Source organism: Bradyrhizobium sp. A5, assembly GCF_042076515.1.
Taxonomy (GTDB): domain Bacteria; phylum Pseudomonadota; class Alphaproteobacteria; order Rhizobiales; family Xanthobacteraceae; genus Bradyrhizobium; species Bradyrhizobium cosmicum.
Genome location: NZ_CP148990.1, coordinates 3,947,398 through 4,001,890, shown reverse-complemented (window position 1 = coordinate 4,001,890; position 54,493 = coordinate 3,947,398). Strand labels below are relative to the sequence as shown.

Genomic DNA, 54,493 nt, shown 5'->3' with positions numbered 1-54,493 from the left:
GCTTTCGAGGTGGCCGCGCGACCGAGAATGCGCTCTTATGGCGTCAGAAAAAATGGAGGAAATTATGCGGCTCATCGCCCTCGTGTCGGCTCTGCTCTTGCCGCTTGGCCCGGCTGTCGCCCAGGACTATCCGACGAGGCCCATCACGATGCTGGTGCCGTTCGCCGCCGGCGGACCGACGGACACCATCGCGCGCCTGACCGCGGCAGGCATGGGGAAATCTCTGGGGCAGCAGATCGTCGTCGAGAACGCGACGGGGGCTGGCGGCACCATCGGATCGACCCGCGCCTCGCGCGCCCAACCGGACGGCTACACGCTGCTCATCCATCATGTCGGCATCTCGACCGCCGCCACGCTGTACCGCAACCTCAGCTATGACACCAAGACGGCGTTTGCGCCGATCGGGCTTGTGACCAACGCGCCGATGACCATCATCGCGCGTCCCGATTTCCCGGCCGACACGCTGAAGGAACTGGTCGCCTACGCCCAGCAGCAGGGCGATAAGCTGACCTACGCCAATGCCGGGTTAGGCGCGGCATCGCATCTCTGCGGCATGCTGTTCATGACGGCGATCCAGAAGCAGCTCACGACGGTGCCCTATAAGGGCAACGGTCCGATCATGAACGATCTTCTCGGCAAGCAGATCGATCTCACCTGCGACCAGGCGACGAACACGACCGGGCCGATCACGGCCAAGCAGGTCAAGGCTTACGCGATCACCACCAAGGAGCGGCTGAAGAGCCTGCCCGATCTGCCGACGGCCGACGAGGCCGGCCTCAAGGGGTTCGAGCTCGGCGTCTGGCACGGCATCTATGCGCCCAAGGGCACGCCGCCCGCGATCGTTCAGAAGCTGACGGCGGCGCTTCAGGCGGCCCTCAGGGATCCCGTGCTGATCGCTCGGTTCAACGACATCAATACGGAGCCGGTCCCTCAGGACAAGGCGACGCCCGAAGCGCTCGGTGCGATGCTCGTCAGCGAGGTCGACCGCTGGGCTCCAATCATCAAGGCAGCCGGACAATATGCCGACTGAATTTAGCCCGCCGCCTCGTCGAATTGCGTGCTCGCCTGCAGCCACTGCTCCTCCGCGCGCGCCAGCGCGTCGGCGGCATTGGCGCGGGCCTTTGACAGTTGCGCGGCCTGCTTGGGATCGCGGGTGAAGATGTCGGGCAGCGACAGCGCGGTGTCGATCTTGGCGATGATGTCGCTGACGCGGGCGATCTCGCTCTCGGCTTCCGCGATGCGCTTCTTCAGCGAGCCGCGATTGTCAGACTTCGGACGTTGCGGCTTCTCAGCTGCGGTGCTGCGCTCGCGCGGGGCCGGTTCGCCGTTGCGCGACGACAGCACCAGGCGGCGGTACTCATCGAGGTCGCCGTCGTAATTGGTAACGGTGCGGTCGGCGACGATCCAGAGCTGGTCGGCGCAGGCCTCGATCAGATAGCGGTCATGCGAGACCATGATCACGGCGCCGGGGAATTCGTTGATGGCTTCGGCAAGCGCGGCGCGGCTGTCGATGTCGAGATGGTTGGTCGGCTCGTCCAGGATGATCATGTTGGGGCCGAAGAAGGTCGCGAGCCCCAGCAGCAGCCGCGCCTTCTCGCCGCCCGACAGTTTGGCCACCTTGGTGTCGGCCGCCTTGCCCGAGAAGCCGATCGCGCCGGCGCGCGCCCGCACTTTTGCCTCGGGCGCATCGCCCATCAGTTTGCGGACGTGGTCGTAGGTGGAGGCGTCCTCGTTCAGTTCGTCGAGCTGATGCTGCGCGAAATAGGCGATCGACAGCTTGTCCGCGCGCGTCACCTTGCCGGAGAACGGCGCGAGGCGTCCGGCGAGCAGCTTGACCAGCGTCGACTTGCCGTTGCCGTTGGCACCTAACAGCGCGATGCGATCGTCATTGTCGATGCGGAGCGTAACGCGGCTCAGCACAGGTGCTGCCGGATCGTAGCCGACCGAGGCGTTGTCGACGGCGATGATCGGCGGCGACAGGATCTTCTCCGGCGCGGGAAAGCTGATCTCGCGCACGTCCGCAGTGACCAGGGCCGTGATCGGCTTCAGCCGCTCCAGCATCTTGACGCGGGACTGTGCCTGCCGGGCCTTGGAGGCTTTGGCCTTGAAGCGATCGACGAAGGCCTGCAGCCGCGCGCGTTCGGCTTCCTGGCGCTTGACCGCCTTGGCATCGAGCAGTTCCCGCATGGCGCGTTGCTCCTCGAAGGAGGAATAAGTGCCCTTGTAGAGCGTGAGCTTGCCGCGCTCCAGATGCAGGATCTGGTCGACCGAGCTTTCAAGCAGGTCGCGGTCATGGCTGATCACGATCACCGTGCGCGGATAATGTGCGAGGTGATCCTCCAGCCACAGCGTGCCTTCGAGATCGAGATAGTTGGTGGGCTCGTCGAGCAGCAACAGGTCGGGGGCCGCGAACAGGGTGGCGGCGAGCGCGACGCGCATGCGCCAGCCGCCGGAGAATTCGGCGCAGGGGCGCAGTTGGTCGGCGGCAGAGAAGCCGAGACCGGACAGGATCGCGGCGGCGCGGCTCGGCGCCGAATGCGCGTCGATGTCGACCAGCCGAGTCTGGATCTCCGCGATCCGGTGCGGATCGGTGGCGCTTTCGGCTTCCTGAAGCAGCGCGTCGCGTTCGAGATCGGCCTTGAGCACGACGGAGATCAGGCTTTCCGGGCCGTTCGGTGCCTCCTGTGCGAGGCTGCCGACGCGCCAGCGCGGCGGCAGGGTCACCGTGCCGTGCTCGGCCGAAAGCTCACCCCGGATCACCTTGAACAGCGTCGACTTGCCGGTGCCGTTGCGTCCGACCATGCCGACGCGCGATCCGGGCGTGATCTGTACGGAGCTCTGGTCAATCAGAAGGCGTCCGGCGAGGCGGATTGAGAGGTCGGTGATAGCAAGCATGCGGCGTTGTCACCGCAGCCGGGAACAAACGCAACCCGTTTTTCCGTGTGTGCGCCGGTCAGCGTCTCAAGTCAGTGCGAATCGCGGTCGCGCTTCTTCAACTCGTCGAGGAGCTGCTCGAGATGGGTCGGGAGCCGGGGGTCGGGGCGCAGGCGCTGCTGCAGCCGTTCGCCCACGGCATCACAAATCGAGCGGCTGGTGCGCCGGTCGATCCGTTCGCTGTCATTGGCATAAAGGCTGGGCATCGCCGGGTTCCGTGTTTGCAAAGTAATGACACGGTATCAAGTCATTGGCCCCCAAAATGGTTTCGCCATTGGTGGGGGAACGCCCGGCATCCTCGTGAAAATTGCATGAGCTCGTCGTATTGGCCCAAATACAAAGCCCCGGCGCAGGGGAACGCCGGGGCCTCGCTTGGAAGGCACCTTGGGGCAAAGGTACCTCTGGAAGGTATTTTAGAAAGGTGCTGTCGGGCTCAGTAGCAGCGGTTGATCATCCGCCAGCGGGGTCCCCAGGGGGTCGGGACCAGCCGGCGCACATAGCAGCCGCCATAACCGTAGGAGACGACCGGACCGCGGCCGTAGAAGCGCGGGCCGCCAAAGCCGTAGCCGTGGCCCCAGCCGCCGCCATGCCAGCCGCCGCCGTGCCAGTGAGCGGAGGCGGAGGTCGGCGCCAGCGCGGCGCCCAGCGCGAGCGCGGCAACTGCGGCAAGCGAAAGTTTCCTCAACATGGTGATCTCCTCAGAACTGCCGGCGCGAAGCTATCGCGTCGATGGAAAGGCCTCCGAAACGGTCTGCCTCATGCTTGAATTCATGTTCGGGCTTCGGTTTCGATGGTCCGACCTTACGCCGGCGAAGCTGAACCAAAGCCTGAATGGAGGCTTCAGATTGGGTTCATCTGGGTGAAACCTCGGTAATCCAAGCCCGGGTTGGCGGGGCGGCCTGCGGCGAAGCGCCTGTGAGAGCCGTTTCTGGCCTCGCTTGCCGTATCGCGACAGCGCCGATATAAGCCCGGCAACTCCGAACCACCGCTTTCTTCTCAAGGACAAGATTATGGCCATCGAACGCACTTTCTCGATCATCAAGCCCGATGCGACCGCGCGTAACCTGACCGGTGCGGTCAACGCCGTGATCGAGAAGGCGGGCTTGCGCATCGTCGCGCAGAAGCGCATCCGCATGACCAAGGAACAGGCCGAGACCTTCTATGCCGTCCACAAGGCTCGCCCGTTCTTCGGCGAGCTCGTCGAGTTCATGACCTCGGGCCCGGTGGTTGTGCAGGTCCTCGAAGGCGAGGGTGCCGTCGTCAAGTACCGCGACGCGATGGGTGCGACCGATCCGTCCAAGGCGGCCGAGGGCACCATCCGCAAGCTCTACGCAAAGTCGATCGGCGAGAATTCCGCTCACGGCTCGGATGCGCCGGAGACCGCCGCGATCGAGATCGCGCAGTTCTTCTCGGGCAACGAGATCGTCGGCTGATTGATCAGCCGACAGGTTAGGGCGACGCGGCGAAAGGACTCATTGTGAATTGGCTCTGGCAGATCTTCGATCCCGCTACGATCGGGGCATTCTTCACCCAGTTCCGCAATGAGATGGCCGAACCGACCTTCTGGATTGCGGTCGGCAAGATCATCTGGATCAACATCCTGCTCTCCGGCGACAACGCGCTGGTGATTGCGCTCGCCTGCCGCGGCCTCAAGCCGCGGCATCGGCTGTGGGGCATGATCTTCGGTGCCGGCGCAGCCGTGCTGCTGCGGATCATCTTCACCGGCATCGTCGCGAGCCTGATGGAGCTGCCATATCTCAAGCTTGTCGGCGGTCTCGCGCTGATCGTGATCGCGGCGAAGCTGCTGGTGCCGGAGAACGAGGACGAGGACGACGTCGAGTCCGCCTCGCATCTCTGGCAGGCGGTGCAGATCGTCGTCGTCGCCGACATCGTCATGAGTCTCGACAACGTCATCGCGGTCGCGGCCGCCGCCAATGGTAGTGTGCCGCTCTTGATCCTCGGTCTTGCCATCAGCGTTCCCCTGATCGTCGCCGGTGCGGCGCTGATCATGGCGCTGCTCGCAAAGCTGCCGGTCCTGGTGTGGGCCGGTGCGGCGCTGCTCGGCTGGGTCGCCGGCGAGGTGATCGCGACCGACCCCGGCATCGAGCCGAGACTGCACACGGTATTCGCGGGTCCCGTCGGGGCGTCGCTGGACTCGGTGCTGGCCGTACTGCGGATCCCGCCGCAATTTGCCCACGCCGGACCCGCCGCAGAATATCTCTGCGCGGCCCTCGGCGTTCTCGTCGTGCTGGTCGTCGGCACCATCTGGCGCCGGCGCAGCATGAGCCAGGCCGCGCTCGAATCCTCCGAGCGCCACGCCAAGGCGTCGGCGGAGTAAAGTTTTTCGAGGACGCGCACTTCACCTCTCCCAGCCGGGGAGAGGCAAGCTAGCGCCGGACGATCGAGCCCGCGCGCCCGATCAGGCGGGCGAGCTGCTTGAAGCGGCTGCCGACGCGGTCGGCGACGAGGTCGCCGAGCCGGTGCTCGAACACCAGCATCAGATTGCGGCCCCGATTGCGGAAATGCGTGGCGGGCAGCACGCCCGGGCGTGCCGCCGAAATCAGGTGTGCGACGCGGAACGCCGCACCCAACAGACGGGCGCGTTCGAGCTGGGCCGGCGTCAGCAACTCCTGCGTCGTCAGCGGCGGCTGGTTCTCCTCGCTCAGGCCCGCATAACGGTAGAACACGGACAGGCCGACGAAGGCGCGCTCGGTGTGGGTGATCGCGCCGAAATTGCCGTTGACGACGAGGCTCAGCGTCTGCTCGCCGCGATGGTCGGGATGCACGCGCCAGCCGATGTCGGAGAGCAGGCACGCCGCGTGGCGCAGCCGGCGGTCCTCGTCGGTCTCGCGCAGCTTCACCACGCGCGCGAGGCGATCGGTCCAGGCGATCAGCTCGCGGGCGTGCTTGGCCGAGCGCGACAGCAACTGGTTCAGCTCTTCCGCCGCGCAGATCAAACCGTCCTTGTTGCGCTCGGACTCGGTCAGCTTCTCGTGCAGCAGGCCCTCGCGTACGCCGAAGGTCGAGAACACGATGGTCTTCGGTTTCGCGACCCGGATGATGTGCTCGAGCACCAGCGCGGCATAGGTGAGGAGCGGGCGGCGTGCGTCGGCGACGACCTCGATGTCGGCGAGCATGCCGGTGGCCGCAAGGCGGCGTAGACGGCGCGAGAAGTCGAGCGCCTCGGCAGCCGAAATCGAGTAGCCGTGCATCACCTGGAGCGGATAGCCGCTCTGGAGGATGTGGATGCGCGCGAGCGCGCGCCAGGTGCCGCCGACGGCGTAGAAGGTGCGGCCGTGGCCCGCGGCGAGCTGCGGCACCTCGTCGAGCTCCTCGCGCACGATGCGGTCGGCGCGCTTGAGCGATTTGTGCGCGAGGTCCTGCAGCGCGAGGCCGCCGAGCGGCAGCGTCACGCCGCTGCGCACGCTGTTCCTGCGCACGTCGATCAGCTCGAGCGAGCCGCCGCCGAGATCGCCGACGATGCCGTCGGGATGATGGATGCCGGAGATGACGCCGAGCGCCGACAGCCGCGCCTCGCGCGGGCCCGACAGGATCTCGATCTTCACGGCGCAGATGCGCTCGGCTTTCGCGATGAAGTCCGGGCCGTTGGAGGCGTCGCGGCAGGCCGCGGTGGCAATCGCGAACACGCGCCCGACCTGCATCACCCGGCACAGCGCGCGGAAGCGCTTCAGCGAGGTCAGCGCCTTGTCGACGGCGTCGGGCGCAAGCAGGCCCGTGCTCTGCACCTCGCGCCCGAGGCCGCACAGCGTCTTCTCGTTGAAGATCGGTATGAGGCTCCGCGCCAATCCCTCGTAGACGACGAGACGGACCGAGTTGGAACCGATATCGATGACAGCGACGCTCGAGCCGCGCTTGCGCGGCCGCTTCACGTCAGCGATCCCGGATCAGGATTGATGACGTTCATTACGGCGCGTGAGACGGCGCGGCGAGGATTCCTTGAGCGACTTTCCACGGCCAGACAGACTCGGATTTGTCATGAAGTAGTTGTGGACGTTGAAAGGCTCCTCGCCCTTCGCGGCCTTCATACGCGTTGAGGACCCGTCCGGCAACAATTGCCAGCTCTGCTCATTGTCCTTGAGATTCGCGACCATGATCTGTTCGAGAACCTGCTGATGCACCGTGGGATTTTGCAGCGGACACAGCACCTCGACGCGGCGGTCGAGGTTGCGCGGCATCATGTCGGCCGAGGAGATATACACAGCCGCTTTGGCGCCCGGCAGGCCCTGGCCCATGCCGAAGCAGTAGATTCGGCCGTGTTCCAGGAAGCGTCCGATGATCGACTTGACGCGGATGTTCTCCGAGAGGCCGGGAATGCCGGGCCTGAGGCAACAGATGCCGCGCACCACGAGCTCGACCTGAACGCCGGCCTGCGAGGCCTCGTAGAGCGCGTCGATGATGTCGGGGTCGACCAGCGCATTCATCTTCATCCAGACCGCGCCCGGACGGCCGTGCTTGGCGTGTGCGGTCTCGCCCTGGATGTGCTCGATGATACGCTTGCGCAAGGTCAGCGGCGACACCGCCATCTTTTCGAGGTCGCTGGGCGCGGCATAGCCGGTGATGAAGTTGAACACGCGCGCGGCGTCGCGACCGATGGTCGGGTCCGAGGTAAAATAGGAGAGGTCGGTGTAGATGCGCGCGGTCACGGGGTGGTAATTGCCGGTGCCGGTGTGGACGTAGGTCGTGAGGCTGCCGCCCTCGCGGCGCACCACCATCGAGAGCTTGGCGTGCGTCTTCAATTCGAGGAAGCCGTAGACGACCTGCACGCCGGCGCGTTCGAGGTCGCGCGCCCAGCGGATGTTGGCCTCCTCGTCGAAGCGCGCTTTCAGCTCGATCAGCGCGGTGACGGACTTGCCGGCTTCGGCGGCCTCCGCGAGTGTGCGCACGATCGGCGAGTTGTTGGAGGTGCGGTAGAGCGTCTGCTTGATCGCGACGACGTCGGGGTCGCGTGCGGCCTGCTGCAGGAACTGCACCACCACGTCGAAGGATTCGTAGGGGTGATGGACGACGAGGTCCTTCTGCCGGATCGCGGCAAAGATGTCGCCGCCATGCTCGCGCACACGCTCGGGATGGCGTGGCACGTAAGGGGTGAATTCGAGGTCGGGGCGGTCGAGGCGGGTGAGCTGCGAGAGCTCGTTCATCGCGAGCACGCCGTCGACCAGGAACACCTCGTCGTCGGCCGTCGAGAGCGCATGCTGGACGAAGTTGCGCAACTGCTCCGGCATCTTGGCGTCGATCTCGAGCCGGATCACCGAGCCGCGTCGGCGGCGCTTGAGCGCGGTCTCGAACAGGCGGACGAGGTCCTCGGCCTCTTCCTCGATTTCGAGCTCGGAGTCGCGGATGATGCGGAAGGCGCCCAGGCCGTGGAGGTTGTAGCCGGGGAAGAGCCGGTTGATGAAGAGGCCCGTCGCCTGCTCCAGCGAGATCAGGCGCACCTTGCCCTCGGTCGGCAGACGGATGAAGCGGTCGATCTTGCCGGGCATGCGGATCAGCGCGTTCATCTGTCTGCCGTCGGCGGCGCGCTTCAGCTGCAGCGCGATGGTGAAGCCGAGGCTCGGAATGAACGGGAAGGGGTGGGCCGGGTCGATCGCGAGCGGCGTCAGCAGCGGGAACACGTTGTTGAGGAAGTAGTCCTCGATCCAGCTCCGTTCCGCCTTGGTGACGTCCTTGCCGTCGACCAGGATGATGCCGACATCGGCCAGCGTGCCGCGCAGGTCGGCCCAGATCGCCTGCTGGTCGGAGGCAAGCTGCGAGACGGTTCGGTTGATCAGCGCGAGCTGCTCGGACGGGGTCAGGCCGTCGGGGGCGCGTTCGGCAATGCCCTCGCGGATCTGAGCCTTGATGCCGGCGACGCGGACCATGAAGAACTCGTCGAGGTTATTCGCTGAAATCGACAGGAACCGCACCCGCTCCAGCACGGGGTGACTGGGATTGACCGATTCCTCGAGGACGCGGCGGTTGAAATGCAGCCAGGACAGCTCGCGATTGATGAATCGCTCGGGACTCGACGCGATCGCCGGCAGGCTCTCGGTCTCCGTGGCTTTTTCTTTGTTTTCAACAGTTTGCGCGGAGTCCATGAGAAGTCGGTCCATCCAGTTCGCCCCAATTTGCGATCACATGCGCAAAACCGGCGGGAGCATGTGTTAGTCCGATGACGTTTCGATGACATTGATGTTCCGCCGCCGCGCCGCGTCAAGCGGCCATAGGGCGGACGACCAGGTCAGGCGTCCCGGAGCAGCTCGGCGGCCAGCGCCCTTGTGACGGGGCGGCCGAGCCGCAGGGCCTCGCTGTCGAGCAGTTCCACGGCCCGCCGGGCGGCCGCCGAGGATCGCTCCAGGCGGGTAGCGAGGTAGCTGACCACGCTCTCGTCCACGGCGAGCTGGCGATCCGCGCAGAATTTGACGATCAGGCCGCGGAAAAGCTGGTCATCGGGCGGCAGCAGCGAGATGACAGGCACCGCGCGCAGCCGCGAGCGCAGGTCGCGCAGCTCGATCTGAAGCGATGACGGCACCTCGCGTCCCGTGAGCAGGACATAGGCGCCGTCCTCGCGGGCGAGGTTCATCAGGTGGAACAAGGCGCGCTCGTCGAACGCCCCGGCCTTGAGATCCTCGACCACCAGTGCGCCGGTGGCGAGCGCGCCCGGAACGGCTTCGGCGGTCAGCCCGTCGGCTGCGGTCGAGCGGGCACCGGCGTCCTCTGCCCAGATCGCGGCGAGATGGCTCTTGCCGCTTCCTTCCGGGCCGGCCAGCCACATGATCCGGTTCGGCCATTCGGGCCAGGCATCGACGAGGGCAAGACCGGCGGAGTTGGCCGGGCCTTCGAGGAAATTGTCCCGGCTGAGGCTCTCCGCATGCGGAAGCGAGAACGCCAATTGTCGGGGGTGAACGCGGCCTGCCACGCTTGCTGTGCTCCGTGCCGGCGCGCCGGCTTGGTTTGAAAGGGTCGACGTATCGAGCGGGAGTTGGCCTTTTGCGGGGCCGCCTCCCGGCTCATTTAGCTTCGATCGCTTTACCTGGCGTCGATCGTGCTCATGTGCCGCAGCCACTCGACGAGGTACAGCGACACCGAGGACAGCGTGAAGACCGTCACGAGGCCCATCAGGATCATATCATAGGGCGCCGCCTTGAAGCCAAAGGCGAGGGCGGCCAGCACCAGGGCCGCGTAGCCGACCTGGGCCGCGGTGTTGAGCTTCGACACTTTCGAGGGCTTCATCTCGACCGGCTTGTCGAACAGCCAGGAGACGATCACCGCGGTGACGATCATGATGTCGCGCGACACCACCAGGATGACGATCCAGCGCGGGATGTCGCCCCAGATGCCGAGCGCCAGGTAGATCGAGACCAGCAGCGCCTTGTCGGCGAGCGGGTCGAGTAGGGCGCCGAGCTCGCTCGTCATGTTGAAGCGCTTGGCCAGGAACCCGTCGACGGCATCGCTGATGCCGGCGATCAGGAACACGGCGAACGCCACTTCCATTTGGCTCGACACGATGGCCCAGACGATGATCGGGACCAGCAAGATGCGGCCCAGGGTAATGATATTCGGAATACTCACACGGCGCTTCCCGGCACCCGGCCTGACCTCGAATCCCGCCTCTTGGGGAGGCTGAACCGGTTGATATCTACATAGTATAGGGCGGGGCGCCATGCGAGCCATTGCGCGTCCCCGGAATTCGACGTAACCAGCCGCAAACCCACTGGAAATCGGGCATGACCGACCGCAAAAACGGCCTCACTTACGCCGATTCAGGCGTCGATATCGATGCGGGCAACCGCCTGGTCGACCTGATCAAGCCGATGGTGCGCGCCACCGCACGGCCCGGCGCCGACGCCGAGATCGGCGGTTTCGGCGGCCTGTTCGATCTCAAGGCGGCCGGATTCAAGGACCCCATCCTCGTCGCCGCCACCGACGGCGTCGGCACCAAGGTAAAGATCGCGATCGAGACCGGCCTGCATGGCGGGATCGGCATCGACCTCGTCGCCATGAGCGTCAACGACCTCGTGGTGCAGGGCGCCGAGCCGCTGTTCTTCCTGGACTATTTTGCCTGCGGCAAGCTCGATCCGGAGGCGACCGCTTCGATCGTCGCCGGCGTTGCCGAAGGCTGCCGCGAATCCGGCTGCGCGCTGATCGGCGGCGAGACCGCCGAGATGCCCGGCCTCTACAAGGACGGCGACTACGATCTCGGCGGCTTTGCCGTCGGCGCCGCCGAGCGCGGCACGCTGCTGCCGCGCAAGGACATCACCGCGGGCGATGCCGTGATCGGCCTCGCCTCGTCGGGCGTGCACTCCAACGGCTTCTCGCTGGTGCGCAAGATCGTCGAGCAGTCGGGCCTCGGCTTCGAGGCGCAGGCGCCGTTCGCGCCGGTCATGACACTCGGCGGCGCGCTGCTGACGCCGACCAGGCTCTATGTCAAATCCTGCCTGCGCGCGATCCGCGAGACCGGCGCGGTGAAGGGGCTCGCCCACATCACCGGCGGTGGCTTCACCGACAACATTCCGCGCGTGCTGCCGAACCATCTCGGCGTCGGCATTGACCTCGCGCGCCTGCCGGTGCTGCCGGTGTTCAAATGGCTGGCGGCGCAGGCCGGCATCGCCGAGCTGGAAATGCTGCGCACCTTCAACTGCGGCATCGGCATGATCGCGATCGTCGAGCCGGACAAGGTCGACGAGGTCGTGCGGGTCTTCACCGATGCCGGCGAGACGGTGGCGCAACTCGGCACCGTGATCCCGGCCGAGGGCGAGCACCGCGTCGTCTATAACGGCCACCTCGATCTGGCGCTGTGATGAAGCGCCGCGTCGCCATCCTGATTTCGGGCCGCGGCTCTAACATGTCCGCCCTGATCAGGGCCGCCACTGCTGCGGATTTTCCGGCGGAGATCTCGCTCGTCATCTCGAACAAGGCCGATGCGCCCGGGCTCGAACGGGCCAAAGCGAGCGGCGTCAACACGCTGGTGATCGAGAGCAAGCCGTTCGGCAAGGACCGCGCCGGCTTCGAGAAGGTGCTGCAGGCAGCCCTCGACCAGTACGGCATCGAGCTGATTTGCCTGGGCGGCTTCATGCGCCTGTTCACGGCCGAGTTCACGAGAGCCTGGTACGGGCGGATGCTCAACATCCACCCGTCGCTGCTGCCGTCGTTCCCAGGTTTGGACCCGCACGGCCAGGCCCTGCGCGCCGGCGTAAAACTGTCTGGCGCGACGGTGCACTTCGTCATCCCCGAGACCGACGCCGGCCCGATCGTGATGCAGGGCGCGGTCCCCGTCAGCGACCATGATACGGGCGACACGCTGTCGGAGCGCATCCTCGAGGTCGAGCACCGCATCTATCCCGAAGCGCTGCGGCTGCTCGCAACTGGAAAGGTCCAGATCGCGGGCGACGTCTGCAAGACGGCGGGTAGCGGGCCGTCCGAGAATTTTCTAGTTTCGCCGGTGGTGAGCTAAGGCAGTCAGAGCAGTTATTCAATAGAGTTGGCCGGCTCGCCGTTGCGAACATATCCGAAAATGCGGAAACCTTCGTCTGTTTCCTCTCCTGCAAACCGGATACGTTTCCAGACTGCTCGGACAAGATCTCGCTGACGCGCCGTCTTCACGGACAGTTCGGCCCACTCCATCGATTCCCAACCACCGTCCTGCCAGTGGTAATACCATTCCCCATCCCAGCGACCGAGGACCCGCCTTCAAGGTCTTTGCAGCGAAAATCGGGTTGATCGGCACCATCGAGGCCAAGCATTGCGGCCCGCAGTTCTCGCCATTTGGTGTCATTGGCGACCGAGAAATACTCCGATCGTTGGATCATCGATTTATCGCTCACGACGTTGCAAACGGATCGAGCATCGCTATGCCGGTCGATTCAATGTCGGCAATGTTGCGCGTCACCAGTGTCAGGCCGTGGACCTTGGCTGTGGCCGCGAGCAGACTGTCAATGAGCGGTAGCGGATTGGGAATTCCAAGAAGGGCCCAGGTTTCGGCGATGGTCTCATCGATGGGAAGAACCCGATCGGCAAGTCGGGTTCTCATCTGCGAAAACCATCGGTCGAGAGATCTCGCCTGGAGCGGATCACTTCTCCGTTTCAGTTCGATGCCTCGGCGAATTTCGGCCAGAACCAAGACACTGGTTCCGATATCCTCCGCTGGCGTCTGATTAACCCAACGAATTACGTTTGGGTCGGCGCGTTCGCGCTTGCGTATTTCGGAAATGATGTTGGTATCGACCAGAAACCTCACAAATCGACCTCACGCCAGCCGTCACGCCGCGGCTGATCGAAGACACCGTCGAAGACCTCATCGGGAAGCTCGGAACCAAAGACGTCGAAGGCTGTCCTGACATCAGGATTGAGGAGGGCGCTGGCGAGCTTTGATCGAAGCACAGCGGCTCTTTCGGGCTTGTCGCGCAGGGTTTTCGCCAGGGCACGGATGAGGCTCGCGTCCTTCCTAGCGGCTTGGACTTCAACCCGCACCAGACCACGCGCGGCGGCGCGGCGCCTATGGGTCCTAGTTGCCTTTCGCTGGGATTTCGTTGCCACGGCTCGGCTCTAGAGTAAATAACCGGTAATATAACCGGAAATCTACATAAGGTCCAGTCGCATGAAAAAGGCGGCCAAAACAAAATCCCCCGGCAGAGCCGGGGGCAACGTCATGATCTCTCGCTTGTCAGGCTCGAGAGAACTCAGGAGACCTTGAGGTTTTCCGCGGATGCTTTGCCGCGGTTCTCCACGAGGTCGTATTCAACCACCTGGTTTTCGTTGAGGGTCGAGAGCCCGGCCCGTTCGACGGCGGAGATGTGGACGAACACGTCCTTGTCGCTGCCGTTCGGCTTGATGAACCCATAGCCCTTGGTCGGGTTGAACCATTTGACGGTGCCCTTTTGCGGCATCCTCAGTCTCCTCCGCTGGATACAAAAACGACGCGGCCGCTTTTCGCGTGCCACGCCACAAACGGGCTTCCGGAAGTCTGTTCGAGTCTCAATGTCGCGAAACGCACAGCCGAGCGGCCAATTCCGATTGTGTCCAATATTGCAACATGAAAAGCGCGCGTTAGCAAGCCGCGTGCGGATTTCAAGCCCGGCTCGGATGTCCCCGCGCGCAATTTGCGACCTGTGGCAACGGAACCACAATCAGGGCAATAGCCTCGGCGATGATATGCCCACAGGTTGACCCTCAGTGGCAGTTCGGCACAAATCGCAGCAGGGCGCCGCAGCATCGTGTTGCATTTTTGCGCGCCGCCATTTTGCTTCGGGATACATCGTCATGCGCTGCACCTCGCAGCCCACCGGGACACGGCAGACGATCGGGCTGGACCGCGTCCGCCGGATCATGGCGGCTGTCGCGTTCGTTGTGATGATGTTTTCGGCGACATCAGGCTTCGCGCAAAGCCCGACGCCCACGCCGACCCCGACGCCGACGGCATCACCGACGCCGGTGCCGACGCCGACTTCGACCAATTACGACCAATCGGCCGGCAACAGTGCGCTCAATCTCGGCTCGAATTTCCTGGAGCGGCTTGGTAACCAGGCCTCCAGCGGCGTCAACCGCGCCTTCCGCACCAATCCCGGCGGCGGCGGTGCGTCGGTGGTCACGGAAGATCCGCGCTACCGTACCTGGTTCGAAGGCTATGGCATCTCGGTCCGGACCGATGCGCAGGGCGATTTCGTCGGCGACAAGCGCAAGACGTTCGGCGGCGTCGCTGGCTTTGGCGCGCGGGTCGCCCCTGGCGTCAATCTCGGCTTCTCCGTCGACCAGAGCCATACCGACATCGACGTGCCGCTGGCGCTCCAGTCGGCAACGCTCGACCTGACACAGATCGGCTTCAACGGCTCGGTCGACAAGGGCCCCTGGACCTGGGCGTTCGCGGTGGTGCACGGTTTCGGCAAGGTCCGCTCCAGCCGGGACACCGGCCTCGGCCTTGCGACCGCCGGCTATCGGGCCGCCGTCGACGGCGCGCTGACCGAGATCAGCTATTACTGGACCCAAGACCAGATGCGCATCGTGCCCAAGGGCGCGCTCGAATATGTGCGCGCCACCAGCGCCGCGTTCCAGGAGGCGGGCGGGCTCGATCCGCTCAACGTCGGCTCCACCGCGCTATCGCGCGCGCGCGTCATGATCGGCGCGGAGATAGGACGCTATTTCATCTTCGACCAGAAGATCCTGGACCTGTCGGCCTACGGCAAGTTCGTCGACAATTTTTATCAGAATCTGGGATCGGTGCAGGTCAGCCTCGGAGCCCAGAGCATCGTCGTGCCCGGCATCGGCGAGAGCCGTTACGGCATGGACGCCGGTGCCTCGGCCTCGCTCAGCCTCACCAGCACCGCGCGGCTCTACGTCAATTACGACGGCAAGTTCCGCAACGAGCTGACCTCGCACCAGGGCACGGCCGGCTTCGAATATCGGTGGTGAGGCGCAGGCATGATCCGGAAGAGTGTGCAGCGGTCTTCCGATAAGATCATGCTCAGATAAAGTCTGTGTTCAGGTCGGCGTCGCCGCGGCATATCCCGTCAATCCAAAACCCTCGCGCGCAGCCGTCATCATCGGCACCAGCGCGTTTGGATGAATGAACTCGTCGCGGAAGCAGGGATAGGTCTTGGAATCGAAGATCTTCTTCAGCCAGTCGACCACGATCTTGTGGCGCTCGGAGGAGCGAAATTCCTTGTGATAGGTGAGCCAGAGATCGGCGTGATGGCTGACGCCGAGATCGACGGCGATCAGCGGCACGCCGAGCGCGATCGACACGGTCGGCAGGAAGCCGATGCCGGCGCCGCGCTCCACCGCATACAGCACACCGACCGACGAGTTGGTCTTGATCCCGACGATGCCCTCGAGTGACTTCAGTCCGAGCACGCGGGCATAGGCAGTGTCGTCGACCTGCGGCGCGCTCTGCTTGATGATGCGGTGGTTCTTCAATTCCGCGAGCGTCGCCGGCACCCCGTAGAGGCTCTCATACTCCTTGGAGACGAAGGGGTAGATGTGGAGGCGGCCGAGCTTGGCGACGATCAGGTCGGGATTGGTCGGCGGCTCGAGCTGGATCGCGATGTCGGATTCCAGTCGCGCGACGTCGGCCTGCTCCATCGCGCAGCGCAGATCGACGGTGATCTTGCGGTAGGTCTTCTGGAAGTCGATCAGCCGCGGCAGGATCCAGAAATTGCCGGGGCCTTCCGTCACCGCGACGCGCACGGTGCCCGACGTGTCGTTCGACCCGCGCGAGGCGCGCCGGAAGACGTTGAAGGCGTGGCGTTCCATATGCGCGACGTCGGCGATCATCGCGGTGCCTTCGTCGCTGAGCGTGAGTCCGCTCTGGTCGCGCAGGAACAGCTTGCAGGCGATGCTCTCCTCGAGCCGGTCGATCCTGCGCATCAGGGTGGTGGAAGTCAGTCCGAGCTCTTCGGCGGCGTTACGAAAACTTTTAAATTTTGCGCAAGCTAAAAACAGTTTCAAATCGTCCCAGGACGCATTTAGCGCTTCTTCATGGTGCTGCATCATTGCAGCACCCCGGTGCAATACTTGCTGCATACTCCTGATCTCCAGCCGCTAAGCTTCTCGCCATGGCGGCACATAAAACCCCCAAACGATAGAGGGACGACATGAGTATGGAAAGGGGCTCGTTTGCCGCAAGGCATGATTTCGACGCCCTTCCGCTGAGCCCGGACGTCGATGTCCGAGTTGCGCAATTTTCCGAAATCGCTGAACTGGCCGGGATGGCGCACCGGCTGGTGCCGGGCGTGCAGATCGGGGCTGCGGAGCTCGAACGTTATTTCGCCTTCGATCCCCAGAGCCTCCTGACCTTCAGCCGAAAGGGCCGTCTGCTCGGCGGGATGGCCTTCCTGTTTCTCAACGATCGCGGTCACGACGCGCTGTTGCTCGACGAGATCTGCCTGACCGCGCCGCAGACGCGTTATCTCGCGTCGGCCGACCAGGACGTCTCCGCAATCTACATCTGGGCGATCGCGGCGACGGGCCGCGGGATCGCCGGTCTCGGCAAGGCCTCGGCGCATCTGCGTCAGATAAGATTTCGCGACGCGGATTGCTATGCGCAGCCGGCAACGGTGGCCGGACGCGAGATCATGAGGGCGACGGGCTTCGAGCCCATCGCGAGCTTTCAGCCGGACCTGTGGTGTTACGAGCGCCCGTGGCATCGGCGGCCAATGCGCATGCCGGGCGCGATCATCCAAGCAAGGAGCTATGCAGATGCACGGCACTAGGATTCCTCTCGCGAAGCCCGACTCCCGCGCCATCACCGTTCGCCTGGCGCGCGATCCCAGCGATCTCATGCTGGTCACCGCCATTCGTTCCGCGGTCTATCTTGCCGAGCAGGATTGCCCGTTCGACGAGGAGTTCGACGGCAACGACATGGTCGCGGCGCATTTCATCGGTTACGTCGGCAACGAGCCCGCGGGCTGCCTGCGGGTGCGCTTCTTCGGCGATTTCGCCAAGGTGGAGCGGCTTGCGGTGCGGCACCAGTACCGGCGCTCGCGCATCTCGTTCAAGCTGGTACAGGCGAGCGTGGACTATGTGAAGCGCAAGGGCTTCCGCAAGATCTACGGCCAGGCGCAGGACCGGCTGGTCGATTTCTGGGCTCATTTCGGCGCCAAGCCGCTCGGCCACAACCGCAAGATCACCTTCTCCGATTTCTCCTACACGGAGATGCTGCTGGAGATCGAGCCGGGGCCGGACGCCATCACGCTGGACAGCGATCCCTATGTGATCATTCGTCCCGAGGGCGATTGGGACCGGCCGGGCGTGCTCGACGCATCGGCGGGGCGGTCGGTGACCTCGCCGCTACGGGACCTCGCACTCGCCGATCGTTGAAACTGGTGCAGCTCCGCGCAAGACAATGCTGGTCTCCATCCATGACGATCCGCCGATCCTGATCTGTGCGGATCTCCAGGTCGAATATCTGACCCCCGGGCGTCGCCACGTCATCCTGGATGGCGAGGCGGCCACGATGCGCTGCCTGGAACTCCTAGCGCTGTGGCGCGCCAATCTCTGGCCGGTGATGCATCTCAAGCGCATTGCCCAGGCGGCCTGGTTCAATCCGGCATCCAGGCTGACCGATTGGATCCCGGAAGCGAAGCCGCAGCCGGGAGAGATGACGTTCGAGCACCCGCTGCCTTCGGCCTACAGCGCGTCGCGGTTCGTGGACTACATGTCCAATATCCGCAGCGTGCGCTGCATTCTGATCGGCTTTTCCTTTGACGAGACCATTCTCGCCACCGCCGTCGACGGATTTCACCGCAGCCATCGCTACCAGGTGATCGGCGACGCCGTGGCCTGCCGGCAGCCTGCTACGGGCGATGCGGCCGCGTACAGGGATGCGGTAGTGAATGTCATCGCGAACTTTGCTACAATTCATCCCAGCGCCGAACTGATCAGAACCAGCGGCGCCATCACGGTGTAAGCCGCCGCGACTGGCAGATGGATGGGTGGGACATTGTCACGGGGAGAGCAGCTCAGGGAGCTGGCGAGCGATTTGTCGCGTGCCGCCGAGACGGCCCGCCGCGTCGGCTTGCCGACGACGGTCTATCTGCTGTCGATGGCGCTGGTGGAGGTGAGGGAAGCCGCAGTCGCCGACGACGACCGGGATGACGACGGCGCGGCTTGAGAGCCGCCGATGTCCCGCCCATCTGCATGCGGCTTTGTGCATCGCTGCTGAGCGCTTGCTGCCGACGAATTGACGTTGCAAGTTTTGCCCCGTCGCAATAGCCAAGTGTCCTGATAATCACGTGAATGCGCCGGCTGTGCCTGCGACGTGACGACCTGAAGGGTGCCCGCAAATGTCCATGCTGCCCAATTCGCAAGAAGCCCGCGATGTGGCCTATCAGCTCCACGCCTACACCAATGCGCGCGCGCACCAGCAGGCTGGTCCCCTGGTGATCGAGCGCGGCGAGGGGCCTTACGTGTTCGACGCGTCGGGCAAGCGCTATTTCGAGGCGATGGCGGGGCTGTGGAGCGTCGGGCTCGGCTTCAACGAGAAGCGGCTGGTCGAGGCTGCGCACAAGCAGATGCAGGCGCTGCCGTTCTATCACACCTTCTCCGCCAAATCGCACGGCCCCTCGATCGATCTCGCCGAGAAGCTGGTGGCGCTGGCGCCTGTTACGATGAGCAAGGTGTTCTTCACCAATTCCGGCTCGGAGGCCAACGATACGGTCCTCAAGCTGATCGCCTATCGGTCCAACTCGCTCGGCCAGCCGCAGCGCAAGAAAATCATCAGCCGTATGCGTGCCTATCACGGCGTCACCATTGCGTCCGCCAGCCTCACGGGCCTGCCGAACAACCATCGCTCGTTCGACCTGCCGCTGCCGAACATCCTGCACACGGGCTCGCCGCATTTCTACAAGGACGGTGCGCCCGGCGAGAGCGAGGAGGCCTTCGCGACGCGGCGGGCCGAGGAGCTCGACGCGCTGATCCAGAAGGAGGGTCCTGAGACGATCGCGGCCTTCTTCGGCGAGCCGGTGATGGGGGCGGGCGGCGTCGTCGTGCCGCCGGCGACCTATTGGGAGAAGATCCAGGCGGTCCTGAAGAAGTACGACATCCTGCTCGTCGCCGACGAGGTGATCTGCGGCTTCGGCCGCACCGGCAAGATGTTCGGCTGCGAGACTTACGGCATCAAGCCGGACGCGATGGTCGTCTCCAAGCAGATCACGTCGAGCTATTTCCCGCTGTCGGCGATCATCATGAACGACCGCATGTTCGAGCCGATCGCGGACGAGAGCAACAAGATCGGCGTGCTCGGCCACGGCTTCACCGCGGGCGGCCATCCGGTCGGCTCGGCGATTGCGCTCGAGAACCTCAAGATCATCGAGGAACGCGGCCTGGTCGCGCATGCCGCCGAGCTCGGCGGCTATATGCAGGGCAAGCTGCGCGAGCTCGCCAGCCATCCGCTGGTCGGCGAGGTCCGCGGCGTCGGCATGATCGCGGCGATCGAGCTCGTGCTCGACAAGGGCCGCAAGACGGCAGCTAGCACGCCCGGCGCCGTCGGCGGCATGGCCAGCCGCATGCTCCAGGAGCGCGGCGTGATCTCCCGCAACATGCTGGATGCCATCGCCATCTGTCCGCCGCTGATCGTCACCAAGGCCCAGATCGACGAGCTGATCGCGGCGATCACGGGCGTGCTGAACGACATGAAGCCGGAAGTGGCCAAGCTGACGCCGGCTTAGAGCGGTTCATCGATTTATTGAATCGGGAGGGATTCCGTCGGGCGGCGGTTTGTGATTCAAGATGCTGGCTGGATCGGAGGCCAGCATCAGATGGTCCGACCTCTTTCGAATGATCTTCGTGAACGAGCCGTGAAGGCGGTGGAATCCGGCGAGATTTGCCATGCTGTGGCGGCCCGGTTCGATGTTGCAGTGTCGTCCGTCGTGAAGTGGAGGCAGCGCTATCGCGCGACGGGTTCGGTGGCGCCGGGCAAGATGGGCGGTCACCGTAAGCCGGTTCTGGGGCCGCATCGAGCGTTCATCGTGGAGCGGATCAGGCAGACGCCACATCTAACGCTGCACGGGCTGAAGGACGAACTTGCCGCGCGAGGCGTGAAAGTCTCACACCATGCGGTATGGACCTTCCTGCGACGCGAAGGTCTCAGCTTCAAAAAAAACACTGTTCGCCCTTGAGCAGGGTCGCGCCGACGTCGCGCGGCGGCGGCAGCGCTGGCGCAGCTTGCAGGATCGCCTCGATCCAAGCCGCCTGGTGTTCATCGACGAGACCTGGATCAAGACCAACATGGCCCCGTTGCGCGGCTGGGGATCCAAGGGCGAGCGGTTGCGCGGCTTTGCGCCGCACGGTCACTGGCGAACCCTGACCTTCCTCGGTGCCCTACGCTCTGACCAGCTCACTGCGCCTTGCGTGTTCGACGGACCGATCAACGGCGAAAGCTTCCGCGCCTATGTCGAACAGCAACTCGTCAAAGTGCTCAAACCGGGCGACATCGTCGTCATGGATAATCTCGGTAGCCACAAGTCCCCGACCGTTCGGCAGATGATCCGGAAAGCCGGCGCAAGACTGTGGTACCTGCCGCCGTACTCACCCGACCTCAACCCGAACGAGCAAGTCTTCGCCAAGATCAAGCACTGGATGCGCATCGCACAGAAGCGCACGATCGACGACGCCTGCGACCACATCGGCAACCTCGTCAGAAGCGTTCTGCCCAGCGAATGCAGCAACTACTTCGTTAATGCCGGATACGCTTCTATCAAAAAATGAAACGCTCTAGGGAAGCGCTTCGTCGGGGTGCTCAGTTTAACCCGTCACCCTGAGGTGCTCGCCCCTTCGGCGAGCCTCGAAGGGCGACGGCCCGACTGCAGCAGCGGGGCCGTGCATCCTTCGAGGCTCGCCGTGGGACGCGTTGCGTCCCACGCCTCGCACCTCAGGATGACGGGGCAACACTGTTTTCGCGTTGGCAGTTAGCGACTTGCCTATTCCGCCCGCTGAACCCCGATCACGCGGCCTTTCTCGACCGCCAGGGCCAGCTCGCCGCGCTTCAGCTTCAAGGCGGCATCGCCGAACAGCTCGCGGCGCCAGCCGCGGAGCGCCGGCACGTCAGCTTCGTCGTCGGCTGCGATCTCCTCGAGATCGTCGACGGTGGCGATCACCTTGCTGGCGACCGCGTGGCGCTCGGCGGTCATGCGCAGCAGGACCTTCAAGAGCTCAACGATGGCGGCGCCGTTGTTGTTGTTGCGCGGCTTCTCCAGCTTCGGCAGCGTGGCGGGATCGCGCGCCAGCCCGCGCTGGACCGCGGCGACGATGTCCGCGCCCCATTTCGACTTCTCGAAACCTTTCGGCACCGAGCGTAGATTTGCGAGTTTCTCGATCGTGTTCGGGGCGTGGGTCGCGATGTCGCTGACGGCTTCGTCGCGCAGCACGCGGCCGCGCGGCACGTCACGGCTCTGGGCTTCCTGCTCGCGCCAGGCTGCGACCTCCATCAGGACGGCGAGGTCCTTCGGCTTGCGCACCCGCGTCTTCAGTCGCTCCCAGGCCCGCTCGGGGTGGAAGTCGTAAGTCTTCGGCGAGGTCAGGACCTCCATCTCGATCGAGACCCATTCGCTGCGGCGGCGCTTCTTCAAATCGGCATCGAGGGCGGCGAACACGTCGCGCAAGTGAGTGACGTCGGACACCGCGTAATGCATCTGCTCCTTGGTCAGCGGCCGGCGCGACCAGTCGGTGAAGCGATGCGTCTTGTCCGGGCGATGGCCGGTGACCTTCTCGACCAGCGCGTCATAGGCGATGCTGTCGCCATAGCCGAGCACCATGGCGGCGACCTGGGTGTCGAACACCGGGTGCGGGATGATGTTGGCCTGGTGCCAGATGATCTCGATGTCCTGCCGGGCAGCGTGGAACACCTTGAGCACGGCCTCGTTCGCCATCAACTCGAAGAACGGCTTGAGGTCGATGCCTGCGGCCAGGGTGTCGATGACAATGGCTTCCTCGGCGCTGGCCATCTGCACCACGCATAGCAGCGGGTAATAGGTGGTTTCGCGCAGGAACTCGGTATCGACAGTAATGACGGGATGCTTGGCCAGGCGGCTGCAGGCAGCCGCGAGGTCAGCGGTGGTGGTAATCAAATCCATGAACAGCCCATGACACGTATATCAGCCGTTCTGCCGAAAGCGCTGTGATGTCAAGGGGCTCGTAGCGAATTCGAGCCTTGCATTTGGGCTGGAATCGCTTCCTTGCGACGAAATTCCTATTCGTAGCGGATCCGCTGGGTGGGTTTGCGCGCGCAAGGCAGCGCCACCACGACCACGCACATGGCGACCAGCGCCAGTCCCAGGAACTCGATAACCAACAGATCCACGGTAAAAATCCTCCCCAGAAACATTGCTAGACTTGTCTGGCGTGAATTGAGGGTCTGTTAATTGTCGTGGTTACCGGCGGCGGGTCGGGCCGGATGGTGGACGAGGGGTTAACGGCGGCAATGGTCCGAAACGAATTCGGCGCCCCGCAGGACGGAGCGCCGATGGTCGTTTGCCGTTGCGCGCCGCCTTACGGCAGCTTCAGCGACGTCTCCGCGTTGTACGGCTTCAGCGTCTCGTCGGCCGCCTTCTGGGCGGCGACGAGGGCCTCCTTCGGCTGCTTTTTGCCGTTGAGGACCAGCATCACCTCGTCCTCCAGCGTCTTGCGCACCGGGACGGTCTTGTAGGTCGCAAACCAGGATTTTGCGACGTCGAGCTGCTCGACCGCGGTCTTGGCGTCCGGGTTCTTGTTGAGGAACTCGATCATGTCGGGCGTCTTGTAGGCGGCCATGTTGGGCGCGAAATAGCCGGTGGCGCGGCTCCACCAGGCGCTCTTCTCGGGCGAGGTCATCCACTTGATCAGCGTCCAGGCGGCCTTCTGCTTGTCGGCCTCGAGCCCTGCCGGAACGATCAGCGAGGCGCCGCCGATCGGCACGGCGTTGCGGACGTTGCGCGGGATGAAGGCGACCTTGTAGTTGAACTTGGCGTTGTCGCGCACGTAAGTGAGCGAGCCCGTCGAGAGCATCATCATCGCGGCATTGCCGGAGATGAAGGAGGTGCTGACGGCCGGTCCCGGCGTTGCGCCGGGCGCGTGGACCTTGTGCTTGTAGACGAGGTCGTTCCACCAGGTCAGCGCGCCGAGCATCGACGGCGTGTCGTAATAGACCTCGCCGCCGAACTCCTCGTTGTAGTAGCGCCCGCCATTGGTCATGGTGAGCGTTTCCATCATCCAGCCGCAATAGTCGTAGGCGCAGGGGATCGCGATGCCCCAGCGGGTGACCTTGTCGCCTTCGCGCTTGGTGAGCTTCTTGGCCCAGTCGGTCAGTTCAGCCCAGGTCTGCGGAGGCTTGTTCGGATCGAGGCCGGCTTCCTTGGCCTGATCGGCGTTGATGTAGAGCAGCGGCGTCGAATTGTGGAAGGGCACGCCATAGACCGAGCGGTTGATCACCGCGTTGCCCTGCAGCGCCGGGAAGAACTGGCCGAGAAACTGATCCTTGGTGGTGCCGTCGGCGGCGATCAGGCTGTCGAGATTGGTGAGTTCGTTCTCGATCTGCATGTCGAGCAGGAAGTTCGCCGACATGATCACGGCCGAGGGCGGCTTGCCGGCCTTGATCGCGGCGCGCGTCTTGATCAGCGTGTCGTCATAGGAGCCGGTGTAGACGGCGGTCGCCTTGATCGCCGGATGGGTCTCGTTGAACTCCTTGATGAGGGTACTCATGTCGCGTGCGAGCTTGCCGTCGACGGGGACGGGAAAGAACAGGTCGATCTCGGTCGGACCATCGGCCATTGCCGGGACGGCGAGGGCGCCAGCCATTGAGCCTGCCATGGCAAGGCCGAGCATGAGCCTGCGGGTAAACAGCATCGAGAAATCTCCTATTTGATGCCTGAGGTGACGAACGAACTGATGAAGCGCTTCTGGAAGATCAGGAAGGTGATGAGCAGCGGCGCGATCACCATCAATGTGCCGGCCGCGATGGTGCCCCAGGCCTGCGTGCCTTCCGCCGTGGCGGTGAACACCGACAGCCCGACCGTGAGCGGCCGCTTGTCCGGCGAATTGATCACCATCAGCGGCCACAGGAAGTCGTTCCAGTGGCTGGTGACGGAGATGATGGCGAAGGCGGAGAAGCTCGGCAGCGACAGCGGCACGTAGATGTGGCGGATACGCTGGAGCAGGCTGGCGCCGTCGATCAGCGCGGCGTCCTCAAGCTCTGTCGGAATGGCCTCGAAAGCCTGCCGCATCAGGAAGGTGCCGAAGGCCGAGGCGAAGAACGGCATCATCACGCCGGCCAGCGTGTCGTAGAGGCCGAATTGCGCGACGATACGCAGGTTCGGCACGATCAACAGCACCGGCACCAGCATCAGCTGCATCAGGAACAGGTAGAACAGCAGCGTCTTGCCGGCGAATTCGAGCCGCGCGAAGGCAAAGCCCGCCAGCGTGATCGTGACGAACTGCACCAGCAGGATGCCGGTGCAGATGATCGTGGTGTTGAGGAAGTAGCGCGGGAAATCGCCGATTTCCCAGGCATCCCTGATATTGTCGAGCGTCGGCTTCAGGCTCGGCATCAGCTCGGCCATGAGGTTGATACCGTCGGACGCCGGGCGCAGCGTCGCCACGCCCATCCACAGGAACGGGATCAGCCAGACCAGCGCGAGCAGGACGGTCAGCACGAAGCCGAGCTTGGGCGTGATCTCGCGGCGGGTGGCGAGCGGGGCGTCCTTGAACAGCCAATCGATCAGATTCATGCCCCGCCCTCACGGTTCGCCATGGTGCGGAACGAGAGCGCGGTGAGGCCCATCAGCGCGGCGAGCGTCAGCAGCGTCGCCGCCGAGGCCTTGCCGATGTCGTAATGCTCGACCGCCTGCTGATAGATGTAGAACAGCACGAGATTGGTGGCGTTCGACGGCCCGCCCTTGGTCATGACGAAGACGTGGTCGACCTGCGTCACCGCATTGAGGATGGCGATCACGGTGACGAACAGGAAGGTCGGCTTGAGCTCCGGCAGGGTGATGTGGCGAAAGCGCTGCCAGGGTCCTGCGCCGTCGAGATGCGCGGCTTCCATGACATCCTCCGGCACGGACTGGAGCCCGGCGAGGAAGAACAGCATGTAATAGCCGGCGTTCTTCCAGATGGTGATGATCATGATGGCATAGAGCGCGATGTCGGAATCGCCGAGCCAGTTCGGCAGCACCGGCAGCAGCCGGCCGATGTAGTAGTCGAGCAGCCCGACATTGGGCAGGAAGATGAACAGGAACAGCGCGGAGGCCGCGACCATCGGGATCAGCACCGGGAGGAACAGCGCGGCGCGGAGCGCGCTGGTCACGGCGTTGGTCCGCGCCAGCGCCAGCGCGAACAGCAGCGCTAGGCCGATGCTCGGGATTGCCGTGCCGACGGCATAGACGAGGTTGTTGACGACAGCGCCGGTGAAGGCGGTGTCGGCCAACACCGCACTGATGTTGTCGAGACCGACGAAGCGGAGCGGCGCCTTCGGCGTCGCGCGCTGGTAGAGCGCGTCGATGAACACGCGGCCCATCGCGCCGTAGGTGAACAGCGCGAGGAAGACCAGCGACGGAAGCAGCAGCAGATAGGCCGGCAGCGAGATTTTGAAGCGGGTGGAGAACCGCTTCAGGATATGCAGGTGCGGCGGCGCCGATGCCGCGACCGGGAGAGCCGCGGGTTCAGCAAGGCTCATCTCACCGCGCCGCGAAGTTGAGCGCATAGTCGCGGCCGTCCATTCCCGCCGGTGGCGCGAAGGGGAAGCGCAGACTGGTGTCGAGGAAGTCGTGGCTGTGCACGACCAGGTTCTCCCCGTCGATCAGCACGACGCCGTAAGCCGGCGGCTCGTGGCTCGCCAGATGCGGCGCGTCGGCGTCGAGCTCGAACCAGACCTGATGGTTGGTGCCGCGCAGGGTGGAGAAGGGGATCTTGCCGTAGCTGCCGAAGATCGGCCGGTGCACATGCCCGAAGAAGAGATGGCGGATGCGCGAGCGGTAGGGCGCGATCACCTCGGCGAATTCGGTGCTCTGCTTCAGCGCGATGTCGTCCATCGCGAGCACGCCGACCGGGAATGGCGGGTGATGCATGAACACGACGAAAGGCATGTCGGCCGGCGCGGCGGCGAGCGTGCTCGCCAGCCAGCCGAGGCGCTTGGCGCACATCTCGCCGGCGTGGCTGGTCTCGTCCAGCGTGTCGAGGAACACGAACAGGCCGTGCTCGGTTGTCTTGGTACCCTGCACGAAGCCGTTGGGATCGCGCGGCGCGGCTTTCAGGGCGTCGAGGCAGACCACGCGCTTGTCGTGATTGCCGACCATCGCGATGTAGGGGATTTTCAGCGCCGCCATCGCGTCGGCGAAATTGGCGTAGGATTCAGCCTCGCCCCAATGCGTGAGGTCGCCGGTCACGACCGCGAACGCGGCATCGGACTGGTGCTTGTTGATGTCGGCGATCGCGGCATCCAGCCGGGCGCGCGGATCGAGGCCATAGAGCTTCAGCCCGGGGTTCGCCAGATGCGTGTCGGTGATGTGGATGAATTTGAAAGGCATGGCGCTTGTCAGGATCGTTGGAGGACGGGCGCCTCCGGAAGGACGACCCTGACAGGCCGTTAGAGTGGGAGTGTTTCAGTTTGATGACAGTGGTCCCCGAGGCGCTCGGATTCCACAGGACGCGCCGGCGAGGGCGCTGGGCCGCACAAAAATCTCGAAAACAACCCCATGCACAGTAGCCGATGTTGTCGGGACAAGGGCTTACGCGTTCCTCGGCGCAGGTTGACACGTCGGGCAAAACAGGGGCATGATGCCATCATCGGAAAATCCGCAGAGCGCGCCGTAGCCGGTCTGGTGATGGGCGGCCCGGTAGAGGGCGGCGGGGCGCGTCGGCTGGGTGGAGAGCGAAGCGAAACTCATCGCTACTACGCGCGGAAAGATGATGGGTTTCGCTTCGCTCTAACGATCCAACGAAGAGATCGAGCGTAAGCGCTCAATCTCAGCAATCAGCCTGGGAATATCTTGGCGTGCGTGAGCGATGAAGTCCTGATCCGCGCCGGTCGCGCCGGTGAGGTAAATGTCCTCCCCTTCGGTTTGGATAAAATCAGATCCGCTGGTTTTCTCGCGTGCCTCGATGAACGACTTCCAAGGACCGGGGGTGGCTTGATCGCACCGCGACTTGATTGCTTCGATATCTTCTTCGGTCAGAGGGGGCAGCACGGTCATCTTGTAATCCAGAAGAACTCACGTCCCGCAGAATGTCTGCAACACGCGCTGGTCCGGCAGCGGTGGATCGGCGTAGGCCGCATAGTCCGGCTGATCCTCGAACGGTTTGGCGAGCACCGTCACCAATTCCTCGAACGGCGCGTAGTTGTCATCGTTCACCGCGGCCTGGATCACGGCCTCGACGCGGTGGTTGCGCGGGATGAAGATGGGATTGACGGCGTGCATCGCCGCCTGCCGCTCGGCTGCGCTTTGCGGCTCCTGAGCAGTGCGGGCGTGCCAGCGGTTGGCCCATTCGTCGAAGGCTGCGGGGTCCATGAACTGGGCGCGCGCGTCGTCCGCGGCCGGATCGCCTACGGCGTCACCAAGCTTGCGGAAGGTGAGGGTGAAGTCGGCCTGGTTCTTCGCCATGGCATCGAGCAGGTCCTGAATCAGCGCCTCGTCGCCGTCGCGCGTCGTGAACAGGCCGACCTTCTTGCGCAGGCCGGCCTGATAGGCCGCGCTGAACGTCTCGGAGAATGCGCCGAGAATGTCCTGGGCTTCGGCGACCGCCTTCTCCTGCTCGTCGGAGAACAGCGGCAGCAGGCATTCGGCCAGCCGGGTCAGATTCCACAGCGCGATGCGCGGCTGGTTGGCATAGGCATAGCGGCCCATCTCGTCGATCGAGGAAAACACTTGCGAAGGGTTGTAGGCATCCATGAAGGCGCAGGGGCCGTAATCGATGGTCTCGCCGGAGACCGAAGAGTTGTCGGTGTTCATCACGCCGTGGATGAAGCCGACCAGCAGCCAGCGCGCGACCAGCTCGGCCTGCCGCGCGACCACGCCGGCGAGCAGCGCGTGATAGGGCCGCTCGGCGCCTGACAGCTCCGGATAGTGGCGCGCGATGACATGGTCGGCGAGCCTGCGGAGCGCCTCGGTGTCGCGGCGTGCGGCGAAGTACTGGAAGGTACCGACGCGAATATGGCTGGAGGCCACGCGCGTCAGCACCGCGCCCGGCAGCGCCGTCTCGCGCAGCACATGCTCGCCGGTGATGACGGCTGCCAGCGAGCGCGTGGTCGGGATGCCAAGCGCGAACATCGCCTCGCTGACGATGTATTCCCGCAGCACCGGTCCAAGCGCGGCGCGGCCATCGCCGCGGCGGGAGAACGGGGTCGGGCCCGAGCCCTTGAGCTGGATGTCGCAGCGGAGGCCGTCCCTGTCGATGACCTCGCCGAGCAGGATGGCGCGGCCGTCGCCGAGCTGGGGCACGAAATTCCCGAACTGGTGGCCGGCATAGGCCATGGCGATGGGATCGGCGCCTGACGGAACTGTCTTGCCGGCCAGGATCTCCGCGCCTTCGGGGGTCTCCAGCAGATCCGGATCGAGCCCGAGCTGGAGCGCCAGAGGGCGGTTCAGCTTGATCAGCCGGGGCGCGGCCACCGGGGTCGGTGCGACCCGGGCGAAGAAGTTGTCCGGCAGCGCCGCATAGGAGTTCTGGAAGGGGAAATGGACGGTCATGGAGGTAAAGATAGGCGGGGAACGCCGGATGGCAAAGGCTTGAGGCCCAATCGCCCAAAAATGGGCGTTCCGGGCCTAAAACAGCCCGTTCCCTTGGTTGCCGCCCCCGGCCTCGTCGGGTAAACCCTGCCGCAACTTCGGATCGGCCACATCAGCCGTCCGATTCGATCCTCAGACATCATTTTGGGACGACCATGCATCGCTACCGGTCACATACATGCGGCGCGCTCCGCGAGAGCAACATCGGCGAGACCATCCGCCTCTCGGGCTGGGTCCATCGCGTGCGCGACCATGGCGGCGTGCTGTTCATCGATTTGCGCGACCATTACGGCCTGACCCAGTGCGTGGTCGATCCGGACTCGCCGGCGTTCTCGCAAGCGGAAAAGCTGCGCTCCGAATTTGTGGTCAAGATGGACGGCGGCGTCCGTCGTCGCCCTGAAGGCACCGACAACGATGATTTGCCGACCGGCAAGGTCGAGGTCTACGTCCGTGACATTGAAGTGCTGGGCCCGGCCGGCGACCTGCCGCTGCCGGTGTTCGGCGACCAGGAATATCCTGAAGACATCCGCCTGAAGTACCGCTTCCTCGATCTGCGCCGCGAAAAACTGCATCAGAACATCATGACCCGCGTCGAGATCATCAAGTCGATGCGCCGGCGCATGGAGGGGCAGGGCTTCTTCGAATTCAACACGCCGATCCTGACCGCGTCCTCGCCGGAAGGCGCGCGCGACTTCCTGGTGCCCTCGCGCATTCATCCCGGCAAGTTCTACGCGCTGCCGCAGGCGCCGCAGCAGTACAAGCAACTGCTGATGATGTCGGGCTTCGACCGCTACTTCCAGATCGCTCCGTGCTTCCGCGACGAGGACCCGCGCGCCGACCGTCTGCCGGGCGAGTTCTACCAGCTCGACGTCGAGATGAGTTTTGTTGAACAAGAGAATGTCTTCGAGACGATGGAGCCGGTAATCACAGGCGTATTCGAGGAGTTCGCGAAGGGCAAACCGGTGACAAAAGTCTGGCCTCGGATGTCCTATACCGCTGCTGTACGGGCCTACGGGTCGGACAAGCCGGATTTGAGGTCACCACTCATAATCCACGACGTCTCTAGGATATTTAGACAGTCGGGATTTGGCATTTTTGCTAGGGCCTTGGAATCGAACCCTTCAGTGAGGGTCTGGGCAATACCAGCTCCGGGCGGAGGGTCGCGAGCCTTTTGCGATCGTATGGATAGCTGGGCAAAGGCAGAGGGGCAGCCCGGTCTAGCCTATATTTTCTGGCGTGATGGCGAAGAAGGTGGCGCCGGGCCAGTGGCAAAGAACCTTGGTCTAGATCGTACAGAGATACTCCGGCGCGGTCTGGATGGAAGGTTGAGCGAGTGGATTGAGTTGCCTGCACCCGAGATGAATGATCTCGGATTGGAGTATTTCCCCGAGGAGCTTGCCGATCGATACAGGCAACTTCGTCCGCTGGGTATGAACCCTGGAGATTCCGTATTTTTCGTGCTCGGAAAACCGGGCGATATGGCGCGATTTGCTGGGCTCGCCCGCATGAAGATATCGGATGAGCTGAATTTAATGGACAAGGAGCGGTTCGAGCTTGCTTGGATCGTCGACTTCCCGATGTACGAGTACAACGAGGAGGACAAGAAGGTCGACTTCTCGCACAACCCGTTCTCGATGCCGCAAGGTGGCCTAGAGGCATTGGAGACCAAAGATCCTCTGTCGATCATGGCCTACCAGTACGACATTGTTTGCAACGGCTACGAGATCGCTTCGGGCGGCATCCGCAACCACGTGCCGGAAGCGATGGTGAAGGCGTTCGAGATCGCCGGCTACGGCGAGCAGGAAGTGGTCGACCGCTTCGGCGGCATGTACCGGGCCTTCCAATACGGCGCACCGCCGCATGGCGGCATGGCGGCCGGTGTGGACCGCATCGTGATGCTCCTGTGCGGCACCAACAATCTGCGCGAGATCTCGCTGTTCCCGATGAACCAGCAGGCCATGGACCTGCTGATGGGCGCACCGTCGGAAGCCACCACGAAGCAGCTCCGCGAGCTGCATGTGAAGGTGAACCTGCCGCAGAAGTGAGCTGAGGCGGTTTCATTCTCGTGCCCCGGACGCAGCGCAGCGCTTCTTCAGCGGTGCGCTGCAGAGCCGGGGCCCATGTCTCCGCGAACCGCTCTCCGCGAACCGCTCTCCGCGAACCGCGGCCTTGCTAGGTCCCGGCTCTGCGCAGCAGCGTTACACGCTGCAGCGCGTCCGGGACACGAGACCGTCTCTCCTACAGCCCCGTCGATGCCTCGATCCTGAACTGTGCCAGCGCGTTCTCCGGAGCGGTCTGGGTGAGCTGCAACAATTGCATCAGCGGCACCTTGGCGCGGGGCGTCAGCTTGATCGTGAGTGTCTGCCCTGATGTCTCGACGAAGCCGGCGAGCGCATCGACCGCCGCCTTGGCATCGAGATTGGCAGCCGTGAGCCTCTCGCCCTGCGCCCGGATCATCTCGGCGATGGCGCTGCGGGCGGCGTCGCGGCTGACGTTCTGCATGCGCGAGAACTGCGCCACGACGAGATCGACGACGCCGCTGTCGCGCAGCGAGAGCTCGATCGCGCCGGTCTCGATCTGCGCCGCCTGACCCATCGCCTGCGCCGGATCGGCCGTGAACACGCCGCGCGGCACGTTGGCGAGCGCAAGGCGGGCTTGCGCTCTGGCGAGATTGCCGAGATCGATGGTTGCCGGCGCGAGCGCGAATGCGCCCGACGATTCCGTCCAGGCGGCGCCGAGATCGAGGTCGATCGCGAGCTTGTCCACGCCCGCCATGATCAGCGGCCGCTGTGCCGGATTGGCCGGATCGGTCGGCGTCACCATCTTCACGACCAGACTGGCCTTGCTCGGGATCGACCCGACCAGTTCGCCCCAGTTCAGGCTGATCGTGTCGATGGTGACGAGCTGCCGCGTGTTCTTGAAAGGAGAGACCACGCCCTTGATCTCGGCGCCTTCGAGCACGCGGAACAGGCCCAGCATCTGATCCGGCGAGGGTGTTTGTCCTGGGGCTCCGAGGCTTGCCGCCCAGCGCATCAGATTCGCCGCGCTGAAGGACTTCAGCGCAAAGCGCTCCATCTTGAGCTGCCCCTGCGGCATCGGCATATCGAGCCCTTCGATCGCAATCTTGTCCTGATCGTATTTGACGGCGTCGAGCTTCCCCGTTCCTTGCGGCGTCTCGACGGTTTGTCTGCCGATTTCAGCCTTGCCGATCTGAAAGCCCTCGAAGAAGTCGGCCACCTTCCCGATCATGTCGCGGGACTGCGCCGGCGTCGGAGTTGAACCATCAGCCGGCATCATCGCCATGATCTCGGCCGGGCGGAATTTCGAGGGCCGGATCGCAACGTCGTCGATGGCGATGTTGTCCATCAGCACACGCACGCCCGGTGCCATCGTCACCACGTATGAATTGGCTGAGATACGTCGGTAGACCCTGTGGAAACGGTCGTCGCTCGAGCCTTGCGGATCGAGCGCGGCCGTCACTGCGCTTGCGTCGAAATCATGGACAGCCAAACCGGACAGATCGCCGGTCATTTTTGCAGGCTTGCCCGGCTGGCTCACGTCGAGCGAATAGGTGACGCGGTCGGTCTTCGCCGTTTCGATCTTGCCTCGATTGGCGTTCTGGATCGCCAGACCCGAATAGACGAAGTCTCCGCTGCCGGCGTTGCCCGTGCCCGCATCGATGCTGACCGTGATGGTTGGCGCCATGATCGAGGACGCCGAGACAGCCGCGTATTGCGCGAGCATGAAGTGGTACATGTCGATCATCGAACCGGACAGCGGAACGTTGGCTGCGCGGATCGGACCGGAAACGTCGCGAGCGGTGATCTCGGGGATCTTGTAGTTCGCTTTCAGCTTCGCCCCCTCGGTGTACGTGAAGGCGACCTCGACCCCTGACACGTCAATGCCGTCGGCTGAGAAATGGGCCTCGTCTGGCTGGCGTACCCCGACGGCCGTGATCTTTGCGATCTTGACGTTGGCGAGCTCCGGCCGGGTGGTCTCGACATTGATGTTCTCGATCGTCAGCGTCCGGCTCATCGCGTCGAACGCGACCTTGCCGTGGCTGGCCTTGCCGCCACTGGCGCGCATCTGCTCGAACGCCACCTCGACCTCGGCGACGGCGCGATGATTCGCATAGAGGTTGAAGCCGAACCATCCGCCCGCGGCAAGCACGGCCGCCACGATCAGGCCAATCAGGATTCGCTTCATTCCCAGCTCCAGTTGCTGTTTTGCACTGCGCAATCTGCCATATTCGCGAAACGCCGTGCGGTTCAGGTAAAGCCATAGCTATCAAATATTTGACTATGTGCCTTGTTGACGGGAGCGCAATCGGATGTTGCCACCGGGGCGCCCGGCGTGCTTCATCCCGTTTCCATGACCCGGAAATACCGCCTCACGGCGGAGCGGTCATGACAACCTAGTTTGAGGCCGGTAACGCGAGGCGAGACACCGCATGTCGTCTTATTCCGATGATCTCCACCAGGCAGCGCTGGCCTATCACCGTCTGCCGCGCCCCGGAAAGCTCGAGATCCAGGCGACCAAGCCGCTCGCCAACCAGCGCGACCTCGCGCTTGCCTATTCTCCGGGCGTCGCCGCGGCCTGCACCGAGATCGCCAAGAACCCCGCGGAGGCCGCCTCGCTGACGGCCCGTTCCAACCTGGTCGCTGTTGTATCGAACGGTACCGCGGTGCTCGGCCTCGGCAATATCGGCCCGCTGGCGTCCAAGCCGGTGATGGAGGGCAAGGCCGTCCTGTTCAAGAAGTTCGCCGGCATCGACGTGTTCGACATCGAGATCGCCGCCGAAACCATCGAGCGCGTGGTCGAGACCGTGGCCGCGCTGGAGCCGACCTTCGGCGGCATCAATCTGGAAGACATCCGCGGACCGGAGTGCTTCGAGATCGAGGCGCAGCTGAAGGCGCGCATGAAGATCCCCGTCTTCCATGACGACCAGCACGGCACCGCGATCATCGTCGCTGCTGCCGTCACCAACGCCCTGCGGCTGAACGGCAAGAAGCTGTCCGACGTCAAGATCGTGGCGTCGGGGGCAGGGGCCGCCGCAATCGCGACGCTGAACTTGCTGGTCTCGATGGGCGCGCAGCGCAAGAATATCTGGGTCTGCGACATCGACGGCCTCGTGCATGAGGGCCGCAACACCACGATGGACCGCTGGAAGGCGGTCTATGCGCAGAAGACCGACAAGCGCACGCTCGGCGACGTCATCGGCGGCGCCGACATCTTCATCGGGCTCTCGGCACCCGGCGTGCTCAAGCCGGAGATGGCCAAGGCGATGGGCGACAAGCCCTTGATCATGGCGCTCGCCAACCCGACCCCGGAGATCATGCCGGAGGAGGCGCGGAAAGCGCGCCCCGACGCCATGATCTGCACCGGCCGCTCCGATTATCCGAACCAGGTCAACAACGTTCTCTGCTTCCCCTTCATCTTCCGCGGCGCGCTCGATGTCGGCGCCACCGCGATCAACGAGGAGATGAAGCACGCGGCCGTCGAGGCCATCGCGCAGCTCGCGCGCGAGGCGCCGTCCGACGCGGTGGCGCAGGGCTTTGACAGCGGCGAGACCCAGGGCTTCGGCCCCGGCTCATTGATTCCGAGCCCGTTCGACCCGCGGCTGATCCTGCGCATCTCGCCGGCTGTGGCGAAGGCCGCGATGGAGTCCGGCGTCGCGACGCGGCAGATCACCAATTTCGACGAATATACCGCGCTGCTCGAGCGCTTCGCTTTCCGCTCCGGCCTCGTCATGAAGCCGATGTTCGCGAAGGCCAAGACCCAGCCGGTGCGTGTCATCTACGCCGAAGGCGAGGACGAGCGCGTGCTGCGCGCCACCCAGGTGGTGCTGGAGGAGAATCTGGCGCGGCCGATCCTGGTCGGCCGTCCGTCCGTGGTGGAGGCGCGCATCAAGCGCTTCGGCTTGTTGATCAAGGCGGGCAAGGATTTCGACCTCGTCAATCCCGAGGACGATCCGCGCTATCGCTCCTACGTCCAGTCTTACGTCGAAGTCGCCGGCCGCCGCGGCGTAACACCGGACGCGGCACGCACGGTGGTGCGCACCAACAACACGGTGATCGCGGCGCTCGCGGTGATGCGCGGGGAGGCGGATGCCATGCTCTGCGGCGTCGAGGGCCGCTACATGCATCATCTGCGTCATGTCCGCGAAATCGTCGGCTTCCAGGCTGGCGTCAGCGATTATGCCGCGCTGGCGCTGCTGATCACCAGCAAGGGCGCCTTCTTCATCGCCGACACCCAGGTACGCCCCAATCCGACCGCGGAAGAGCTCGCCGAGATCGCCTCGCTTGCGGCGGTCCACGTCCAGCGTTTCGCGCTCAAGCCCAGGATCGCGTTCGTCTCGCATTCGGATTTCGGCAGCTACGACACCGATTCCTCGCGCAAGATGCGCCGCGCGACTCAGCTGTTGAAGGAGAAGCATCCGGAGATCGAGGCAGACGGCGAGATGCAGGGCGACACCGCGCTCTCGGCCGCAGCACGCAAGATGGTCTTGCCGCACTCCAAGCTCGAGGGTGAGGCCAACATCATGATCATGCCGACGCTGGACACCGCCAACGTCGCCTACCAGATGATCAAGTCGCTGGCGGACGCGCTGCCGGTCGGCCCGATCCTGATCGGCCCGGCGCGTCCGGCGCACATCCTGACACCCTCGGTGACCGCGCGTGGCATCCTCAACATGACGGCAGTTGCGGTCGTCGAAGCGCAGGAGCGCGCGGCGCGCCAGCAGCCGACGTTGTTTACGTAAGGCGGGCTGTTTCTTCACCTCGCCCCGCTTGCGGGGAGAGGTCGAATTCGAGCGTAGCTCGAATTCGGGTGAGGGGGAGCCTCCGCGAGTCCAACTCTCACCGTCCCCGCGGGGGCTCCCCCTCACCCCAACCCTCTCCCCGCAAGCGGGGCGAGGGAGCGCACCCTCGGTGCGTCAGCACTTCGACCTCTTCAAACAGCTTTCACCATTTCCCCGTTTGTAAACTGGCGCACGACTCATCATAATCGCGCGGTACTCTCGCCGGAACTTCGATTTCAAAAAGCCTGAGCCAAGAGGCCGATCATGCCAGCGTTCGTGACTTTCGGGCGAATCCTGTTCGCGGTGCTGTTCATCTACACGGGCGCGACCAAGCTCTTTGCCATCCAGGCGACCGCCGATTTCATCGCCACCAAGGTCGTGGTGCCTGAAATCATTGCGCCCTATGCCCAGCAGATCGAGACGGCGACCGCCATGACAACGCCGCAACTGCTGGCGATCGCGGTCGGCGGGCTCGAGATCATCGCGGGGCTGATGATCGCGCTGAACTTCGGCGCGCGATTCTTCGCGTTGCTGATGATCGTTTACGTCGCGGTCGCAACCGTGCTGTTCTCCGATTTCTGGAACCAGACGCCTCCCGACAATGCCAAGGTGCTGGTCGACGCGCTCAAGAACCTCTCGATCATCGGTGCGCTGTTCATGATCATGGGGTTCGGCCGCGCCACGCGCTCGGCCGAGACGGCCTACGGCGACGTGTAGCCGATCGGCTAGCTGCTGACGCCGCAGCTCGCGCGAAGCAGGGCGGCCTTGGCCTCGTAGGACTTCGCCAGCGTCACGAGCTGAGCGACCAGCTCGCCTTCGGCGACGGAGGTCGCGAGCTTGCGGCAATGCCTGGCCTGATCAAGCAAGCGCGCGGTTTCTTCGCGGGGATGGTCGGGCACGAGGATGTGGGACATTTGGCCAGCCTTTCGCAACTGAAGTCCCGGCAATCCCAATTCTAGGCGAATCCGCACGGCACGCATTGATGCGGCTCAATCACGGCCGTCCGACACGACGACGTGGAGCGCGCGGGGGCGCGATCTCGCGCATCCACCGGGAAATCGTTGCGTCGTTCGCTCCACCCGTGATGCGGCTGCATGCCGAGCAAGGTGGCCCGGCGTGCAACGGCGGGGTCCTGTGCGGGCGACGGAGTCGTTCGCTATCCGTAGTGGTTGCACGAGATAGCGGCTGGTAACAAAACACCGGTACTGTGCATGGGGTTGTTTTCGAGTTCTAGCTGGAGCTTCTTGCCGACCGCCACGGGGTGACGGTGACCTCATGGTCCGCGTCGAGCACGTAGGGCGCGCCCGGCTTCATCCCATGCGAGGCCAGCACCTCGTGCGAGGTCCGTTCCGGCACGCCGACGAAGCAGCCTTCGCCGCGGGGCAGGCGCACGCGCGGGGCTTCCGAAAGCCAGAACGTATCGTAGCGGTCCATGAACATGTCGAACACGACGGGGCCGCCGATGATCGCGACCGTTCCGGACGTGACGTCGGCGAAGGCGCAGGCCTGCTCGAAGCTGGCGTGATCCGGATTCCAAAGCGTCGCGTTCGGCATTTCGGGATCGACGGTGAGCGCCTTGATCTTGCGGGTCAGGATCAGTCGCTTGCGCTTCGGCGAGTTCGGCTGCTGCTCGTGCGAGTGCCGGCCGTGCACGATCAGCGCGGCGCGATCGAGCGCCTGCTCGAAGAAGCGCTTGTCGCCTTCGAACCTCAGACTGTCGGGCATGACGTGTTCCGCGTCGGCGAGCATGCCGTCCGCGGAGACGATGACGTAGCCTTCGATGCGGAAGGGCAATGGCGCGGCTATTCGGAGACGGTCGTCACGACGCTGTTGACCGGCCGGCTGCTGACCGTCGGCAGCTTGATGTCCTTGAGCAGCTCCTGGTCGTACTCCGGCAGCGACGACGCCGGGAATTTGGCGCGCATCGCCACCACCTTGTAGCCGCCGGCCTTCAGGCGCCTGAGCAGCTCGGGCAGCGCTTCGGCGGTGTGCTTCTGGAAGTCGTGCATCAGGATGATGCCCTTGCCCTTGGTGTCGAGCTTCTTCATCACGGTCTCGACCACCTTCTCGGGCTTGGACGCCTTGAAGTCGAAGGAGTCGATGTCGCAGGAGAAGATCGCCGTGTTGCGGTTGCCGAGATAGGTGACCATCTCCGGCGGATGCTGGAGTGCCGGGAAGCGGAAGAACGGCGAGGGCGAAATGCCGCCGAGCGCCCATTTCACCGCGGACAGGCCCTTCTCGATCTCGTCCTTGCGCTGGGCTTCCGTGAGCTTCTTGTTGTTGAGGTTGGCGTGCGACCAGGTGTGGGTGCCCACGGTATGGCCGGCCGCGTAGACCTGCTTCAGGATCTCCGGCTCGTAGGTGGCATGCTTGCCGATCGAGAAGAAGATGCCGGTGGTGCATTCGTCGGCGAGCGCCTTCAGCACGGCCGGCGTGTTACGCGGCCAGGGGCCGTCGTCGAAGGTCAGCACCACCTCCTTGTCGCGCAGGAAGTCGAGCTCCTTGAAATGCTCGAAGCCGAAGCCCGGACCGCCGGTGGTGTCGATCTCGACGGTGCGGGCGACACCGAGCGCGCCCTGCGTGTTGCAGGCGGCGCGGGCGGGCTGTGGCGCCTGCTTCGGCGGCGGCGGGTTGACGAAGCCGGACTGCGCGGCGGCTGCTGCGGGGGCGGCCGCCGGTGCTGCAGCCGCAGCTGTCGGGGCAGGTGCCGCCTGTGTCGCGGCGGCAGGTTTTGCGGCCGGGGTCTGCGACCACGCCGCGCCCGTCAGCGCCACGGAGATCGCACTCGCCAAAATCAGTCCTGCCGCCACACGCATGGTGTTGTCCTCGAGATTGATCCCGTTGTTCTGCCGCGGCTTTTCGCCTGCGGCAAAACCATCCTGCCCCTTATGTGATCCTAGCCTAGATGGTGGGCCCTCGCCATTGCAACGGCTGTTTAGCGCTTCGCCACAATTGTGCCCAACCGGGTTGGACGGAGCGCGTCAACTGTCGGCCAACGCCCTGGCGATCGCGGTCTTGACCCGCGTGTCCGCCGGTTCGACCGCGGACGGAAACACCTCGGCGATATAGCCGTCCCGGCCGATCAGGTATTTGTGGAAGTTCCAGCGCGGAACGTCTCGGGGCCGTGCCTCGGCGGCCCACTTATAGAACGGATGCGCCTTCGCACCGACCACCACGGCCTTGGCCGCAATCGGGAAGGTAACGCCGTATTGGTGGTGCGCGGTCTCCGTGATCTCGCTGGTGCCACCGGGCTCCTGTCCGCCGAAATCGTTGGACGGCACGCCGATGACGGTCAGCCCGCGATCGCGAAACTGGCTCCAGATTTCCTGCAGGCCGGCATATTGCGGGGTGTAGCCGCAGAGCGATGCGGTGTTGACCACGAGCAGTGGTTTGCCGGTGAAAGCGGCAAGGCGGATGTCGTCGCCCGACAAAGCCGGGAAGGAGAAGGCGTAGGCCGGAATCCGGCTCATGCCGCCGTCGGCCCGCGCAGGTGTCGCAGATGCGGTCGTCGCCAGAAGCGCGGCGAGCATCGTCCTGCGGTTCATCATGACGGCGTCCCCCGAAATGATCCAGGATGCACCTTACTCCGCCGCCGCGGCCCGCCTGCTCAACACCGCGTTATCGGCTGCCGGTGCGGCGACATTAGTACAGGCGGACGATGAAGTCGGTGCCTTCGCCGGTCTCGCCCTGGTTGATGCCCTGGTCGGAGATGATGATCGAGCCGCCGGTGGTCAGCATCTCGTTGACCTTCGCCATGGCGTCGGCGGGGATCGAGACTCGATCGAGTGCCTCGGCCGGGCTGTCCGGCATCACCACGGGCTTGGCGGCGACGGGGATCACGGCGGCGCCACCCTTGCGGCGTGTGATGCGGCCGCCGTCTTCGCGCGCGGCGGAGCGTACGGAGACGGGCAGCGACACCACCGACCAATGCAGCGCATTGGCGTCGGTCTTCTCCACTTCGGCGGTGAAGACATGCGTGCCGAGCGGCCGGTCGCTCGCGGCAATCGTGACGGGCACCTCGAACAGCGGCGCGAAATTCTGCCGCACGTAGAGCTTGGAATCCTTGCGGCTGATGAAGACGGCGATCTGGCCGGCACGCTTGGGCGCTTCCGGCTTTGCGGCAGGCGCTGGATCGGCGACGCGCGTCTCGTCCTTCTTCACATCGGACGAAGGCGCCGTAGCCGTTACGGCTGGGTCGGGCTTCTTCGCGGTGTCGGCCGGTTCGGTCTTGGATGCCTCGACCTTGTCGGCAGGCTTGTCACCGGGGGGCGTCGAAGCCTTGAGCGCTTCCGCGGCCTCGGTGGGCTTTGCGTCTTCGGACGGTTTGGGTGCCTCCGCGCTCTTGGTCTCGGACACCGCCGGCTCTTCGACCTTGTCGGCCGGTGCGGCAGCTTGCTCGCGCGCCGCCGCGTTGCCGGTGGTCGCATCCGACATCACGGTGTGGCCGACCGACGAGCGCAGTTCGAGCACGCTGTCCGCGCTTGCGGTCTTCGTCTCGACCGGTTTGCCTTCAGCGGTCCTGGTTTGTGCCGCGCCCTTGTCGGCCTTGTCGCCGACGTTGGTCTGCGGCTCGAGGCTGGCTGCGGGTTGCGGCGCCACGCGCACCGAGGCGAGCAGGGGATGCGAGAAGTTCTGCGGCGACATCTGGCCGGGCGTCACGATCACGCGCGCGCCCATCCTGGTCCAGTTCCACATCTTCACGGCGAACGCCATCGGCATGCGGATGCAGCCATGCGAGGCCGGATAGCCCGGCAGCACGCCTGCATGCATCGCGACACCGGACCAGGTGATCCGCTGCATGTACGGCATCGGCGCGCCGCTATAGATGTTGGAATGGTGGAATTTGTGCTTCTGGATGACGCTGAACACACCCATCGGCGTCGAATGGCCCTTCATGCCTGTCGACACTGGGGATTCCGCGAACACGCCGTTGGTATCGTAGACGGTCACTTTCTGCCGCTCGATCGAGACGACGATGACGAGCGGGCCCTGCGGCTTGGTGCCGACTTCCTTCTCGGCGACGACGTCCTTCTTCCCCGCCGCGCCGCGCTTCTGCGGCTTCTGGCGCGGGATGTCGGGATGCCGATCCTGCCGGGAGACGTAGGACCCGTCGGAATAATCCGTCCAGTAATAAAATGCAGCGTCTGCCTGGCTCGCCATACCGATCGCACCCGCCGCCGTCAGAATGGCGACCTGCCACAGCCGCGCTGGCATGGCAGCAGCAAAACGGGACCCGTTCACGCTATTCATTCCTCGAATCCACAATCCAAATCAGTGATTAGTCTCGCAGAGGGGATACGCGTTCACCAGCAGAGCGGTTCTGCCATCAGCGACTTTTGTCCTAGCCGTAGCAAAAAAGCCTCACGGAGCGGTAAACGGTGGCCGCGCCCGGCGACCCGTCGTCTTCCTGTCCGGCTGTCGCATCCCTACATTGCGGGAACTCGTTACCGGAGAACTTCATGTCATTTCGTTTCCCCGATCTTTCCGGCATCCGCCTGAAAGGCCTCGCTTTATTCCTCCTGGCCCTGGCCGCGCCGGTGGCTTCCGCATCCGCCGCCGACGAGCCGGATCTGATCTTCCGCCGCTCGACCGTGTTCAAATGGATGAGCCCGAACGACAAGCTTGCGACCTATGGCCTCGACGACCCCGAGGTCGAAGGCGTTGCCTGCCATTTCACGGTACCGGAGAAGGGCGGCTTCAAGGGCTGGCTTGGCCTTGCCGAGGAGGTCTCGGACATCTCGCTCGCCTGCCGTCAGACCGGCCCGATCAAGTTCAAGAACAAGATGGAGCAGGGCGACGACATGTTCCGCCAGCGCCGTTCGCTGTTCTTCAAGAAGATGCAGATCGTGCGCGGCTGTGACGCCAAGCGCAACGTGCTGGTCTACATGGTCTATTCGGACAGGCTGATCGAGGGTTCGCCGAAGAACTCGACCTCGACCGTGCCGATCATGCCGTGGGGACCGGCTGACGCCAACGTCCAGAAGTGCGCCGAGTTCTTTACTCAGTAGCCACGATGCGGCTGGCCCGCGGTCTCGCGAGATGCGAGCCGGTCAGCCGCACGAAGGCCTGCGGCGCGGCCTCAAAGCCGCGGCTTGATTGCAACGCCATCGCGCCGGGCGATGTGGCGCCTTGAACGGTGCGGTCCGTCCATTGGTCCGCGTCGCGCGCCGCTGCGCGATCTTGCGCCATCATGATGGCCATTCCTCACGTGAACGTGCCCGGTGATCCGGGCTTCTGGTTTCGATGGCTTGGGTCGCAGCCGAAGCGCTGCCGGTTCGAAAGGATCCAGCCTTCGTTTGGATTCCTCTTCAGCAGAAAAACGTAAAATGCATGTGAAGCGTGGAAGGCGCGCACATGACGGCGCACCGTGCGCGGCAGGTTCCGGGCTCGACCGGAGCCTGCCAGGGAAATTTAGGCCGCGGGGCGGCCCATCTGAAAACATTGGGATTTTCCGCCGAATGTTTCGTCGCTCCGGAGGCGGCGAAACAATTCTCGCGAAGATGAAACCATTTTCCGCTTTTGGCGCATCACGGGCGAAACCGCCCATGGTTATCAGCTTCGTAACGACGACGGCGCACTGCCGGCCAAGAAATTGAGAGACAAGACCATGCGCGCGCTCAGCTTCATCCTCGCCTTTGGTTTCGTGCTCGCCGGTTCCTCGTTTGCGGGCGCGCCGGACGGCGGTCTGCCCGGTGTCGGCACCTTCCAATACAGCGGCTCGCCGGTCACGACCGCATCGTCGCAACCGATCGTGGTCGCCGCGCGCCTCTGATCGCCGCCAAGAAAAAGCAGCCGATAAAGGCCATCATGATTGTTCGTTTTTGTGCCGCAGCCTTCGTATCCGTTCTGACGATCAGTGTCGCGCAGGCGCAGGTGCGCACGCCCTCACGGCTACCAGATCCGCGCATCGAATTCGTGCGTCAGTGTGCGCCGCGCATGATTGGGCGCTGGGAGCATCCGGAGGAGGTCTGTGGCTGCCTGCATGATCACGCCGCCGCGGCCGTCGAGGACCGCGATCTGCGCGAGGCGCTGCTGCGCGGCATCAGCGAGACCGGTGTGCCGACGATCGAGACCGATTGGGTGCCGGCGTCCAAGCAAAGCGAGATCGGCCCCACCTTCACCAAGATCGCCAAGCCGACCCTCCAATGCATGTTCGATCCGGCGAAGTCGTAGGCGTCACCTCGACTTCGGACCGTATCGCGGCACGCAGGCGCTGGTTCGCGCCACGCCCTTCTCGGTCATCTTGGCGCCGCGCACTTCCTTGACCTGTCCGGCCGGACAGGTTCCGTCATCCACGAGCACACGCTGACCAAGCTTGAGATCGGCGATGTCCTCCACGCGCCCGACCGTGGCTGCATGCGCCGTCGAGGCCAGCACGCTGGAGATCAGGAGCGAAAGGAAGGCTGTACGGCGGAGTGACATGACGAAAGCTCCCGGAATCGATGCTTCAATGTAGGTAGCGGCCGGCGATTCTGACAGCGAAGCTTCGTCACGCCCGCCGGGCCGATTTGTTCTTAGCGCCAAAGGCGAGGCGCGATTCCTGCGCAAGCCGCTTCGCTGACGCCACCAGCTTTGGAACCGCGTGCCCCGAAAACCCCAGCACGAATCCGGGCAGGGGACGCGCCCGCGAATAGGTGTCGGCCAATAGCCAGCCTTCCGCGCCGGCCGCCTGCTTCGCCTCTGCTGCCACCGCCAGATCGACCGAGGGATCGAACCGGGCGACCAGGTGCAACCCTTGCGACGGCACCGGCACCGACAATGCGCCATCGGACGCTGCTTCCAGCGTCTCTGCCAGCGCATCGCGCGCCTCGCGATAGAGTTTTCGCACGCGTTTGAGGTTCGCGGCGAACGCGCCGGAATTGAGCATGTCGGCGACTGCGCCCTCCATCAGCGTGCCGGGAAAGCGGTCGAGCGCGGCGCGCGTGGCCGTCACGTCGGCGATCAGGCGCTCAGGCAGGGCGCAATAGCCGATGCGCAGGCCCGGAAACAGCGTCTTGGCGAATGTGCCCATGTAGATCACGCGCTGGAGGTGGTCGATGCCGGCCAGCGACATCAGCGGCGCGCCGTCATATCGGAACTCGCTGTCGTAATCGTCCTCCAGCACGAAGGCGCCAGCCTGCCTTGCCCAGTCGAGCAGCTCGAGCCGCCGCGGCATCGACATCTGTACGCCGAGTGGAAACTGGTGCGACGGTGTCACATAGGCCGCGCGCGCCGCCGGCGCCGCACTGCGGCCCTTGGCAACGCGTATGCCGTGCTCGTCCAAGGGAACGGGCACGGCGCGATAGCCGCAATGTGCGATGGTATTTCGCGCGGCAGGGTAGCCGGGGTCCTCGCACCAGACCTGATCGCCAGCCTTCAGGATCGCACTCAGCACGATGCGCAGCGCGTGCAGCGTACCTGACGTCAGCATGATCTGATCGGGATCGCAGCGCAGGCCGCGTGCCGACAACAGATGATCGGCGATCGCCGCGCGCAGCTCGCGGCTGCCGCGGGGATCGCCATAGTGCAGATGCTCGGACCCGAACGCGCGCATGCGCCTGCCGACGAAGGCGCGAAAACGCTGCACGGCGCGCTCGTCGATATGGGTGCAGCCGAGCGAGAACGCGCCTTGTCGTGGCGCCTCGATCACGACCTTTGGTTTCTTCGGCTCGACTGCGCGAGCCGGAATGCGCGCGGCGACGAACGTGCCGGAGCCGACGGTGGCGACGGCAAAGCCGTCGGCGATCAGCCGCTCATAGGCGGTGACGATGGCGTTACGGCGAAAGCCCGTCTGCTTCGCCAGTGTCCGTGACGGTGGCAGCGGCTCGCCGGGCTTCACAAGGCCGGCGACGATCATCTCGCACAGCGCCTGATACAGCCGGTGCGCTGCGGAGGCGCCGGCCGTGATGTGCGGACCGGTGAGGTCGAGCGGCAATTCGGCCTTGGCGGGTGCAGAGGAATTGGTCGGAATATTTTGCATGGAATTGGCACTATCGCAGACCAAATGGGCCGCTACAACTGCGCTGGAATTGTTCCAATCCCGACAGGAGCCGCCGTGAGCCAAACTGAGACCCAAAATTCCTACCCGACTTCAGCGCGGAATCAGGTGAAGCGCCGTCACGATCGCGGCTTTTACGATCACGACACCGTTCATCGCATCCTGGACTCCTCGATGATGTGCCACGTGTCGTATGTCATCGACGGCCAGCCTTATTGCACGCCGACCTTCTTCTGGCGCGAGGGCACCAAGCTGTACTGGCACGGTTCGAGCGCGAGCCGCATGCTGCGCAACCAGACCAGGGGCGAGCGCGTCTGCCTGACGGTCGCCCATCTCGACCGCCTGGTGCTGGCGCGCTGCGGCTTCAACCACTCCGCCGATTACCGCGCCGTGATGGCATTCGGCACCGCCTATCTCGTTACCGATCCCGAGGAGAAAGAGCGCGCAGTGATCGCGATGGTCGATCGTTTCTTCCCCGATCGCACCGCGAGCCTGCGAGCCAGCAACACGCAGGAGATCAAGGCGACCTCGTTCATCGCGATGGAGATCGAGGAGGCCTCGGCAAAAGTTCGCGCCAAGGGTGTCGCCGACGATGACGAGGACTACGCGCTGCCGATCTATGCCGAGCGTATTCCCGTGCGCACCGTGCTCGGCGCGCCAGAGCCGTGTCCGCGGCTGCTCGACGGCGTGACGCGTCCTGGGACGTTGAATGGCTATTCGGAAGGCCGACTGCTCGAAGATGCATTGCGGGATGCATATTTTGTGGAGTACCCGAACGGCTGAAATGGGCTAGCTTGCGGGCTCTTCGATTTGTTTGAACGCCTGGAGCAGCCTGATGAATGCCGAAACGCAACAGAGGATTCTTGACGCCGTCGATGCCGGCTTCGAAGCCCAGCTTGCGACCACCCGCGATTTCGTTGCGATCCCTTCGACCCGCGGGGCGGAGGGGCCGTGCCAGGACATGATCGGCGACCTCCTGCGCGAGCGCGGCTATGAGGTCGACGACTGGCACATCAATGTCGACGATCTCAAGGACCTCCGCGGCTTCGGCCCGATCGAGCACGATTTTTCGAAGGCGCGCTCGGTGGTGGGCACCTACCGCCCGCAGACCAGCGCCGGTAAATCGCTGATCCTTCAGGGACACTGCGACGTGGTGCCCGCGGGCCCGCTGGAGTTGTGGGACACACCGCCGTTCTCGCCGGTCATCAAGGACGGCAAGATGTTCGGCCGCGGCGCCTGCGACATGAAATCTGGCACGATCGGCGCGCTTCATGCGCTCGACGCGATCAAGGCCGCTGGTTTCAAGCCGACCGCGCGCATTCACTTCCAGTCGGTGATCGAGGAGGAGAGCACCGGCGTCGGCGCGCTCTCGACGCTGCAGCGTGGCTACCGTGCGGACGCCTGCTTCATCCCAGAGCCGACCAGCGGCAAGATGGTGCGCTCGCAGGTCGGCGTGATCTGGTTTCGCCTGCGCGTGAAGGGCCATCCGACCCATGTCGCTTTCGCCGGTTCCGGCGCCAATGCCATCATGGCGGCATATCATCTGATCCAGGCGGTCCAGAAGCTCGAGATCGAATGGAACGAGCGGGCCAAGGCCGATCGTCACTTCAAGACCCTCAACCATCCCATCAACTTCAATCCCGGCATCATCAAGGGCGGCGACTGGGCTTCCAGCGTGCCGGCCTGGTGCGACGTCGATTGCCGTATCGCGATTCTGCCGGGCTGGTCGGTCGCCGACCACCAGAAGGAGATCGCGGCCTGCGTTGCCGCGGCCGCGCGCAACCACCGCTTCCTCGCCAACAACCCGCCGGAGATCGAATGGTCGGGCTTCCTGTCGGACGGCTATGAGCTGACCGACGCCGCAGCGCCCGAGGCCGCCTTCGCCAAGGCCTTCGACAAGGTCTATGGCGGCGCAGTCGAAGACCTCGTCTTCACGGCGCTCACCGACACCCGCTTCTACGGCCTCAATTATGGCATCCCGAGCCTGTGCTTCGGCGCGAGCGGCGGCGAGATGCACGGCTTCAACGAATTCGTCGACCTGGACTCGCTGAAGAAGTCGACCAAGGCAACGGCGCTGTTCATCGCGGAATGGTGCGGGGTGGAGAAGGCGTAGGCTGCTTGTGTCCCGGACGCGGCGCAGCGTGGCACCGCAGAGCCGGGACCCATGTCGCCACATTCGCTGGACCCGGGTTCAGCAGCGCATCGTTGCACGTTGCGGTGCGCCCGGGGAACACCGGACGCAGATCGCGCATCTGCCCAATTCACCATCGTTCCCAAATACTTTAAGCTTAAAATAAAGACTAGGATGCAGGCCGCTCCGGTGGCAGACTGGCGTCGCGGGACGAGTCCCTTGGAGTCACGATGCGCGATTGGGATGATGCTTACGCCAATTCGGCCCATATCCCGGGCTCGGACGAGATGCCGGCGCAATGGACGGAGCGGGCGGCGGCCTACCGCGCCGGACTGAAAGGTTTTCGCACCGATATCGCCTATGGCGACGGCGAGCGCCAGCGCCTCGACCTCATCCTGCCTGACGGCGACAGCAAGGGTCTCGTCGTCTTCGTGCACGGCGGTTACTGGATGCGCTTCGACAAGTCGACCTGGACCGATCTGGCCGAAGGCGCGCGGCACCACGGTTGGACGGTGGCGCTGCCGAGCTACACCCTGGCGCCGGCCGCACGCATCTGCGACATCACCGCGGAAATCGCCGCCGCAATCGCCAAGGCCGCTTCGCTTGCTTCCGGTCCGATCCGTCTAGCCGGCCATTCAGCCGGCGGCCACCTCGTCACGCGCATGCTGTGCGACGACAGCCGGCTGGAGCCCGCCGTCTACAACCGCATCGCCGGCACGCTTTCGATCAGTGGCCTGCATGATCTGCGTCCGCTGCTGAAGACGAAGATGAACGAGACGCTGCGCATGACCATGGAGGAGGCGACGCTCGAAAGCGCGGCGCTGCACCTGCCGCGCGGACATTCGCCCGTGACCGCCTGGGTCGGCGGCAGCGAGCGGCCGGAATTCATCCGCCAGTCCGATCTGATGGCCAATATCTGGACCGGTTTCGACGTGCCGACGCGCCTCGTCATCGATCCCGGGCTGAACCATTTTACCGTGATCGACGCCCTGAAGGATCCATCATCGCCGATCACCGCGCGCCTGATCGGCCTCGACTGACGAGGCGAGGGATGATCGATCGAAAGGGCCTGTCATGACGTCCAGCGATTACGATCCCACGAGCGAAGGCGCCGAGACCGATTTCGCCCGGCGGATGTCCTATGGCGATTATCTGGCGCTGGATGCGATCCTCGGCGCGCAGCATCCGCTGTCGGAAGCCCATGACGAGATGCTGTTCATCATCCAGCATCAGACGACAGAGCTGTGGATGCGGCTCGCCCTCCATGAGCTGACCGCCGCGCGCCGCGCGATCGCAAAGGACGAGGTCGCGCCGGCCATGAAGATGCTGGCGCGGATGTCGCGTATCTTCGAGCAGCTCAACGGCGCCTGGGACGTGCTGCGCACCATGACGCCGAGCGAATACACGCGCTTTCGCTCCCAGCTCGGCCAGTCCTCTGGCTTCCAGTCACGGCAATACCGGCTGATCGAATTCCTGCTCGGCAACCGCAACCACGCCATGCTCAAGCCGCACGCGCATGATGTGGAAACCACGAATCTGCTCGAAACCGAACTCGCGACGCCGAGCCTTTACGATGAAGTGCTGCGGCTCGCCGACCGCAACGGGCTGAAGATGCCGGCGGCGGTGCTGGCACGCGACGTCCGCGAGACCCACAGCTTCAACGAAGGCGTGCTGCAGGCCTGGCGTCAGGTTTACGAGGCGCCGGAAACGCACTGGATGCTCTACGAGGTCGCCGAAAAGCTGGTCGACTTCGAGGACTATTTTCGCCGCTGGCGTTTCAACCATGTGACGACGGTCGAGCGTGTCATCGGTTTCAAGCGTGGCACCGGGGGCACCGGCGGCGTCAGCTATCTCAAGCGCATGCTGGAGGTCGAGCTGTTCCCCGAGCTCTGGCGTGTGCGTACAATTCTGTAGAGATGTCCAAAGATGCCCACTCGCAAGACCAAGCTTCGCGTCTATGACGACACCAGAGCCTTGTTCCATCTGCCTGAAGGCGTGATCTATCTCGACGGCAATTCGCTCGGCGCGCTGCCGCTGGGCGTTGCCGAGCGCGTCAACCGCGTCATCACCATGGAGTGGGGCAACGAACTGATCCGCGCCTGGAACAGTGCAGGCTGGTATGCCCAGCCGCGCCATGTCGGCGATCGCATCGCGCGATTGATCGGCGCGGAAGCCGGCTCCGTGATGGTCGGCGACACGCTGTCTCTCAAAGTCTATCAGGCGCTTGCGGCCGCGCTGGACATGAACGCATCGCGCAAGGTCGTGCTGTCGGACATCGGCAATTTCCCGACGGATCTCTACATGGCCGAGGGCCTGATCGCGACGCTCGGCCGCGCCCATCAATTGCGCCTGGTGACGCCGGAGGAGATCGAGGCCGCATTGTCGGAGGAGGTCGCCGTCCTCTACATCACCGAGGTCGACTACCGCACCGGCCGGCGCCACGACATGGCGAAGCTGACGGCCAATGCACGTGCGCTCGGCATCGTCACTGTCTGGGATCTCGCCCATTCCGCCGGTGCGTTGCCGGTCGATCTCGCCAGCTGCGGCGCCGATTTCGCCGCGGGCTGCACCTACAAATACATCAATGCCGGTCCCGGCGCCCCGGCCTTCCTCTATGTCGCGCCGCGTCACGCCGACACTGCGCGCGCAGCTCTGTCCGGCTGGATGGGGCACGAAAAGCCGTTTGCCTTCGAGCTTGGCTATGCGGCCGCGGGCGGCGTCGAGCGCATGCGGGTGGGCACGCCGCCGGTGCTCGCGATGGCGGCGCTGGAAGCCTCGCTCGACATCTGGGATCGCGTCGACATCGCGGAGGTGCGTGCCCGCTCGCTGGCGCTCGGCGATCTCCTGATTGCGGAGGTCGAGCGCCGTTGCCCGTCCCTGAAGCTTGTGACCCCGCGCTCGCATGAGCACCGCGGCTCGCAAGTCTCCTTCGCCTTCGAGGGCGGCTACGCCGCCATGCAGGCCCTGATCGCCCGCGGCGTCATCGGCGACTTCCGCGCGCCCGACATCATGCGGTTCGGAATTACGCCGCTTTACATCGGCGAGAGCGAGATCATGCGGGCAGCCGAGATCATAGAAGAAGTGATCGGAGACGAGGTGCGGCGCCGGCCGGAATATCAGGTCGTCAACGCGGTGACGTGAGAAGCTATCACCGTCACCCTGAGGTGGCCTCTTCTTCAGCGGCCCTCGAAGGGCGACGGCCCGGCTGCATCGGGGCCGTTCATCCTTCGAGGCTCCCTGCACGGTGCTTTGCACCGCGCAGTTCGCACCTCAGGATGACGGGATCAAGGAGGTCGATGCTGAAAGTTCAGGGGCGTTCGCCCCACAGCGCCGTCACGATCGCGTCCAGCCCATCCGTCAGCGCCGCTGGCCCCGGTTGCAGGATGATCGGCGATTTGATCTCGACGATGCGATCATTACGCACGGCCGGAATTTCACTCCAGCCGTCGCGCGCGCGGATGCGGGCAGGCACGACCTTCTTGCCGCACCATGACGCCAGGATCACGTCGGGCGACGCTTCACGCACCGCGTCCGCCGAAACGATGCGATCCTTTGCGGCCTGGCAATGGCGCAGCTCCGGAAACACATCCGCGCCGCCGGCGATCTCGATCAGTTCGGAGACCCAGCCGATGCCGGAGATCAGCGGGCCGTCCCATTCTTCGAAGTAGACTCTTGGCCGCGGTGAGGGGCGGGATGTTGCCGCAATCGCGGCAAGGCGCCGCTCGAGGCCGTGCGCGAGTTCCTCGGCGGGCTCGACCGCACCGACCAGCGCGCCGAGCGTTCGGATCATCGCCAAAATCCCGGCGATGTCGCGCTGATTGAAGACGTGGACATCGACGCCGGCGCGAACGAGATCAGCGACGATACCGGCCTGGAGATCCGAGAAGGCGAGCACCAGGTCCGGTTCCAGCGCCAGGGTTTTCGGCATGTCCGCCGAGACGAAGGCCGACACCCGCGGCTTCTCGCGCCGCACCTGCGGTGGACGGACGGCGTAGCCGGAGACGCCGACGATGCGGTCCTGCTCGCCGAGCAGGTAGAGCGTTTCGACCGTCTCTTCGGTCAGGCAGACGATGCGGCGGGGCGGGAAGTGGCGCATGGCAGGAGCATATGCGCAAATGAAGGCGCCAAAGTCAGTATGGCCGTTACCTCTGACGTCATTGCTTTGCCGCGCCAGGCAATTCACGCTGAGACAACAATGAATTGGGAGGAGATCCGATGACACCGCTCGAGAAACTTCAAGCGATGAAGATGCCATTCGCCGAGCTCAAGGGCGTCGAGTTCATCGAGGCCGGGAGGGATCGCGTGGTGGCGCGAATGACGGTCCGCCCCGACCTCTGCACGCTCCACCACACCATTCACGGCGGCGCGGTGATGGCGCTCGCCGATTCCGTCGGCGCGGCGGCGACCGTGATCAACCTGCCGGAGGGCGCCAAGGGCACGACCACCCTGGAAAGCAAGACCAACTTTATCGGCGGGGCCAAGGAGGGAACTACGGTTATCGCCACAGCGACCCCGGTCCACCGGGGCCGGCGGACCCAAGTCTGGACCACTCGGCTGGAAACCGAGGACGGCAAGCTCGTCGCAGTGGTCACCCAGACGCAGCTCGTCCTCGTATGACTACGGGACTTTGATTTTGTTAACGAATTAGTCGCTTGCGGTGCTCGAAACTTGGGCAGGTTCCCGTCTTGAAAAATTTGTTGCGATGCACAATATTGGAGGTCTAGGGATTCGAACGCCTCCTCGAGGGACACCAAGAGGAGTTTTGACGTGATATTAGAAGAGATCGTCCGCACGACGCCCGTTCCGGGCTATGTACGGACCCTGAGTCAGCAGGAAGAATTGCCGCTCCTGCGCGATCACCTGCTGAGGCTCGATGCCGGAAGCCGGCATGACCGTTTCAACGGCTTTCTCGACGACAGTTTCATCGAGCGTTACGCCGCCCGCTGCGCCGAGGACGGCACCGTGATTGTCGCCTACATCGTCGACGGCATGGTCCGCGGAGCGGCCGAGCTGCATCCGCCGGAGGGCGATTCGCTGCCCGAGGTTGCCTTCAGCGTAGAAGCCTCGGCGCGCCGCCAGAACGTCGGGACCATCTTGTTCAGCCGACTGATCGCGGAAGCGCGCTGGAAGGGCTACAAGCGCCTGCGCATCACCACGGGCGCAGAGAATCACGCGATGCGGGCGCTCGCCAGGAAGTTCGGGGCGCATCTTGCTTTCCGTCATGGCGAATCGACCGGCACGATCGATCTTGCCAAGACGCCGGAGGCAGAGCTCGCTGAACTCGCGGCCTCGCCATTCGCGGCCGGCCGCGCCTTGCTCAGCTTCAACTCGACATGCTGGAAGATCATTTCCAGCATGTACGGTAGCCGCGCTGCCTGACGCATAGAGCCGGCAGGAATCAAAAAAGCGGACCGGCAAAACCGGTCCGCTTTCGTATTGGGATTAAGAAGTTAAGCGCTCAGGTGCCGGTGCGCTTGTCGTTGCCGAAGCGGCGCACGACGCGGCGTTCGACCACCACCGAGCGCTGCGCGCCCTGTTCGCCGGCGATCACGCGGGTCGCGGTGATGCGGCTGTTGGTGCGGGCCTGCTTCTTGACTTCGGCCTGGACGATGTCGAGCGGCATGCCCATCAGCGCTGCGGCGATCTCGGCCTGCTGCTCCTGATCGTCGGTGATGCCGACGGCGGCGAAGATCGCCTCGTCCAAGGTCGGCGGATCGTGGCGCACGCGCCGCGTGCCATATTTGGTATTCCAGTCTGCGCTCATAACGGCCTCGTTTCGATGCCGGGATGCCTAGTGCCGCCAATGTTGCATTGCAATATGAAATCGGTGTGGCATCTCAGCTATGCACCGGTCGGGTGTCAGGGCGCTGACACGACATCGCCATCGCGTTCGATCCGTTGTTGCGGCCAGCGCTTCAGTGCGGCGTGTCCGGCCTCCGTAAGCCCGTAGATTCCCCGGTCGGCGCGTTCGAACCAGCCATACACATTGTTAAGCAAGATCTTGCCGGCGTCAGGGCAGCGCTCGCGCAATTCGCGCACGCGCCGCGGGCCTCCCGCAAGCTCCGAGGCGCAGGCCAATGCCTGCTGCCGATAGGCGGTCATGATCGGCGCGCGCGTGCTGCCGCCGAGCACGGGATCGCCCTGGCGGCGCTGATGCTCGGACACGAGGCGCGAGCGAACCTTCGGCTCGCGGCGCGGTGCCGCTGTCGGCGGCTTCACCAGCACCTCGACCTGGCCGCGGTCGGTCACCCCGAGCATACCGAAGCCGAGCCGGCGGCAGAGATTGCGATAGCGCGCATCGCTCTCGCGTCCCTTGCCGCGGATCGACATCCTCGCGGCGATCCAGACCTCGTCGCCGGCTGGCGCGCGATCGACCGCTTGCAGAATGAGCTCGAGATTGAAGGCAAGCTTGAGCTCGCCGATCACCACGACCGGTGGATCGCCTGCGCTGAGGCCCACGAGATCGCAGCCGCCGATCTCGCCCTTGACCGTGAAGCCGAGCTCTTCGAGGAAGCGTTTGACGGGCAGATAGAGCGTGGTTTCCACGGCGTGTCCGATCGGAGAATCAGTTGCGGACAGTCTAGAGCGTTCCCGGCTTCGATTGAATCAGAGCCGATAAACCGGACGATCCGATCTGAATGCGGCTACACCCGCCCGCTCACCGGGATCAGCGCGCCGGTGATGCCGCTCGCAGCGTCGCTGGCGAGAAACAGGATCACCTCGGCGAGTTCCACCGGCGTGACCCATTTGGAAAAATCCGCCTTCGGCATATCCGTGCGGTTGGCTTTGGTGTCGATGATCGACGGCAGTACCGCATTCACCGTGACTTTGCCTTTCCACTCGCTCGCCAGAGCCTCGGTGAGGCGATGCACGCCGGCTTTGGACGCCGCATACGGGCCCATCCCGGAGCCGGCCTGAAGCGCGCCCATCGCGCCGATATTGACGATGCGGCCGGACTTGGATGCGGCCAGATGCGGCAGCGCGGCGTGCGAGGTGTTGAGGGCGGTCAGCACGTTGAGCGCATGCATGCGTTGCCACGTCTTGATGTCGCCGTCGCCGACGGTCTCGAAGGCGAAGCCGCCGGCGATGTTGATCAGCGCGTCGAGCCGGCCGAAATGGTTTGCGGCCGCCTCGATCGCTGTCTTCGCTTGTGCCGCGTCGGACAGATCGACGCCGCCGATCTCGATCCGCTCCGGCGTCGTCGAAAGTTGCGAGGGGGCGTGATCGATGCCGGCGATACGCGCGCCGCGTGACTGCGCGGTTTCGGCAACGACCTTGCCAAGCGCGCCGAGCGCGCCGGTGATGACGATGATTTTTCCCTGCACGAGCCTCTCCGTCGGTTCAGTCCACGTCGGACTATTGCTCTCCGTGAATTGGACTTGCAATGGCGGCACCCCCTGGAATGGGCTATGAATACAACTTTAGATCGCGGAGGAGGTTGTTTCATGCCTGACAATTTTCCAACCCTC

The 54,493-nt window shown here is 64.4% G+C and carries 59 protein-coding genes (1 of these 59 cut by a window edge); 26 read left to right on the top strand and 33 right to left on the bottom strand.

The window, feature by feature from the left end; translation table 11 throughout:
• The first annotated feature begins 64 nt into the window (after positions 1 to 64).
• Positions 65 to 1,030, top strand: coding sequence for a tripartite tricarboxylate transporter substrate binding protein BugD (locus WHZ77_RS19280; RefSeq protein ID WP_375309379.1), 966 nt, complete (start codon positions 65 to 67; stop codon positions 1,028 to 1,030).
• A 2-nt stretch (positions 1,031 to 1,032) separates the two neighbouring features.
• Here WHZ77_RS19280 and WHZ77_RS19275 read toward each other — a convergent pair whose 3' ends face one another.
• From WHZ77_RS19275 to WHZ77_RS19265, 3 genes are all read right to left on the bottom strand, one after another.
• Positions 1,033 to 2,895, bottom strand: coding sequence for an ABC-F family ATP-binding cassette domain-containing protein (locus WHZ77_RS19275; protein WP_375309378.1), 1,863 nt, complete (start codon positions 2,893 to 2,895; stop codon positions 1,033 to 1,035).
• A 71-nt stretch (positions 2,896 to 2,966) separates the two neighbouring features.
• Positions 2,967 to 3,140, bottom strand: coding sequence for a hypothetical protein (locus tag WHZ77_RS19270; protein ID WP_375309377.1), 174 nt, complete (start codon positions 3,138 to 3,140; stop codon positions 2,967 to 2,969).
• A 227-nt stretch (positions 3,141 to 3,367) separates the two neighbouring features.
• Complete coding sequence (locus WHZ77_RS19265) at positions 3,368 to 3,622, bottom strand: sulfur globule protein precursor (protein WP_375309376.1); 255 nt, start codon at positions 3,620 to 3,622, stop codon at positions 3,368 to 3,370.
• Positions 3,623 to 3,944: 322 nt separating this feature from the next.
• On the opposite strand from WHZ77_RS19265, the gene ndk reads away from it, so the two are divergent.
• Both ndk and WHZ77_RS19255 read left to right on the top strand, forming a co-directional pair.
• Positions 3,945 to 4,367, top strand: a complete 423-nt coding sequence (gene ndk / locus WHZ77_RS19260) for a nucleoside-diphosphate kinase (protein WP_375309375.1) — start codon at positions 3,945 to 3,947, stop codon at positions 4,365 to 4,367.
• A gap of 44 nt (positions 4,368 to 4,411) precedes the next feature.
• Positions 4,412 to 5,272 carry a TerC family protein gene (locus tag WHZ77_RS19255; RefSeq protein WP_375309374.1) on the top strand — a complete coding sequence of 287 codons (861 nt, stop codon included), beginning with the start codon at positions 4,412 to 4,414 and terminating at the stop codon, positions 5,270 to 5,272.
• 49 nt (positions 5,273 to 5,321) lie between these two features.
• Here the strand turns inward: WHZ77_RS19255 and ppx are convergent, their stop codons facing one another.
• From ppx to WHZ77_RS19235, 4 genes are all read right to left on the bottom strand, one after another.
• Positions 5,322 to 6,824, bottom strand: coding sequence for an exopolyphosphatase (ppx, locus tag WHZ77_RS19250; RefSeq protein ID WP_375309373.1), 1,503 nt, complete (start codon positions 6,822 to 6,824; stop codon positions 5,322 to 5,324).
• A gap of 15 nt (positions 6,825 to 6,839) precedes the next feature.
• The gene (locus tag WHZ77_RS19245; protein ID WP_375314767.1) at positions 6,840 to 9,029 is read right to left on the bottom strand and encodes an RNA degradosome polyphosphate kinase; all 2,190 of its coding nucleotides are present in this window, start codon (positions 9,027 to 9,029) and stop codon (positions 6,840 to 6,842) included.
• 143 nt (positions 9,030 to 9,172) lie between these two features.
• On the bottom strand, positions 9,173 to 9,850 hold the full coding sequence (locus tag WHZ77_RS19240; protein WP_375309372.1) for a chromosomal replication initiator DnaA: 678 nt from the start codon (positions 9,848 to 9,850) through the stop codon (positions 9,173 to 9,175).
• A 110-nt stretch (positions 9,851 to 9,960) separates the two neighbouring features.
• Positions 9,961 to 10,503 carry a CDP-alcohol phosphatidyltransferase family protein gene (locus tag WHZ77_RS19235; RefSeq protein ID WP_375309371.1) on the bottom strand — a complete coding sequence of 181 codons (543 nt, stop codon included), beginning with the start codon at positions 10,501 to 10,503 and terminating at the stop codon, positions 9,961 to 9,963.
• Between the two features lie 155 nt (positions 10,504 to 10,658).
• On the opposite strand from WHZ77_RS19235, the gene purM reads away from it, so the two are divergent.
• The gene (gene purM, locus WHZ77_RS19230; protein ID WP_375309370.1) at positions 10,659 to 11,732 is read left to right on the top strand and encodes a phosphoribosylformylglycinamidine cyclo-ligase; all 1,074 of its coding nucleotides are present in this window, start codon (positions 10,659 to 10,661) and stop codon (positions 11,730 to 11,732) included.
• The gene (purN, locus tag WHZ77_RS19225; RefSeq protein ID WP_375309369.1) at positions 11,732 to 12,385 is read left to right on the top strand and encodes a phosphoribosylglycinamide formyltransferase; all 654 of its coding nucleotides are present in this window, start codon (positions 11,732 to 11,734) and stop codon (positions 12,383 to 12,385) included. Before purM ends, purN begins: the two co-directional genes overlap by 1 nt.
• 14 nt (positions 12,386 to 12,399) lie before the next feature.
• On the opposite strand, the gene WHZ77_RS19220 is transcribed toward purN, so the two are convergent.
• The 5 genes from WHZ77_RS19220 to WHZ77_RS19200 form a co-directional block, all read right to left on the bottom strand.
• Positions 12,400 to 12,555: a hypothetical protein gene (locus tag WHZ77_RS19220; protein WP_375309368.1), complete on the bottom strand. Its 156-nt coding sequence runs from the start codon at positions 12,553 to 12,555 to the stop codon at positions 12,400 to 12,402.
• Positions 12,531 to 12,740, bottom strand: a complete 210-nt coding sequence (locus WHZ77_RS19215) for a DUF6678 family protein (protein ID WP_375309367.1) — start codon at positions 12,738 to 12,740, stop codon at positions 12,531 to 12,533. Before WHZ77_RS19215 ends, WHZ77_RS19220 begins: the two co-directional genes overlap by 25 nt.
• A gap of 11 nt (positions 12,741 to 12,751) precedes the next feature.
• Positions 12,752 to 13,168, bottom strand: a complete 417-nt coding sequence (locus tag WHZ77_RS19210; protein ID WP_375309366.1) for a type II toxin-antitoxin system VapC family toxin — start codon at positions 13,166 to 13,168, stop codon at positions 12,752 to 12,754.
• Positions 13,165 to 13,467: a hypothetical protein gene (locus tag WHZ77_RS19205; RefSeq protein WP_375309365.1), complete on the bottom strand. Its 303-nt coding sequence runs from the start codon at positions 13,465 to 13,467 to the stop codon at positions 13,165 to 13,167. The genes WHZ77_RS19210 and WHZ77_RS19205 overlap by 4 nt, the downstream gene beginning before the upstream one ends.
• A 143-nt stretch (positions 13,468 to 13,610) precedes the next feature.
• A complete protein-coding gene (locus WHZ77_RS19200; RefSeq protein WP_007591938.1) occupies positions 13,611 to 13,817 on the bottom strand; it encodes a cold-shock protein in 207 nt (68 codons plus the stop codon).
• Positions 13,818 to 14,190: 373 nt separating this feature from the next.
• On the opposite strand from WHZ77_RS19200, the gene WHZ77_RS19195 reads away from it, so the two are divergent.
• The gene (locus WHZ77_RS19195) at positions 14,191 to 15,336 is read left to right on the top strand and encodes an autotransporter outer membrane beta-barrel domain-containing protein (protein ID WP_375309364.1); all 1,146 of its coding nucleotides are present in this window, start codon (positions 14,191 to 14,193) and stop codon (positions 15,334 to 15,336) included.
• A gap of 69 nt (positions 15,337 to 15,405) precedes the next feature.
• Here the strand turns inward: WHZ77_RS19195 and WHZ77_RS19190 are convergent, their stop codons facing one another.
• The gene (locus WHZ77_RS19190) at positions 15,406 to 16,446 is read right to left on the bottom strand and encodes a LysR family transcriptional regulator (RefSeq protein ID WP_375309363.1); all 1,041 of its coding nucleotides are present in this window, start codon (positions 16,444 to 16,446) and stop codon (positions 15,406 to 15,408) included.
• Positions 16,447 to 16,517: 71 nt separating this feature from the next.
• Between WHZ77_RS19190 and WHZ77_RS19185 the strand changes: the two genes are divergently transcribed.
• The 6 genes from WHZ77_RS19185 (at position 16,518) to WHZ77_RS19160 (ending at position 21,129) form a co-directional block, all read left to right on the top strand.
• Complete coding sequence (locus tag WHZ77_RS19185; RefSeq protein WP_375309362.1) at positions 16,518 to 17,135, top strand: hypothetical protein; 618 nt, start codon at positions 16,518 to 16,520, stop codon at positions 17,133 to 17,135.
• Positions 17,122 to 17,742 (top strand): GNAT family N-acetyltransferase, encoded by a 621-nt coding sequence (locus tag WHZ77_RS19180; protein WP_375309361.1) that lies wholly within the window; start codon positions 17,122 to 17,124, stop codon positions 17,740 to 17,742. The genes WHZ77_RS19185 and WHZ77_RS19180 overlap by 14 nt, the downstream gene beginning before the upstream one ends.
• Before the next feature lie 25 nt (positions 17,743 to 17,767).
• Positions 17,768 to 18,331 carry an isochorismatase family protein gene (locus WHZ77_RS19175; RefSeq protein WP_375309360.1) on the top strand — a complete coding sequence of 188 codons (564 nt, stop codon included), beginning with the start codon at positions 17,768 to 17,770 and terminating at the stop codon, positions 18,329 to 18,331.
• Positions 18,332 to 18,364: 33 nt separating this feature from the next.
• Positions 18,365 to 18,535 carry a hypothetical protein gene (locus WHZ77_RS19170; protein WP_375309359.1) on the top strand — a complete coding sequence of 57 codons (171 nt, stop codon included), beginning with the start codon at positions 18,365 to 18,367 and terminating at the stop codon, positions 18,533 to 18,535.
• Positions 18,536 to 18,707: 172 nt separating this feature from the next.
• Positions 18,708 to 20,090 (top strand): aspartate aminotransferase family protein, encoded by a 1,383-nt coding sequence (locus tag WHZ77_RS19165; RefSeq protein WP_375309358.1) that lies wholly within the window; start codon positions 18,708 to 18,710, stop codon positions 20,088 to 20,090.
• Positions 20,091 to 20,180: 90 nt separating this feature from the next.
• A protein-coding gene (locus tag WHZ77_RS19160) for an IS630 family transposase (RefSeq protein ID WP_375309357.1) occupies positions 20,181 to 21,129 on the top strand; the annotation gives its coding sequence in 2 pieces (ribosomal slippage) (positions 20,181 to 20,516 and positions 20,518 to 21,129; 948 coding nt in all).
• Positions 21,130 to 21,341: 212 nt separating this feature from the next.
• Here the strand turns inward: WHZ77_RS19160 and rnd are convergent.
• The 7 genes from rnd to WHZ77_RS19125 form a co-directional block, all read right to left on the bottom strand.
• Complete coding sequence (gene rnd, locus WHZ77_RS19155) at positions 21,342 to 22,493, bottom strand: ribonuclease D (RefSeq protein WP_015686608.1); 1,152 nt, start codon at positions 22,491 to 22,493, stop codon at positions 21,342 to 21,344.
• A 415-nt stretch (positions 22,494 to 22,908) separates the two neighbouring features.
• Positions 22,909 to 24,240, bottom strand: coding sequence for an ABC transporter substrate-binding protein (locus tag WHZ77_RS19150; protein ID WP_375309356.1), 1,332 nt, complete (start codon positions 24,238 to 24,240; stop codon positions 22,909 to 22,911).
• A gap of 11 nt (positions 24,241 to 24,251) precedes the next feature.
• Entirely contained in the window at positions 24,252 to 25,121 is an 870-nt protein-coding gene (locus WHZ77_RS19145; protein ID WP_375309355.1) for a carbohydrate ABC transporter permease, read from the bottom strand.
• Entirely contained in the window at positions 25,118 to 26,068 is a 951-nt protein-coding gene (locus WHZ77_RS19140; protein ID WP_375309354.1) for a carbohydrate ABC transporter permease, read from the bottom strand. The genes WHZ77_RS19145 and WHZ77_RS19140 overlap by 4 nt, the downstream gene beginning before the upstream one ends.
• A gap of 1 nt (position 26,069) precedes the next feature.
• Positions 26,070 to 26,918, bottom strand: coding sequence for a phosphodiesterase (locus WHZ77_RS19135; RefSeq protein WP_375309353.1), 849 nt, complete (start codon positions 26,916 to 26,918; stop codon positions 26,070 to 26,072).
• Between the two features lie 399 nt (positions 26,919 to 27,317).
• On the bottom strand, positions 27,318 to 27,584 hold the full coding sequence (locus WHZ77_RS19130) for a hypothetical protein (protein WP_375309352.1): 267 nt from the start codon (positions 27,582 to 27,584) through the stop codon (positions 27,318 to 27,320).
• Positions 27,585 to 27,602: 18 nt separating this feature from the next.
• On the bottom strand, positions 27,603 to 29,078 hold the full coding sequence (locus tag WHZ77_RS19125; RefSeq protein ID WP_375309351.1) for a YdiU family protein: 1,476 nt from the start codon (positions 29,076 to 29,078) through the stop codon (positions 27,603 to 27,605).
• A gap of 194 nt (positions 29,079 to 29,272) precedes the next feature.
• Here WHZ77_RS19125 and aspS point away from each other — a divergent pair, with 194 nt between their 5' ends.
• On the top strand, positions 29,273 to 31,162 hold the full coding sequence (aspS, locus tag WHZ77_RS19120; protein ID WP_375309350.1) for an aspartate--tRNA ligase: 1,890 nt from the start codon (positions 29,273 to 29,275) through the stop codon (positions 31,160 to 31,162).
• 193 nt (positions 31,163 to 31,355) lie between these two features.
• On the opposite strand, the gene WHZ77_RS19115 is transcribed toward aspS, so the two are convergent.
• Positions 31,356 to 33,323, bottom strand: a complete 1,968-nt coding sequence (locus tag WHZ77_RS19115) for a hypothetical protein (protein ID WP_375309349.1) — start codon at positions 33,321 to 33,323, stop codon at positions 31,356 to 31,358.
• Positions 33,324 to 33,567: 244 nt separating this feature from the next.
• On the opposite strand from WHZ77_RS19115, the gene WHZ77_RS19110 reads away from it, so the two are divergent.
• Together WHZ77_RS19110 and WHZ77_RS19105 are read left to right on the top strand one after the other, a co-directional pair.
• Positions 33,568 to 35,877, top strand: a complete 2,310-nt coding sequence (locus WHZ77_RS19110; protein WP_375309348.1) for an NADP-dependent malic enzyme — start codon at positions 33,568 to 33,570, stop codon at positions 35,875 to 35,877.
• A 303-nt stretch (positions 35,878 to 36,180) separates the two neighbouring features.
• A complete protein-coding gene (locus WHZ77_RS19105) occupies positions 36,181 to 36,633 on the top strand; it encodes a DoxX family protein (protein WP_151641976.1) in 453 nt (150 codons plus the stop codon).
• An 8-nt stretch (positions 36,634 to 36,641) separates the two neighbouring features.
• Here WHZ77_RS19105 and WHZ77_RS19100 read toward each other — a convergent pair whose 3' ends face one another.
• From WHZ77_RS19100 to WHZ77_RS19080, 5 genes are all read right to left on the bottom strand, one after another.
• Complete coding sequence (locus tag WHZ77_RS19100) at positions 36,642 to 36,830, bottom strand: hypothetical protein (protein WP_375309347.1); 189 nt, start codon at positions 36,828 to 36,830, stop codon at positions 36,642 to 36,644.
• Between the two features lie 316 nt (positions 36,831 to 37,146).
• Positions 37,147 to 37,710, bottom strand: coding sequence for a dihydrofolate reductase (locus WHZ77_RS19095; protein WP_375309346.1), 564 nt, complete (start codon positions 37,708 to 37,710; stop codon positions 37,147 to 37,149).
• Between the two features lie 8 nt (positions 37,711 to 37,718).
• Positions 37,719 to 38,732 (bottom strand): polysaccharide deacetylase family protein, encoded by a 1,014-nt coding sequence (locus WHZ77_RS19090; RefSeq protein ID WP_375309345.1) that lies wholly within the window; start codon positions 38,730 to 38,732, stop codon positions 37,719 to 37,721.
• A gap of 165 nt (positions 38,733 to 38,897) precedes the next feature.
• Entirely contained in the window at positions 38,898 to 39,464 is a 567-nt protein-coding gene (locus tag WHZ77_RS19085; protein WP_375309344.1) for a glutathione peroxidase, read from the bottom strand.
• Positions 39,465 to 39,558: 94 nt separating this feature from the next.
• Complete coding sequence (locus WHZ77_RS19080; protein ID WP_375309343.1) at positions 39,559 to 41,166, bottom strand: L,D-transpeptidase; 1,608 nt, start codon at positions 41,164 to 41,166, stop codon at positions 39,559 to 39,561.
• A 209-nt stretch (positions 41,167 to 41,375) separates the two neighbouring features.
• Between WHZ77_RS19080 and WHZ77_RS19075 the strand changes: the two genes are divergently transcribed.
• Positions 41,376 to 41,924, top strand: coding sequence for a CreA family protein (locus WHZ77_RS19075; RefSeq protein ID WP_375309342.1), 549 nt, complete (start codon positions 41,376 to 41,378; stop codon positions 41,922 to 41,924).
• Here the strand turns inward: WHZ77_RS19075 and WHZ77_RS19070 are convergent.
• A complete protein-coding gene (locus WHZ77_RS19070; protein WP_375309341.1) occupies positions 41,914 to 42,108 on the bottom strand; it encodes a hypothetical protein in 195 nt (64 codons plus the stop codon). The genes WHZ77_RS19075 and WHZ77_RS19070 overlap by 11 nt on opposite strands.
• A gap of 415 nt (positions 42,109 to 42,523) precedes the next feature.
• On the opposite strand from WHZ77_RS19070, the gene WHZ77_RS19065 reads away from it, so the two are divergent.
• Together WHZ77_RS19065 and WHZ77_RS19060 are read left to right on the top strand one after the other, a co-directional pair.
• Complete coding sequence (locus WHZ77_RS19065) at positions 42,524 to 42,688, top strand: hypothetical protein (protein ID WP_375309340.1); 165 nt, start codon at positions 42,524 to 42,526, stop codon at positions 42,686 to 42,688.
• A gap of 35 nt (positions 42,689 to 42,723) precedes the next feature.
• Entirely contained in the window at positions 42,724 to 43,089 is a 366-nt protein-coding gene (locus WHZ77_RS19060) for a hypothetical protein (protein ID WP_375309339.1), read from the top strand.
• A gap of 3 nt (positions 43,090 to 43,092) precedes the next feature.
• On the opposite strand, the gene WHZ77_RS19055 is transcribed toward WHZ77_RS19060, so the two are convergent.
• Together WHZ77_RS19055 and WHZ77_RS19050 are read right to left on the bottom strand one after the other, a co-directional pair.
• The gene (locus tag WHZ77_RS19055; RefSeq protein ID WP_375309338.1) at positions 43,093 to 43,338 is read right to left on the bottom strand and encodes a DUF6719 family protein; all 246 of its coding nucleotides are present in this window, start codon (positions 43,336 to 43,338) and stop codon (positions 43,093 to 43,095) included.
• A 67-nt stretch (positions 43,339 to 43,405) separates the two neighbouring features.
• A complete protein-coding gene (locus WHZ77_RS19050; protein ID WP_375309337.1) occupies positions 43,406 to 44,875 on the bottom strand; it encodes a PLP-dependent aminotransferase family protein in 1,470 nt (489 codons plus the stop codon).
• 75 nt (positions 44,876 to 44,950) lie between these two features.
• Between WHZ77_RS19050 and WHZ77_RS19045 the strand changes: the two genes are divergently transcribed.
• The 5 genes from WHZ77_RS19045 (at position 44,951) to kynU (ending at position 50,165) form a co-directional block, all read left to right on the top strand.
• Positions 44,951 to 45,676, top strand: coding sequence for a pyridoxamine 5'-phosphate oxidase family protein (locus tag WHZ77_RS19045; protein WP_375309336.1), 726 nt, complete (start codon positions 44,951 to 44,953; stop codon positions 45,674 to 45,676).
• A 52-nt stretch (positions 45,677 to 45,728) separates the two neighbouring features.
• Positions 45,729 to 47,006, top strand: a complete 1,278-nt coding sequence (locus WHZ77_RS19040; RefSeq protein WP_375309335.1) for an ArgE/DapE family deacylase — start codon at positions 45,729 to 45,731, stop codon at positions 47,004 to 47,006.
• A gap of 248 nt (positions 47,007 to 47,254) precedes the next feature.
• Entirely contained in the window at positions 47,255 to 48,064 is an 810-nt protein-coding gene (locus tag WHZ77_RS19035) for an alpha/beta hydrolase (RefSeq protein WP_375309334.1), read from the top strand.
• A 34-nt stretch (positions 48,065 to 48,098) separates the two neighbouring features.
• The gene (kynA, locus tag WHZ77_RS19030) at positions 48,099 to 48,938 is read left to right on the top strand and encodes a tryptophan 2,3-dioxygenase (protein ID WP_375309333.1); all 840 of its coding nucleotides are present in this window, start codon (positions 48,099 to 48,101) and stop codon (positions 48,936 to 48,938) included.
• 12 nt (positions 48,939 to 48,950) lie between these two features.
• Positions 48,951 to 50,165: a kynureninase gene (gene kynU / locus WHZ77_RS19025; RefSeq protein ID WP_375309332.1), complete on the top strand. Its 1,215-nt coding sequence runs from the start codon at positions 48,951 to 48,953 to the stop codon at positions 50,163 to 50,165.
• Positions 50,166 to 50,331: 166 nt separating this feature from the next.
• Here the strand turns inward: kynU and WHZ77_RS19020 are convergent, their stop codons facing one another.
• On the bottom strand, positions 50,332 to 51,120 hold the full coding sequence (locus WHZ77_RS19020) for a cobalamin-binding protein (protein WP_375309331.1): 789 nt from the start codon (positions 51,118 to 51,120) through the stop codon (positions 50,332 to 50,334).
• Positions 51,121 to 51,239: 119 nt separating this feature from the next.
• Between WHZ77_RS19020 and WHZ77_RS19015 the strand changes: the two genes are divergently transcribed.
• Entirely contained in the window at positions 51,240 to 51,641 is a 402-nt protein-coding gene (locus WHZ77_RS19015; protein WP_375309330.1) for a PaaI family thioesterase, read from the top strand.
• Between the two features lie 150 nt (positions 51,642 to 51,791).
• Positions 51,792 to 52,403: a GNAT family N-acetyltransferase gene (locus WHZ77_RS19010; protein ID WP_375309329.1), complete on the top strand. Its 612-nt coding sequence runs from the start codon at positions 51,792 to 51,794 to the stop codon at positions 52,401 to 52,403.
• Between the two features lie 79 nt (positions 52,404 to 52,482).
• Here WHZ77_RS19010 and WHZ77_RS19005 read toward each other — a convergent pair whose 3' ends face one another.
• The 3 genes from WHZ77_RS19005 to WHZ77_RS18995 form a co-directional block, all read right to left on the bottom strand.
• Entirely contained in the window at positions 52,483 to 52,788 is a 306-nt protein-coding gene (locus tag WHZ77_RS19005; RefSeq protein ID WP_298880448.1) for a hypothetical protein, read from the bottom strand.
• 95 nt (positions 52,789 to 52,883) lie between these two features.
• Positions 52,884 to 53,570, bottom strand: coding sequence for a DUF2161 domain-containing phosphodiesterase (locus WHZ77_RS19000; RefSeq protein WP_375309328.1), 687 nt, complete (start codon positions 53,568 to 53,570; stop codon positions 52,884 to 52,886).
• A gap of 98 nt (positions 53,571 to 53,668) precedes the next feature.
• Positions 53,669 to 54,349: an SDR family oxidoreductase gene (locus WHZ77_RS18995; protein WP_375309327.1), complete on the bottom strand. Its 681-nt coding sequence runs from the start codon at positions 54,347 to 54,349 to the stop codon at positions 53,669 to 53,671.
• Positions 54,350 to 54,469: 120 nt separating this feature from the next.
• Between WHZ77_RS18995 and WHZ77_RS18990 the strand changes: the two genes are divergently transcribed.
• Positions 54,470 to 54,493, top strand: the 5' portion of a protein-coding gene (locus tag WHZ77_RS18990; protein WP_375309326.1) for an SGNH/GDSL hydrolase family protein. The gene runs 768 nt beyond the window's last position; only the first 24 of its 792 coding nucleotides appear in the window; the start codon lies at positions 54,470 to 54,472; its stop codon lies beyond the right edge, outside the window.

What these genes read in the sequence shown, in the direction of transcription:
- WHZ77_RS19180 (WP_375309361.1), top strand. Translation starts at nt 17,122, where the DNA reads ATGCACGGCACTAGGATTCCTCTCGCGAAGCCCGACTCCCGCGCCATC.
- WHZ77_RS19200 (WP_007591938.1), bottom strand. Translation starts at nt 13,817, where the DNA reads ATGCCGCAAAAGGGCACCGTCAAATGGTTCAACCCGACCAAGGGCTAT.
- WHZ77_RS19125 (WP_375309351.1), bottom strand. Translation starts at nt 29,078, where the DNA reads ATGACCGTCCATTTCCCCTTCCAGAACTCCTATGCGGCGCTGCCGGAC.
- WHZ77_RS19130 (WP_375309352.1), bottom strand. Translation starts at nt 27,584, where the DNA reads ATGACCGTGCTGCCCCCTCTGACCGAAGAAGATATCGAAGCAATCAAG.
- WHZ77_RS19100 (WP_375309347.1), bottom strand. Translation starts at nt 36,830, where the DNA reads ATGTCCCACATCCTCGTGCCCGACCATCCCCGCGAAGAAACCGCGCGC.
- WHZ77_RS19175 (WP_375309360.1), top strand. Translation starts at nt 17,768, where the DNA reads ATGCTGGTCTCCATCCATGACGATCCGCCGATCCTGATCTGTGCGGAT.
- WHZ77_RS19150 (WP_375309356.1), bottom strand. Translation starts at nt 24,240, where the DNA reads ATGCTGTTTACCCGCAGGCTCATGCTCGGCCTTGCCATGGCAGGCTCA.
- WHZ77_RS19185 (WP_375309362.1), top strand. Translation starts at nt 16,518, where the DNA reads ATGAGTATGGAAAGGGGCTCGTTTGCCGCAAGGCATGATTTCGACGCC.
- aspS (WP_375309350.1), top strand. Translation starts at nt 29,273, where the DNA reads ATGCATCGCTACCGGTCACATACATGCGGCGCGCTCCGCGAGAGCAAC.
- WHZ77_RS19020 (WP_375309331.1), bottom strand. Translation starts at nt 51,120, where the DNA reads ATGCGCCACTTCCCGCCCCGCCGCATCGTCTGCCTGACCGAAGAGACG.
- WHZ77_RS19015 (WP_375309330.1), top strand. Translation starts at nt 51,240, where the DNA reads ATGACACCGCTCGAGAAACTTCAAGCGATGAAGATGCCATTCGCCGAG.
- WHZ77_RS19280 (WP_375309379.1), top strand. Translation starts at nt 65, where the DNA reads ATGCGGCTCATCGCCCTCGTGTCGGCTCTGCTCTTGCCGCTTGGCCCG.
- WHZ77_RS19085 (WP_375309344.1), bottom strand. Translation starts at nt 39,464, where the DNA reads ATGATGAACCGCAGGACGATGCTCGCCGCGCTTCTGGCGACGACCGCA.
- WHZ77_RS19035 (WP_375309334.1), top strand. Translation starts at nt 47,255, where the DNA reads ATGCGCGATTGGGATGATGCTTACGCCAATTCGGCCCATATCCCGGGC.
- rnd (WP_015686608.1), bottom strand. Translation starts at nt 22,493, where the DNA reads ATGGATTTGATTACCACCACCGCTGACCTCGCGGCTGCCTGCAGCCGC.
- WHZ77_RS19195 (WP_375309364.1), top strand. Translation starts at nt 14,191, where the DNA reads ATGCGCTGCACCTCGCAGCCCACCGGGACACGGCAGACGATCGGGCTG.
- WHZ77_RS19220 (WP_375309368.1), bottom strand. Translation starts at nt 12,555, where the DNA reads ATGGAGTGGGCCGAACTGTCCGTGAAGACGGCGCGTCAGCGAGATCTT.
- WHZ77_RS19145 (WP_375309355.1), bottom strand. Translation starts at nt 25,121, where the DNA reads ATGAATCTGATCGATTGGCTGTTCAAGGACGCCCCGCTCGCCACCCGC.
- WHZ77_RS19110 (WP_375309348.1), top strand. Translation starts at nt 33,568, where the DNA reads ATGTCGTCTTATTCCGATGATCTCCACCAGGCAGCGCTGGCCTATCAC.
- WHZ77_RS19070 (WP_375309341.1), bottom strand. Translation starts at nt 42,108, where the DNA reads ATGATGGCGCAAGATCGCGCAGCGGCGCGCGACGCGGACCAATGGACG.
- WHZ77_RS19140 (WP_375309354.1), bottom strand. Translation starts at nt 26,068, where the DNA reads ATGAGCCTTGCTGAACCCGCGGCTCTCCCGGTCGCGGCATCGGCGCCG.
- WHZ77_RS19090 (WP_375309345.1), bottom strand. Translation starts at nt 38,732, where the DNA reads ATGCGTGTGGCGGCAGGACTGATTTTGGCGAGTGCGATCTCCGTGGCG.
- WHZ77_RS19165 (WP_375309358.1), top strand. Translation starts at nt 18,708, where the DNA reads ATGTCCATGCTGCCCAATTCGCAAGAAGCCCGCGATGTGGCCTATCAG.
- WHZ77_RS19040 (WP_375309335.1), top strand. Translation starts at nt 45,729, where the DNA reads ATGAATGCCGAAACGCAACAGAGGATTCTTGACGCCGTCGATGCCGGC.
- WHZ77_RS19135 (WP_375309353.1), bottom strand. Translation starts at nt 26,918, where the DNA reads ATGCCTTTCAAATTCATCCACATCACCGACACGCATCTGGCGAACCCC.
- WHZ77_RS19050 (WP_375309337.1), bottom strand. Translation starts at nt 44,875, where the DNA reads ATGCAAAATATTCCGACCAATTCCTCTGCACCCGCCAAGGCCGAATTG.
- WHZ77_RS19265 (WP_375309376.1), bottom strand. Translation starts at nt 3,622, where the DNA reads ATGTTGAGGAAACTTTCGCTTGCCGCAGTTGCCGCGCTCGCGCTGGGC.
- WHZ77_RS19080 (WP_375309343.1), bottom strand. Translation starts at nt 41,166, where the DNA reads ATGAATAGCGTGAACGGGTCCCGTTTTGCTGCTGCCATGCCAGCGCGG.
- WHZ77_RS19105 (WP_151641976.1), top strand. Translation starts at nt 36,181, where the DNA reads ATGCCAGCGTTCGTGACTTTCGGGCGAATCCTGTTCGCGGTGCTGTTC.
- WHZ77_RS19075 (WP_375309342.1), top strand. Translation starts at nt 41,376, where the DNA reads ATGTCATTTCGTTTCCCCGATCTTTCCGGCATCCGCCTGAAAGGCCTC.
- WHZ77_RS19055 (WP_375309338.1), bottom strand. Translation starts at nt 43,338, where the DNA reads ATGTCACTCCGCCGTACAGCCTTCCTTTCGCTCCTGATCTCCAGCGTG.
- WHZ77_RS19005 (WP_298880448.1), bottom strand. Translation starts at nt 52,788, where the DNA reads ATGAGCGCAGACTGGAATACCAAATATGGCACGCGGCGCGTGCGCCAC.
- WHZ77_RS19115 (WP_375309349.1), bottom strand. Translation starts at nt 33,323, where the DNA reads ATGAAGCGAATCCTGATTGGCCTGATCGTGGCGGCCGTGCTTGCCGCG.
- ndk (WP_375309375.1), top strand. Translation starts at nt 3,945, where the DNA reads ATGGCCATCGAACGCACTTTCTCGATCATCAAGCCCGATGCGACCGCG.
- WHZ77_RS19270 (WP_375309377.1), bottom strand. Translation starts at nt 3,140, where the DNA reads ATGCCCAGCCTTTATGCCAATGACAGCGAACGGATCGACCGGCGCACC.
- WHZ77_RS19060 (WP_375309339.1), top strand. Translation starts at nt 42,724, where the DNA reads ATGATTGTTCGTTTTTGTGCCGCAGCCTTCGTATCCGTTCTGACGATC.
- kynA (WP_375309333.1), top strand. Translation starts at nt 48,099, where the DNA reads ATGACGTCCAGCGATTACGATCCCACGAGCGAAGGCGCCGAGACCGAT.
- purM (WP_375309370.1), top strand. Translation starts at nt 10,659, where the DNA reads ATGACCGACCGCAAAAACGGCCTCACTTACGCCGATTCAGGCGTCGAT.
- WHZ77_RS19245 (WP_375314767.1), bottom strand. Translation starts at nt 9,029, where the DNA reads ATGGACTCCGCGCAAACTGTTGAAAACAAAGAAAAAGCCACGGAGACC.
- kynU (WP_375309332.1), top strand. Translation starts at nt 48,951, where the DNA reads ATGCCCACTCGCAAGACCAAGCTTCGCGTCTATGACGACACCAGAGCC.
- WHZ77_RS19215 (WP_375309367.1), bottom strand. Translation starts at nt 12,740, where the DNA reads ATGATCCAACGATCGGAGTATTTCTCGGTCGCCAATGACACCAAATGG.
- WHZ77_RS19065 (WP_375309340.1), top strand. Translation starts at nt 42,524, where the DNA reads ATGCGCGCGCTCAGCTTCATCCTCGCCTTTGGTTTCGTGCTCGCCGGT.
- WHZ77_RS19190 (WP_375309363.1), bottom strand. Translation starts at nt 16,446, where the DNA reads ATGCAGCAAGTATTGCACCGGGGTGCTGCAATGATGCAGCACCATGAA.
- purN (WP_375309369.1), top strand. Translation starts at nt 11,732, where the DNA reads ATGAAGCGCCGCGTCGCCATCCTGATTTCGGGCCGCGGCTCTAACATG.
- WHZ77_RS19275 (WP_375309378.1), bottom strand. Translation starts at nt 2,895, where the DNA reads ATGCTTGCTATCACCGACCTCTCAATCCGCCTCGCCGGACGCCTTCTG.